Raw genomic sequence first — 57,671 nt, 5'->3', positions numbered from 1 at the left:
CGTTCGATGCCATCAAAGCGGCCTTGCGGCGCCGACGGGACAAGGTTGTAAAAGTCGGTCATTGGTCACTCCAGGCGGTTTTGATGCCGGTTTTCGGAAGGCGTCGCAGAGGAAAAATGCGTGCGCCATGTGTGACATCATTTACATGCCGGCACGACGCAAGCGAGGTAAACCTCCAGGTTAGCCAGAAAATAAGAGAAAACCTGTGTTGTGTTTGACTGATGTGAGCTGTAAATTTGTCATGATTGTAAAACGCCGCCATGCCATCAGCGGATGTAAATTTCTGTCAAGGGCAGTCGATTGGCCGACCACAAAATCTTTGCCGGGCCGCGCATTCGTCGCATCCGCAACGCCAAGGGGCTGACCCAGACGGCGATGGCCGAAGGGCTCGGCATCTCGCCGTCCTATCTCAATCTCATCGAGCGCAACCAGCGGCCGCTGACGGTGCAACTGATCCTGAGACTGGCAACTGTCTACAAGGTCAACCCGCACGAATTGCAAGGCGAGGCGAGGGGGTCGGTTGCCGACTTGAAGGAAGTGTTTTCAGATCCGTTGCTGGCCGGCGAACTGCCGGGCGACCAGGAACTCATCGAGCTTGCCGAGGCGGCGCCCAACGCCTCCGCTGCCGTCATAAAGCTGTTTCGCGCCTATCGCGAGCAGGCCGAGCGGCTATCCGATCTCAACGAACTGCTCGCGCGTGACGGCAAGGCCACCGCCCTCTCCGGTGCCAGGCTGCCGATCGACGAGGTGCATGAGATTTTCGAACGCCGGCCGAACCATTTTGCCGCGCTCGAAGAGGAAGCCGAGGCATTCACGTCGGTGCTCGATCCCGGCGACGATCTGTTCAGTGCGTTGAAGGCCTGGCTGCGGCGTGAATTCGGCATCGTCGTCAAGGTACTGCCGGTCGCCACCATGCCCAACTGGCGGCGTCGCTATGACCGTCACTCGCAGCGCCTGTTCCTGTCCGAGCGGCTGTCGCCATTCGATCAACTGCGCGAGGTGGCGATGGAGGCCTGCCTGATCCGCATGAGCGTCGCTGTCGCCGCCGAGATCCAGGTGCTGAAGCTGACCACCGACGAAGCCCGCCGGCTGGCGCGTTTCGAGCTCGGCCGCTATGCCGCGCACGCGCTGATGATGCCCTATCAGCCTTTTCACGCGGCGGCGGTCCGCGCCCGCTATGACATCGACATGTTGCGGTCGCGCTTCGGCGTTTCGTTCGAGCAGGCGGCCAACCGGCTGACCACCCTGCAGCGGCCGGGTGCGCTGGCTGTGCCGTTCTTCATGCTCGAGATCGACAATGCCGGCAATCGCTTCCGCAAGGCGGGCAGCCACGGCTTTCCGCAAAGCCGCTTCGGCGGCGGCTGTCCGAAGCTGCCGGTCCATGCCGCCTTCGCTCAGCCCGGCCAGATCCTGGTCGAGGCAGTGGAAATGCCAGATGGCGCAGCGTTTCTCTGCATTGCCCGCACGCTCGAGGGGCCGCAGGGCTCGTTTGCCGAGCGCCCGCGGCGCACGGCGCTGTTGCTCGGCTGCGACATCGGTTTTCGCGACGAGGTCGTCTATGGAGCGGCATTGCCGGGGCCGGCCGCCATCGGCAAGACCGGACAGAGCGCCGCTGCGCTGGCTACGCCGGTCGGCCCTGCCTGCCGGCTGTGCGAACGCATCGGCTGCCTCGCCCGCGCCGAGCCACCCGTTACACGTCCGCTCGGCCTCGACGAGATGATCACGGGACTGTCGGCGTTCGATTTCCAGTGATTCGGCTCCAGCAATATTGCGGCTGAATCTTCGACCAAAGGACCTCATCTGTTCCTGCGGCGGCAACCAGTAAGCTGGTTCGCGGTTGCCGGCCAAAATATTGGTTCGGCCAAAATATTGATTCAGCCGAATATTGATTCAGCATTGACGGTACGGTATCAAAAAAAAGAACTGCGCAACGGTCGGGGGATCAATGATGGGCAGGACAGTTTTTTGGCTTGGCTTGGCGCTCGCGTTTTCCGCCGATCCCGCATTGGCTGAAAAGTCCTCGGATTTCTTCAAGTCCTATCAACAGTATAATGATGCCGGCAAGGCGTTCCTGGACAAGATCGATCCGAAGACCGGCGCGATAAATCTTGCCGAAGGCATCCATCTCGACCTCAAGGACAAGTTCTATTTTCTGGACAAGAAGGACACGCTCTCCGTCCTCACCGAAGCCTGGGGCAATCCGCCCGACTCTGGTTCCGATGCCCTCGGCATGATCTTTCCAGTCTCCCATGATCCCATTGCCGACAACAATTGGGGGATAGAGCTGCGCTGGGAAAAGATCGGTTACGTCGACGACAGCGACGCCGCGTCCATCGATTACAATGAACTGCTGCGCAACATGCAGTCAGACACTCTGTCCGGCAACGATCAGAGGGTAAAGGATGGCTATGCGCCCATTACGCTGATCGGCTGGGCGTCGCCGCCGGTTTATGACGCGGCCCACAAGCGCCTGCACTGGGCCAAGGAGCTGCAATTTGGCAACGATGCCGCCCATACGCTCAACTACGACGTCCGTTTCCTTGGCAGGGAGGGCGTCTTCGTGATGAGCTATATCGCGACGGTGGAACAATTGCCGGAGATAAGGCAAAGCCTGGATGAAGTGCTTGGCCTCGCGGACTTCAATACCGGCAAGACATACGCCGATTTCGTGCCGGGCGTCGATACAGTTGCGGCGATTGGCGTCGGTGGCCTGATTGCCGGCAAGCTGGCGGCGAAAGCAGGTTTTCTGGTCGTGGCGCTGATCGCGCTGAAAAAGTTTGGCCTGCTCCTGCTGGTTCCGCTGGCCGGTCTCTGGCGCTTTATCCGCGGCAATAGGGGCACGTCGTAAAGCCATCGTCGACAGGTCGCCTCGGATCATCGCCGGGCGAGGGCGATGCGCCCTCATCAGTGCGCCAAACGGAACATCGAACTGGATCACGCCCGGCCTTCTGCTTTGCGTTACGCGAATGAGGCACGTCTCTGTCGTCCATTGCACATCGTGCTGCTCCGAATTCGCCGACAGTCATACCCATGACCGATACCGCATCATCTCCGGTTGCCGCTTCGCCGATCGTGTCGCCGCAAGGCGAACGCGTCGGCTTCCTGCTGGTATTCCTGTCGGCGTTGATGTGGAGCTTCGGCGGCAGCATTGCGCGCTTCATCGACAACGCCGACAGCTGGACGGTGGTGTTCTGGCGCTCGGTCTGGGCCGCCGCCTTCCTGCTCTGCTTCATGGTCTGGCGCGATGGCTGGCGTGGCACGCTGAAGCTGTTTCGCGGCATGGGCCTGGCCGGCCTTGCGGTGGCGTTCTGCTTCGCCACGGCGTCGACCTCTTTCGTCGTGGCGCTTGCCTATACCACCGTCGCCAACATCCTGTTGATGCAGGCCGGTGTGCCGCTTCTGGCGGCGCTGTTTGCCTGGGCGCTGTTTCGCGAACGGGTGGCGGTGGCGACCTGGGTGGCGATCGCCGCCGTTATTGTCGGCGTCGCCATCATGGTGTCGGAATCGCTCGATGGCGCGGTGTCGCCAATCGGCGACGGGCTGGCGCTGCTCATCGCTGTCATGTTCTCGATCGCCACCGTCATCACGCGCCGCTTTGCCCATGTGCGCATGACGCCGGCGACCTGCCTCGGCACGATGCTGGCGGCCGCCTTTGCGGCATCGCAGGCGTCGGCGCTGGGCGTCTCCAGCCACGATATGGGCTTCCTCTTTGCCTTTGGCGTGATCAATCTGGGACTCGGTCTCGCCTTCTTCGCCACCGGTGCCCGGCTTGTTCCGGCCGCTGTGGCGGCGCTGCTCGGCACGTTCGAACCGATCCTTGGCCCGATCTGGGTCTGGCTCATTCATTCCGAGGTGCCGTCGGCGCGTACCATCGTCGGCGGTGCCGTCGTCGTCACCGCGCTCCTCGTCCATATCGGGCTCGAGTTCAAGCGCCAGACGCGGCCCGCGCGAGCGGGCGTCATCGGTGTGCCGTCACCTAATTGATGCAGTGCGCGCGTCAAAGCGAGATGAACCATTGACAACGTCGCAGCCGCGCGGGCAGGCTGCGATCACGGCAACAACAAGACAGGCGTATCTTGCCAAGTCTCCATGCCGGCCGCATTGAGGCCGGACAATATCGTCGTCTCCCTGCCCGCGCCGTAGCGAAAGCTTCCGACGGCGTCGGAACTCCACCAACGCCACGCCAGGTCTTCGCTGTCGGCTCGCCGCCGAACCATAATGGCGCCGGCAATTCGCGCTTGTCGCCTGCCTGCAAGCCCAATACCTTGAAGCAAATGCCCAGCCGCGCGGACGCCGCGACGAGCTGGCGATGGAACACTCATCAAAGGAGAATAGCATGACCCGCAAAGCGCTCTGGCTTTCGGCGACTTCGGCGTTTCTGGCAGTTTTTACCTTTGGCGCGCATGCCGAGGATCGCGTCGTCAACGTCTTCAACTGGTCGGACTATATCGACAGTTCGATCATCGACGACTTCACCAAGGAAACCGGCATCAAGGTCGTCTACGACACTTTCGATTCCAACGAGATCCTGGAAACGAAACTGCTCGCCGGCGGCAGCGGCTACGATGTCGTCGTGCCCAGCGGCAATTTCCTTGCACGCCAGATCCAGGCGGGTGTGTTCCAGAAGCTCGACAAGTCGAAACTGCCGAACATTTCAAATATGTGGGACACGGTCATGGAACGGACCGCCAAATATGATCCCGGCAACGAATATTCGATCAACTACATGTGGGGTACGGTCGGCATCGGCTACAACATCAAGAAGGTGCAGGCAGCGCTCGGCACCGACAAGATCGACAGCTGGGACGTGTTCTTCAATCCCGAAAGCCTGGCCAAATTGAAGGACTGCGGCGTCTATGTACTGGATTCGCCGGCCGACATCATACCGGCGGCACTGAAATATCTGGGCCTCGATCCGAACAGCACGTCGCCCGATGAGATTGCCAAGGCCGAAGAAACCTTGCTGAAGGTCCGGCCCTATATCCGCAAGTTCCACTCCTCCGAATACATCAACGCCCTGGCCAATGGCGACATCTGCCTGGCGGTCGGCTGGTCGGGTGACGTCTTCCAGGCCCGCAACCGCGCGGACGAAGCCAAGCAGGGTGTCGAGATCGGCTACTCGGTGCCGAAGGAAGGTGCCCAGATGTGGTTCGACCAGATGGCGATCCCGGCCGGTGCAGCGCATGTCGCCGAAGCGCATGAGTTCCTGAACTACATGATGAAGCCCGAAGTGATCGCCAAATCGTCGAACTATGTGCTCTATGCCAACGGCAACAAGGCTTCGCAGCAGTTCATCGACAAGGCGATCCTGGAAGATCCGGCGATCTATCCGGATGCAGCCACCTTGCAGAAGCTCTACACCGTATCGCCTTACGATCCCAAGACCCAGCGCATCATCACCCGCACCTGGACCAAGATCGTCACCGGCCAATAGCAATCTGACCAGGCTCCGGCAGCCGTTGCCGGAGCCGCTTTCTCATGGGGCAAGCAGCAGGACGGAGTGGGACATGAAATCGCTTGGCAGCATCCGCAGGGATTTTGCGCCATGGAACGATCCGAACGCCAAGCCATACATCCAGTTCGACAACGTCACCAAGAAATTCGGTGAGTTCACAGCGGTCAACAACCTGTCGCTGACCATTTTCGAACGCGAATTCTTTGCCTTGCTGGGGGCCTCAGGCTGCGGGAAATCGACACTGCTCAGGATGCTTGCGGGCTTCGAGGAGCCGACCGCCGGCCGCATCCTGCTCGACGGCCAGGATCTGCGCGGCATTCCGCCCTACCGGCGGCCGGTCAACATGATGTTCCAGTCCTACGCCTTGTTTCCGCACATGACGGTCGAGAACAATATCGCCTTCGGCCTCAAGCAGGAAGGCATGGCCAAGGCCGACATCGACAAGCGCGTCGCCGAGATGCTGAAGCTGGTCAAGCTCGAGCAGTTCGCCAAGCGCAAACCGCACCAATTGTCGGGCGGCCAGCGCCAGCGCGTCGCACTCGCGCGCTCGGTGGCAAAGCGGCCGAAAGTCCTGCTGCTCGACGAGCCGCTTGGCGCGCTGGACAAGAAGCTGCGCGAGGAGACCCAGTTCGAGCTGATGGACCTGCAGCAGAACCTCGGCCTCACCTTCGTCGTCGTCACCCATGATCAGGAAGAGGCGATGACGATGGCCGACCGCATCGCCATCATCGACAAGGGCGAGGTGATGCAGGTGGCGACGCCGGCCGAGGTCTACGAAGCGCCGGGTTCCCGCTTCGTCGCCGGCTTCGTCGGCAATGTGAATATGTTCGACGGCAAGATCGCGGCTGGCGAGGCCGGCAGCGCGAGCATCGATGCCGGCAACGGCATCACCATCCGGACCGAAAATGCCGGCAGTGCCGCCGCCGGAACATCGGTTACCTTCGCCATCAGGCCGGAGAAGATAAAGGTGTCCTCCACGAAACCGGCCGGTGCCGTCAACGCCATCGAGGGCGAGGTCTACGATATAGCCTATCTCGGCGACATGACCGTCTATCACGTCAGGCTGGACGACGGTCAGGTGGTGCGGGCGAGCACCATGAACGCGGCACGCCTCACCGAGGACCCATTGACCTGGAACGACCGCGCCTGGGTTTCTTTCCGCCCCGACGCCGGCGTCGTCCTGACACGGTAGGGACTGATCATGTCCGCTGTCACCGCCGCAACAAGCTCTCCGGCAAGCGCTGCCGGCAAATCCGCCTTGGTCAGGCTGGGAGCCGCCTTCGTTAGCCAGCTCGTCATCATCATCCCCTACCTCTGGCTGCTGTTCTTCTTTCTCGTGCCTTTCATCATCGTCTTCAAGATTTCGCTGTCGCAGACTGCGATCGCCATGCCGCCCTACACGCCGGTGCTCGATTTCCGCAGCGGCATTTCCGGGTTTATCTCGGAATTCGGCGCGCTCAATTTCGACAACTATACCTGGCTGACGCAGGATGCGCTTTACTTCAATGCCTATGTGACGAGCGTCATCGTCGCCGCCATCTCGACGGTCCTGACATTGCTGGTCGGCTATCCCATAGCCTATGGCATGGCGCGCGCCCCAGCGACGATTCGCCCGACCTTGCTGATGCTGGTGATCCTGCCGTTCTGGACCTCGTTCCTGATCCGTGTCTACGCCTGGATCGGCATCCTTAAGCCCGAGGGCCTGCTCAACCAGCTGCTGCTCGCCACCGGCATCATCAGCCAACCGCTGATCATCCTCAACACCTACACTGCGATCTTCATCGGCATCGTCTATTCCTATCTGCCGTTCATGGTGCTGCCGCTCTATTCGTCCTTGGAGAAGATGGACCATTCTCTGATCGAGGCCGCCAAGGATCTCGGCTGTCCGCCGACCAGCGCCTTCTGGAAGATCACCTTCCCCCTGTCGCTGCCCGGCGTCATCGCTGGCTGCCTGCTGGTGTTCATTCCCGCCGTCGGCGAGTTCGTCATTCCCGACCTGCTCGGCGGCTCGCAGACGCTGATGATCGGCAGAACGCTGTGGAACGAGTTCTTCGCCAACCGTGACTGGCCGGTGTCGTCCGCCGTTGCCGTCATCTTGCTGCTGCTGCTGATCGTGCCGATCATGCTCTTCCAGCGAGCCCAGGCGCGCGCCCAGGAGCAGGACCAATGAACGCGACCTGGAGCCGCTTCAACATCACGTCGATCGTGCTCGGCTTTGCCTTTCTTTACCTGCCGATCGTCCTGCTCGTTGTGTTCTCTTTCAACGAATCGAAGCTGGTCACCGTCTGGGGTGGCTTCTCGACGAAATGGTACGTGTCGCTGTTCCACAACCGGGGTCTGATGGACGCCACCTGGGTGACGGCCCGCGTCGGCGTCATCTCGGCAAGCGTGGCGACCGTGCTCGGCACGCTGGCGGCGCTCACCTTGACACGCTACACGCGCTTTCGCGGCCGGCTTCTGTTTTCCGGCATGGTGTTTGCGCCGCTGGTCATGCCGGAAGTCATCACCGGCCTGTCGCTGCTGCTGCTCTTCGTCGCCGTCGGCCTTGACCGCGGCTTTCTGACGGTGACGCTTGCCCACACCACGCTGACCATGTGCTTCGTCGCGGTGGTGGTTCAGTCGCGCCTGATCACTTTCGATCGTTCGCTGGAAGAGGCCGCGATGGACCTCGGTGCGCCACCGGTGAAGACCTTCTTCCAGATCACGCTGCCGGTCATCATGCCGGCTATCGTCTCCGGCTGGATGCTGGCCTTCACGCTGTCGCTCGATGATTTGGTTATTGCCAGCTTCACCTCGGGACCCGGCGCCACGACGCTGCCGATGAAGATCTACAGCCAGGTCCGCCTTGGCGTGACGCCGGAAATCAACGCAGCCTGCACCATCTTGATCGCGGTCGTCGCAGTTGGCGTGATCATCGCTTCGCTCGCAAACAAACGCCGCGAGGTGCAGCGCCAACGCGACGAGCAGGCCGCGCAGCGCGGTTGAAGCTGCTGCTTACTCTCCCGAAACGCCGCGGCTTATCGGCGAGATGAACGGCGTGCTCCAGGTGCCGCCGACGAAGAAGGACGACTGATTGGGTCCCTGGCCGTTCGTCTGCGTGGCAGCCTGGCTCGGCTGGACGATGCCGCCGGACAGCGCCAACCCGCGTCCGGCATAGGATGCGATGCCGGAAAGCCAGATCTTGTATTGCGCGGAATTCACCTCGGCCTTGTCGATGCGCGCCACGCCGTTCGAAACGCTCGCCTTGAGTTCGGCCCCGTCGATCGGCAGCGTTCCGTCCGAGACGTCGTCCAGTGCGAAGAATCCGCCCTGTTCGGTGTGCTTGAGGAACGCCGGCAGGTTAAGCCGGCTCAGCGCACCCGCGCCGAACGTCGCCGACAGCGAGCCATTGGCGTTTTCGAAAATCGAGTCCCAGGTTCTGCCAGGCCCCTTGAGGATGACCGAAACGGTTCCAGTGCCGATCGGCACCAGCCGCGTCATCCCGGCCGCGGTGCCGAAAGCGCCGCCGTCGATATCGGAAGCAAGCAGCCGGATCTCGACTTCCGTGCCGGCGGGCTTGCGGTCGAAACGGACGCTGCTCTGGACGTTGCCGCCAAAGGCGGATGCATCCGAGATGTCGAAGACGGCAAGGCCGTTCTTGACCTGGGCAGTGGCAGCGACGTCGGCAAGCTGGATGGCGCCGGCGGTGGCATGCGCCGCCGACAGCCTGAGATCGAGATTGATCCGGTCGGCGAAGCTTGTGTCGATTTCGCCCGGGCCGGTGCCGCCGGCGGATGGTACCGGCGTAAAGGCGGAGAGAAATGATCTGAGGTCGAGCGTATCGAAGGCAAGTGTGCCGGAGATCACCGGCAGTGCCTCACCATAGGTGAAGTCCAGCGCACCCATTCCCGGGTTGTTGTCGAGGGTCAGGGCCGTGTTTTCAAATTTGACGCGCCCGGCCGTCGCCGTGATCTTGCTTGAAACCGAGATCGAGCCGATTGCGGCACCGGGCGCGATGCCGGCCTGCGACCATTCGAGCACGCGTCGGAGCGAAGGTGCGGCGAATTTCGCCTGGCCGTCGAAATAGCCGTTCTCCGACATGCTGGCACGGCCGTCGAACGAAAAACTGGCCGGTGCCGCCTTGAAGGAAAATGTGGCCGGTGCTGTGCCGCCACCAAACAGCACGAGCGGGTTCGGCGATGCTGCGTCGATGGCAACACTTTCGCCGCGCCATATCCCGGTCGCCGACAGCGTCGCATTGCTATTCATCGCGGCCCAATTCGCCTGGCCGCTCAGGCTGCTCAATATCTCTTGGTCCTTGCCGCCGATGGCAGCCACTACGCGGCCGTCCCTGAACTCGACTGTGCCGAACGGATCTGTCGGCAGCTTGCCGAGATCCGGCTTGGCTGGATTTGTGTTGATCACCGCGCGGGCAGCATCGATCGAACGCGTAATGCGCCCACCGCTGGGAATCACAGGCAGGAAAAACCCGCTCGCGGTACGCTGAACCCGGATCGTCGGTCGTACCAGCCGCGCCGTCGAAAACACCACATCGCCACGCAGCGCCGCCATCGCTGAGAGGTCGACCTCGACCCGTTCGGCCTCGACCACGGGCGGCGCATCCGTCTCTGTCCATTGCGACAGCGTCACGTCGCTCAGGATCGCCCGGAAATTCGGCCAGACCTCGATACGCGGCGCGCCGTCGATGGTGACCCGGAAACCGCTCCACGCGCTCATTTCCCACGCGATACGGTCGCGTACGATGCGGGTCGAGGCGATCAACGGCAAGGCTGCGACAACCAGCGCGATGACGATGACGGCTGCGCCGATCGCCCATATTCCGCGTCGGATCAAAGGTGATGGCATATCGCCCCGTATGCTTCCATTCCGACAAAATCGCCCGACGGGTGTAACCGACGGCTGACGCATTTCAAGTCTTTATGGCCCGGCGATGGCATTTGCGCACACCCTGACCGGCGCGGTCCAACAAAATCTTGCTCTGCTGCATCGCGATATGCATAAGCGATGCCAATGCATGTCGCCCAAAAGTGCCCAGCGGTTTTGGGATAAACGACATGTATAAAGACAAAAGTTTAAAGCGCGTCGCGTGAATCTCTTCAAACGTGACGTGCTTTGAGGAGGAACAAAGATGGCTGACGACGCACCGCTCTGGATCCCGACGCAAGAGCAGATCGACGCGGCGCCGATGACCGCCTTCATGAACGCCTCGGCGAACATGGCCGGCAAGGTTTTCTCCTCCTATGCCGACCTGCATCGCTGGTCGATCGATGATCGCGAGACCTTCTGGAGCCTGGTCTGGGACTTTTGTGGCATCGTCGGCGACAAGGGCGAACGCGTGCTGGTCGATGGCAACAAGATGCCCGGCGCGACCTTCTTTCCTGAGGCAAAGCTGAACTTCGCCGAGAATCTCCTCAAGAAAACCGGGCTTGGCGACGCAATCGTCTTTCGCGGCGAGGACAAGGTCGAGCGGCGGCTGTCCTGGAACGAGCTGCATGCGCTGACCTCGCGCCTGCAGCAGCTTTTCCTGTCACTCAAGGTGAAGAAGGGCGACCGCATCGCCGCGATGATGCCCAACATGCCGGAGACCGTTGCTGCGATGCTGGCGGCCGCCTCGATCGGCGCGGTCTGGTCGTCCTGCTCCCCAGATTTCGGCGAGCAGGGGGTTCTCGACCGGTTCGGCCAGATCGAGCCTGTCGTGTTCATCGCGCCGGACGGCTACTGGTACAATGGCAAGGCGATCGAAGTCGCCGACAAGATCGCGGCCGTGGCGGGCAAGCTCGCCACCGTCCGCAAAGTCCTCATTGTCGACTATCTCGGCACCTCGCTCGACGTCGCCGCGACCATCGGCAAGGCGGCTGCGCTGGAAGAGGCGCTGTCACCCTTTGCCGCAAGGCCTGTCGCCTACGAAAGGCTGCCGTTTTCGCATCCGCTGTACATCCTGTTTTCATCGGGCACGACCGGCATTCCCAAATGCATTGTCCATTCGGCCGGCGGAACGCTGATCCAGCACGTCAAGGAAGAACGGCTGCATGCCGGCCTGCTCGACGGCGACCGCTTCTTCTACTTCACCACCTGCGGCTGGATGATGTGGAACTGGCTGGTGTCGGCCCTGGCATCGGGCGCCACCTTGCTGCTCTACGACGGCTCGCCGTTCTACCCGGACGGCAATGCGCTGTTCGACTTCGCCGATGCCGAAAAGATGACCTATTTCGGCACCTCGGCCAAATTCATCGATTCCGTGCGCAAGGCCGGCCTGAAGCCGATCCGCACGCATGATCTTTCCAGCGTGCGCACCATCTCATCGACCGGCTCGCCGCTATCGCCGGAAGATTTCCGCTTCGTCTATGAAGGCATCAAGAAGGACGTGCATCTGGCTTCGATTTCCGGCGGCACCGATATCGTCTCCTGCTTCGTGCTCGGCGTGCCGATCGAACCGGTATGGACCGGCGAGATCCAAGGGCCCGGGCTCGGCCTTGCCGTCGATGTCTGGGACGATGACGGCCGCCCGCTCCGCCAGGAGAAGGGCGAGCTCGTCTGCACCAAGGCGTTTCCGGCTATGCCGATCGGCTTCTGGAACGACCCTGACGGCAGGAAATACAAAGCCGCCTATTTCGAACGTTTCGACGATGTCTGGTGCCACGGTGATTTCGCCGAATGGACCGTCCATGGCGGCCTGATCATCCATGGCCGTTCCGACGCCACGCTCAATCCGGGCGGTGTCAGGATCGGCACGGCGGAGATCTACAATCAGGTCGAGCAGATGCCGGAAATCCTCGAAGCGCTATGCATCGGCCAGGATTTCGACAATGACGTGCGCGTCGTGCTGTTCGTGCGGCTGGCGGCGGGCGTTGAGCTCGACGCCGAGCTGGAAAAACGCATCCGCGCGAAAATCCGCAGCGGGGCGAGCCCGCGCCATGTGCCGGCCAAGATCGTCGCCGTCAGCGATATTCCGCGAACCAAATCGGGCAAGATCACCGAGCTCGCGGTACGCGACATGGTGCACGGCCGCGCCATCAAGAACAAGGAAGCGCTCGCCAATCCCGAAGCGCTCGAGCTGTTCCGCAGCCTGCCGCAGCTTGCCGACTGACCCCGGGATACAAGGTGGCGCCGTTTTGAGGTCTCAGGTATCGTTAACAAATTATCTCTTCGGAATTTACCTAGATTTCATGAGTGGTACACATTGGTAAATTTTCCGGCGTGCCGGTAAGGATTTGTTAAGGCCCGGCATCAATAGTCGTGCGTAACTTGAGGGAGAAATCCCGTTCCTCTTAGCCCCGAGAGGATCTGATTCGCTCAAGCCCCGTTGTGACAGCAATTCCAATTTCTCAAGGCGTCCTGTTGGACGCCTTTTTTCTTGCGCAACCATAGCTAACCGGCGAGCACGCGGGTCGAGGGAAAGGCGACTTCGACCAGGGTTCCCTCGCCGGGCGTCGAGTTGATGGTGAACCGGGCCCGGTTCGCTTCGACCATCGCCTTGGTCAGCGGCAGCCCAAGACCCGTGCCGTCGCCACGGCCGCGCTTCAGCGCATTGATCTGCTTGAACGGCTTCAGCGCCTGCTCGATCTCGGACTGGCTCATGCCGATGCCGGTATCGCGCACGCGCATGACGACATCGCCGGAGATCTCGTAAGCCGTCGACACGATCACCTGGCCGCCAGCCTGCGTGTAGCGGACGGCGTTCGACAGGATGTTGAGCGCGATCTGCCGCACGCTGCGCAGATCGGCCACCACTTCCGGCAGCCGCGAGGCGAAGCTGGAGCGGATGATGACGCGTTCCCGGTTGGCTTGCGGCTGCATCATCGCCACGGTTTCGGCCAGTGTGTCGTTAAGCGACACCGCCTCATAGGCCATCTCCTGCTGGCCGGCCTCGATTTTCGAAATGTCGAGCAGGTCGTTGACCAGGTCGAGCACGTGGTTGCCCGAACGGTTGATGTCGCGCAGATAGTCGCGATAACGGTCATTGGCCACCGGCCCGAATTTCTCGTCGACCATCAGCTCGGAAAAGCCGATTATGGCGTTGAGCGGCGTGCGGATCTCGTGGCTAATGCGGGCCAGAAAATCGGTCTTCTGCGACGAAGCGCGTTCGGCGACTGCGCGCGCCTGGGTCAAGTCCTCTTCGGCCCGCTTCCACTGGGTGATATCGCGCACCACCGCACAGAAGCCGCTGTCGTTGGGCAGCCTGCCGATAGTCATGAACAGCGGAATGAAACGCCCCTGCGCCTCGCGCCCGATCACCTCGCGGCCATCGTTCATCACGCTTGCAACGCCGGGCTCCGACAACCCCTCGAGATAGTCACGCGCCGCGCGCTGGCTTTCGATCGCAAACAGCGAGACGAACGGTTTGCCGGTCACCTCGTCGCTGTCGAAGCCGAACAGCGCTTCCGCCGGACGGCTAATTGAACGGATCGTTCCGTTGCGGCCGATCAGCACGACGCCGTCGGTGGCGGTGTCGATGATAGTGCGCATTTCGGCAATACGTGCCTTGAGCTCGGAAACATCCGGCTGCGTTTGGTCTTCGGCGGCGCCATGTGGAATGGCTGCTGCCTCGTCGTCGCCGGAACGACGTACGACCAGCATCAGCGCCTTGCCGTTTCCCCAGGGCACGGAGCGTAAAATCGCATCGATCGGAAACTCCTGACCTTCGCGCGTTTTCAGCCGCAGAGCGCGGTCGCCGCCATCCGAACTGCCGTCGTCGGCATAAGGGTCGGCAAACAGCGCGCCGAGCCCGCCAGCCTCGTCCAGGGCATTGAGCGTCGCATAGCCGGTCAATCCGAGGAATTCGTCGTTCGCGTAATGCAGCTGGTCGCCGGAATGGATAAGCACCGGCACTGGCAGCTTGCCGAGGATCGAGGTATCCGGCCCCGTGTTGTCCTCTCCGGCAAACGCCGACGGCACGAAGCCGTCGAGTTTGAGCGGTGGTGCCTGCGGCCGCTCGACGGGCGGCACATGGCCGGCAGCGTCGGCTGCGGCTGCGCTGTCCTCGGACCAATCCTCGCTGTCCTCGGCGTCACGGAAGTCTTCGGCCGTCATGCTGTCGTCGTCGCCATCCCGCGGCGCTTCGGCGACGATCGTTCGACGGTTCGTGCTGGGCTCAACGCCTTCCTGCGCCTCATCTCTGGGTTCGCGGTCGGCATAGTCGAGCAGCGATCCGGAAACAGGGCGTGTGACGGGTTCGCCGGCTTGCGCCTCTGCTTCCACCTCATCCGGCTGCTCGCCGTCAAGTCGGGCGAGGTCCTTCTGGTCCTCGGCATCGGCCTCGGGCGGTTCGGCGGCAGCCGCCTCGCTTTCCGGACCTGGTTCCGGCATCTCACCCTTGTCCGTCGGGCCGGCTTCTTTCAGCTTTGGCTCGTCGGCCTTGCCGGCTGCCTCGACTTTCTCAACCGGCTTCTGCTTTCCGGCGCTGGGCTGTTCTTCGGCCGGGGTGCTGTCCTTCTTGAGACGCTCGCCAATCTCGCGAAACGCGCTGCGTTCCAGCGTCGACAGGCCCTTGTCGTTGGCCGGCTGCCGGTGCTCGGCCAGCCGGATCACCTTGTCGGCAAAGCGCCGCTCGGGTTTTGGCACGATGGTCAATGCCGGCACTTCGCCCCTGAACGGATCGGCGGGTTTAGGTATCTCGGGGAGAGGTTCGACGGCTTTCGGCCCGATGGTCGCGGCAGGTTTCTCCTCGGCGACAAGGGCCATGCCGACGGCATCCGGATCGACCACCGCATCGCCGCTCCTGGCCACGCCGAAACCGCGAAAACCTTCGAAAACGCGGCTGCGGCTGTAAACCGGGAGCGCCGCCAGATCGACGGGTATCTTCAGATCGGTGCCGGCGACCGGCCACAGCACGGAGCGGCCGGACCAGGTGTCGCGCCGTTCGAGCAGGCCGGCGATCTCGCCAGAAGCATCGAGGCCATAGGCGGCCGAAACATCCTCGAAGCGGCGGCCGATCACGTCGGCGGCAGGCTTGCCGACGAGTTCGGCAAATTCCGGCGACAGGGCGCTGAAATGGCCCTCCGCGTCGGTACGCCAGACGAAACGCATGGGCGCGGCGGTGCGATCGATCGCCGAAGCGCGGTGTTCGGCCGGCGAGGCGGCTTTGGTGGCTTTTTCGGCGCTTTCCGGCGAAGTATCCGGGCTGGCCTGCGAAGCGTCCGGGCTGGTCTCGACTTCGCTGGACGCAGCTGCGCCGGGCGGGACCTGCGCGTCGTCGCCGGCATTGAAGTACCAATGGTCATGCTGCGTCGGCGCGTTGCCAACCGTGCGGTGATCGTCGGCCGCGTCGGCAGGTTCGTGCTCCGCCGATGCCGAGGTGCCTTCCATCGCTGCAAGGTCGATCTCCGCCGCGCCGCTGCTGGCGATCGGCTGCTCGTTGTCCTGGTCCGTTGGTTGGGGAAGATCGCCACCGCTCGGTGCCGCTGCCGCCTCGGTTTCCCCGCCGGCGCGTTCGCCATCGGGAGCCTCGCCGTCAAGCCGGTCCTCGTCGATCACCACCAGCAGGTGCCGCTCTTCCGTCAGCCGGGCAAGGCCCGCGGGATAGGAGCTGGACCCACCCGGAACCAGGCGCTTGACGATGCGGTCGCTCTCGTTCGCCACGTCGGCGACAAGCGCGGCCAGCGTCTCAGGCCGGATGCCGAGCGCCGAAAAGCCGTCCGATGCGGCGTCGATATTGCCCTTGGCATCGACAAAGGCGATGTAGTGGCCGTCTTCCGTAAAGCCACCGATGGCGCGGTCGGCGATCTCGGCGGCGCTGCGCGAGCCGGTCTGCGCCGCCGGCAGCGTCAGCATGATTGCTTCCTCGCCATCGGGCATGGTCACCGCGCTGGCCAGGAAACCGACGGCGCGGCTGGTCAGGCCGGTCGCCAGCCGGACCGTGATGGCACGGTCGCGGCCGATCTGCGGAAAACCGCTGGTTGCCATGATCTGGCGCCGGGCGATCAGCGGCAACCCTGCCGAGGCGCCGATGATAGCGCCGATGTCCGGATAGCCGAATACCGCCGCGCCGGGCCCGTTGGCCCAGATCACCTGCTCGAGATCTGCCGACAGAATGGCGATCGCGTCGCCTGCGGCGAAGCGCAGGCGGACGGCGTCGAGCACGGCGACGTCAAGGAAGGAGTAGTTTTCAGCCGGCATGCGCTTGGCGACCCTCACAGAGCGGGCAATTTGCGGTTAACGCTTTGTTAATAAAAGCCGACGGCGCGAAGGTCCACAAGTCATAGCGTGCAACCAGCGGAATCTCTAGGCGCGTGGTTAACGCCGCGAACCAAATATTTTATGGTGCGATGCAACAAACATGTTGCAATGCACAAAATTTGCCTTTATATTGCCATGATAGATGAACGAGACGGCATTTTGTCAAAGCCGCTGCCGCTGAAAAGGATGGAAAATGTCCAGGACCAAGACCGCTGAAACGATCGAAAACGTTGAATTCCCGAGCTTCGACGCTTCGAAGGCCACCGACCAGATCCGTGCCTTCGCCGAAAAGGGCGTTGAGCAGTCGAAAGAGGCCTACGCCAAGCTGAAGACCGGCGCCGAGGAGACCCAGAAGGCTCTGGAGTCGACCTACGAGACCGCCAAGACCGTTTCCAGCGACCTGTCGCTCAAGACCATCGCCGCCCTGCGCGCCAATGCCGAAGCCGGCTTCGCGCATTTCGAAGCCCTGATCGGCGCCAAGTCGCTGTCGGAAGTCGTCGAGTTGCAGACCGCTTTCCTGCGCAAGCGCGTCGAAATGACCGTCGAGCAGGCTAAGGACTTCCAGGCGGTTGCTGCCAAGGCGGCCGAGGACGTATCCAAGCCGATCAAGACCGCCTTCGAGAAGGCCGTGAAAGAAATCAAGATCGCCTAATATTTGCGCACAGTTTGACGATGCATCAAAAGGTCGCATTTCGTCAGACAAATAGATGTGCGATATAGTGGTTTAAGTGAATACCCGGCGGGTGGAACCTCCTCCCTCTGCTCACCGGGATGACCAGCCAGCACCTCCTCCCGCTGGCTCGTAACAGGAAAAGGCCGGCACCTCCTCCCGCCGGCCTTTTCTTTGTCCGGCGAAAAATGACGCGATGCCGGAGCGAGCTTTTGCTTTGCCAAAAGCCTTGAATTAAACTCCGATAGCCCGTATGGACGCATCGCCGAACGACAGAGCGGGTCCCGGAGAATGAACGTTCCGTCTGGATCTCGCTCGGGCAAGCGTGCCGTTGTAGCTCAGATGGTTAGAGCGCCGGATTGTGGATCCGGAGGTCGCTGGTTCGATCCCAGCCAACGGTACCATTCAGCTTTCAGCCAGGCTTCTGACCAATAGCGCAAGCGATCTCTACGATCCGGTTGCGGTTACCTGCGATCCCGCGCCTGGCGCGTGGCGCGCAGGTGGTCCACGAGGGCCCTCAGCTTCGGCGCGATATTCCGTCTGCTTGGGAAGTAGAGATAGAAACCCGCAAACGGCGGAAAATAGCCGTCGAGGATTGGCACGAGCTCGCCGCGGTCGAGCCAGGGACGGAATGTATCGGCCATGCCGAACGTGATCCCGGCGCCCGCAACGGCCAGCCGGATCATCAGCCACATGTCGTTGGTCGTGATCTCGGGCGCGACTGCCACGTCGAACTCGCGCCCATCCTCGCCGAACTCCCAGCGATAGGGCGAAACTCCCGGCGCCGGCCGCCAGCCGATACAGCGATGAGCCACAAGCTCGCGCGGATGGGCGGGTGCTCCGAACTTTTCGAGATAGCGCGGGGCGCAGACGGCCATCTGTCGCTGATCGCCCGATACCGGCACGGCAATCATGTCCTGCTCGATCACTTCGCCGAGCCTCACTCCCGCATCATAGCCTTCGGCAACGATGTCGAATTCCTCGTCGGTGACCACAATATCCAGATGCACCTCGGGAAACCTTTCTGCAAAGGACGCCAGCAACGGTCCTGACAGAAAGGCCTCTGCGATAGACGAAACCGCGATCCGCAGGCGGCCGCGCGGGCGGTCCAGCAACTCCGTGGTGGCTTCGATTGCTGCGTTCACGTCGGCGATCGCCGGTGCGACGCTCGCCAGCAGGCGCTCGCCCGCTTCGGTCAGGTTGACGCTGCGTGTCGTGCGCTGCAGCAATGCGATGCCAAGGCGCTGTTCAAGCCTGAGGATGCTCTGGCTGACCGCTGAGCGCGTCACGCCTAGCCGGCCTGCCGCAGCACGAAAATTGCGTTCCTCGGCCACCGCGACGAAGACGGCAATTGCATTGAGATCGATATCCATTGGTTAGTCAAACTTACCATCGAGGTTAACGGCAGGCGGGTTATCGCGACAATGCCATGGCTCTATCTCTGTCGCAACGGCAAGAAGGCTTGATCCTCCCGATCCAAGCCGAAGCCGACCGACAAGGAGATATCCCATGACATCACTCCCTTCCTCCTGGGACCTGGATGGAAAAGTCGCCCTCGTGACCGGCGCGGCACGCGGAATCGGTCGTTGCACGGCGGAGCTGCTGCGTGCCCGCGGGGCCCGGATCGTGGCAAGCGATCTCAGCGACAGCGTACGCGAATTGGAAACCGAGGATGTGGCAACGCTGGTCGGCGATGTCGCCGACGAGGACCTGGCCAGACGCTCGGTCGAACTCGCCGCGAAGCGCTTCGGACGACTGGACATCGTCGTGAACAATGCCGGTCGCACGCTCAACAAACGACTGACTGAGACCTCGGTCGACGACTATGACCGCATCCTGCAGATCAACGCGCGCGGCAGCTTCGTCACTGCCCGTGCCGCTGTGGAACTGATGGCCGCCGGCGGTGGCGGCGCGATCGTCAATGTCTCATCGATCTCGGCGGTTGCGGCCTTCGAGACGCAGGCGGCCTATGCCTCGTCCAAGGCGGCTGTCGCACAGCTGACCAAGGTGATCGCGATCGAATACGGGCGCATGGGCATTCGCTGCAACGCCGTTGCCCCTGGCGTGATCGAAACCGACATCATGGAAGGCGTGGTGGAGAATGGCCGGGAGATGCTGCGCAGCTTCGGCGGCGCGCATCCAATCGGCCGGATCGGCCAGCCGCAAGAAGTTGCCGAGGCCATCGCCTTTCTTGCCTCGCCGGCATCCAGTTTCATCACCGGGGCCTTGTTTCTGGTCGATGGCGGCTACACCGCCCAGTGAGCCCCCAATAGGGCCGGCGCGCAGCGGGAGCTCACCCGCACCAAATCCCTTCACATCGTGAAAATAATCACAGACCAAAAGGATCGATGACCATGAACAGAGTTGTTCTGATCACCGGTGCCTCCAGCGGCATCGGCGCTGGCATTGCCCGCGAGCTTGGCGCGGCAGGTGCGAAGCTGATGCTCGGCGCACGCCGCACCGACCGCCTTGAAGCGCTTGCGGCCGAAATCGAGGCATCTGGTGGAACGGTTCGCGTGCGAGCGCTCGACGTCACCAGGAGGGCGGATGTCGCAGCATTCGCCGAGGCAGCCCGGGCCGAATGGGGCCAGGTCGATGTCATCGTCAACAATGCGGGCGTCATGCCGCTGTCGGCCATGGCAGCCATGAAGGTCGACGAGTGGGAGCTGATGGTGGACGTCAACATCAAGGGTGTTCTGTACGGCGTCGCGGCGGTTCTGCCCGAGATGACGGCACGCGGCTCCGGTCACATCATCAATATCGGTTCCATTGGCGCACTGGCCGTCTCGCCCACGGCTGCCGTCTATTGCGCAACGAAATACGCTGTCCGCGCGATTTCCGATGGGCTCCGCCAGGAGAGTGACGATATCCGCGTAACCTGCATTCATCCTGGCGTGGTGGAAAGCGAGCTGGCGAACATGATCTCCGACGAAGCCGCTGCCGCCGCCATGAAAAGCTGGCGTGCTATTGCCCTGCAACCCGATGCCATCGCCAGGGCAGTGCGCTATGCAATCGAACAGCCCGACGATGTCGACGTCAACGAGATAGTCGTGCGTCCGACGAAGGCGGCGCATTGATGCGATCCACTTTGGCCGCAGTGCTTACGGGTATTGCCGTTGCTGTAGCTCCAACCGGCCTGACCCTTCCTGCAACTCCAATCCTTGCGGAGGAACCAATGACGCACCAAGCTCATCCCTATGTCGGAATGTGGGTCACCGAGGATCGCCATATCAGGCACGAACTCCTGGCGAACGGCCGTTATGACGAAGCGCGCGGTGACCGCGAAAGCGCCTACCGGGGACGCTATGAAGTGCACGGCAACCACATAGAATACTGGGACGATACGGGCTTCACCGCGGATGGTGAGTTCGTCGAAGGCGTCCTCTATCATGCCGGCATGATCCTTTACCGCCAGCGGTAGAGAGCCACCCTGAGACAAGCACTTCAGGGTTTCCACAAGACGCTATTGCATGCCTTGCATGAGGCGCTCGGCAGCTTGCACGGCAAGGCCCGTCACACCACATATCTCCCAGCAAGCGCGGCGGAAAGAAGCAGGACCGCAAGCAGAGTCGACATTGCAAATGGTTATCACTATATAGCGGCGGCTTTGACGGCTCGCCTTTTACGTCGTGCCAGCGAGAGCGCGGTAAATGTGCTAGCTATTGTGACATCTATTGTGATCTAAAACGACTTGAAAACCGAAAAAAAGCAAATAGAAACAATAGCGCGGGTCGAACGAGTTTCGTCGAGAGAATCAGTCCTCAAGAACTAGAACGTGCTCCTTGAACCCTCCATTCCCTTCAGCTCTGTGGACCTCGGACAAGTTCGGCTTGCCGGGCGAAGCCGACTCGGCTCGAATGGCAGCACGCATCTTTTCGAAGATGCCGACGTTTATGATTACCAACCGGCATAGCCGCTAGGGAAACAGCAGTATGAGTGAACACGCAATCGAGTTCTTGCGCGGGTGGATTGGCGAAAAAGTCCACTGCCAGCCCTCGCCAGCCAGGATCGAGAAGCAGGCCGAGACCCTCGCCAGGGAATGTGCGGCCAAGGCCGCCGAAGCCGGCATACCCCTGGAGGATATCCAGGAAGAGGTCGGCGACATTCAGGAGCTCATTGCTTCGAGGCTCGAAGAGGCGGCCGAGGCCGATCAGGACGAGCGGAATTCCAACAAGCCTGCCGGCTGACGGACCGCCCCCCCTGGCAAAACCTGCCGGGCGAACATTGCCTGTCTGATGCAGTTGCGCGGTCTTATCGCCGCGCAGCTTTGCCAAATCTCTCCTCGAGCCACTCTTTCGGCAACGCCGGCACGAAATTGCCGTCGCGCCCGGTCATGTCTTCATTGGCGACCAGCGCGTTGAGGATTGCCTCTTCCACGCTCTGAACGACGGCGTCGAAGAACGGGTTGATGTCGGCATCCGGTATATAGCCGGCGCTGACCAGCTTGCCGGCCGCGCCGCGCGCCGCGTCGGGATTGGCCGTGCTGAAGGCCAGAAAGATATCGCCGGACGAATTGTATCCATAGCCGCCGGTTAGCGCCACGCCGAGCGGCACGCGTTTCGCCAGCCGTTTCAACTGGTGCGGCATGAATGGCGCATCGGTGGCGACGATCGCGATGATCGAGCTCTTTTCCGCTCGCGGCGTGTTGTCCCGGGTCGCCGGTTCGGCGAGTTCCGCTCCGGCTCTGATGCCACGGATCACGAGGTTCCGCCGTGCACCGAAATTCGACTGGACGAAGCAGCCGATCGTGAAACGCTCTCCATTCCAGTCGGCGCGGCGCGAGGATGTGCCGGACCCTGCCTTGAAGCCGAAGGTGATCATGCCTGCGCCGCCGCCGACGCTGCCCTCTTCGATCGGCCCGCTTTCAGCCGTTTCGAGCGCGGAAAACACGTGCTCGAAGCTCACATGGTGGCCGTTGATATCGTTCAGGAAGCCGTCGTAAGTCTCGCCCGCCACCGGCAGCGCCCAGGCGCTGTCGAGCGATTGCGGCAGCACCGCCTGCATCCAGCGCAACGTTGCGTCGCGGCTGACGCCGCAGGAATGCGTGTTGGTGATGGTGATGGGAAGATTGAACGCTCCAAGTTCCTCTATCAGATGCGAGCCGGTCAGTTCGCCATTGCCATTGGCGCTGAACATCCCGGCGAACGCCGGGACGGCCAACTCGCCTCTGGGCCGTGGCAGGATCGCGGTCACGCCGGTGCGTACCGGACCCTTGCCGACGAGGAGCGGCCCATCCCCTGAGATCAGCGTGGTATAGCCGACCATCACGCCAGGCACATCGGTGATGGCATTGAAGCGGCCTGCCGCGCCCTCGAATGGGATCGCGAAGGCACGGGCGCGCAGTTTGCCCGAGGGCGTCGCAAGATGCGGGTCGGTCATTTCTTCCTCAGAAAAGCGAACCTTGGCCGCCCGGCGCCTTGAGCTTGGCCGCGGGCTTGGCAACCGTCTTCGGCCGCGCCGTGCCACTGATGGCGACTGCATCGGCGGTGCCGTCGGCGAACTCCAGCGAAAGCGCCATTCCCGACACCACTTCCGCCGCATGCTTGACCACGGCGCCGTCCGCATCCTTGACCAGCGCGAAGCCTCGCGCCAGCACGGCCTTGTGCGAGAGCGTCGCCAGCAGCCGGTCGGCCTGCGTCAGTTTTCCACGCAGGCGGTCCAGCCGTCTTGAAATCGCCTGGTCCTGCCGCCGTGTCAGTGCCAGCAGTGCATCGCCTTGCAGTTTCTGCCGTCTGGCGATCGGCGCCGGTGACAGTCTGGTCGCCGTGCGTGAAAACCGCGCCCGACGCTCGCGCACGATGGCGAAGAAAGCCGCTTGCGCACGGGCGAGGTCGCGGCGGGTCAGAGTGCGGGCTTCGTTCATGCGCCGCGACAAGGTCGCCGGCGTCAGCCGCTGCCCCAGAAGCCTGGCTCGCTTGCGCTCGACGCTGACCGACAGCGCCCGGCCGAGCCGGCTCGTCGCCTCGTCGAAGCGCCGCCGCGGCAGCGCCAGCAACTGGTCGGGCGAGGGCAGCGCCCGGGCGGCCGCGCGTGCCGCCTGCCGCTTGCGTTCGAAATTGCGCGACAGTGCGGTCTTCAACCGCGCGCCAAGGCCGGCAAGCGTCGCTTCGAGGTCGACCTTGACCGGCACGGCGATCTCGGCGGCGCCTGTCGGCGTCGGCGCCCGCACATCCGCAGCCAGATCGATCAATGTCCAGTCGGTCTCGTGGCCGACCGCGGAAATCACCGGAATACCCGAAGCGGCGACGGCCCGGGCGAGCGCTTCGTCGTTGAAGCCCCACAGATCCTCCAGGCTGCCGCCGCCGCGTGCCACGATCAACAGATCGGGCCGCGCGATGGCGCCGTCCCATGGCAGTGCGTTGAAGCCGTTGACGGCAGCGGTCACTTCCGCACCCGCCGTCTCGCCCTGCACCCGCACCGGCCAGACCAGCACGTGCAGTGGAAACCGATCCTTGATGCGGTGGATGATGTCGCGGATGACGGCGCCTGTCGGCGAGGTGACGACGCCGATGACGCAGGGCATGAACGGCAGCCTGCGCTTGCGCGCCGCGTCGAACAGGCCTTCGGCCTGCAGCCGGCGCTTGCGCTCGTCCAGCAGCGCCATCAGCGCACCGGCACCGGCGGGCTCGAGATTGTCGATGACGATCTGGTAGGTGGATTTTCCGGGATAGGTGGTGAGCCGGCCGGTGGCGATCACCTCCATGCCTTCCTCTGGACGGAATTTCAGCCGGCTCATCGTGGTCTTCCACACCACGGCGTCGAGCCGCGCGCGATCGTCCTTCAGGCAGAAATAGGCATGGCCGGAGGAATGCGGTCCGCGATAGCCGGAAATCTCGCCGCGCACCCGTACATTGCCGAAGACGTCCTCGACCGTACGCTTCAGCGCGCCGGAAATCTCGCTCACCGTATATTCGGTGGCGTTGGTGCGTGATTCGGATGCTGCGTCGCTCATCGGCCGATTGGGGGACGGTTGTTGGCCGCCGTCAAGGCGGCCGTGTTCGATGTCGGCCTCAATCGCGCGATCACCAGCCCGGCAGGATCTGGTTAGGCTTGGTCCGCTTCATCTTGGCGAAGGCGAGGGCGGCGAAATCGAACGTGCCGGTCTCCTCGCCGAGTGGCACGGAAATATTGTCGAGGCTCTCCGAAATGTGGCGCGCAAGCGCGTCGACGATCTCCGGCCGCGAGGTCTGACCGCGCATGATGCCGATGCGGCAATCGGGCAGGGCGCCGAAACCATCGGCCTCGCCCAGCACCCGCATGCCGGGCCGCAGGGCGCATTCCGGCAGCACCGAGATCGCCAGACCGGAGAGCACCGCGGCGGCGATGACGGTGGCAGAGAAGCTGGTGAACAGGATGCGATAGTCGCGGCTCTGCTGATCGAGCACATCGGCGGCGGCCCGCCGCCAGATGCAGTTCGGCCGGCCGAAGGCCATCGGCAGGATCGGCTGCTCATGCGTCGCATGGTTGGCCGAGGTAACCCACAGCAGCGGTTCGCGCCGCACCACTTCCGACTGGCCGCGCGCGTCGTTGTGCGTCACCAGCGCCAGGTCGAGATTGCCGCGCTTGATGTGTTCGACCAGTCCCGGCGTCGGTTCGCAGATAACGGTCAGTTCGACATGCGGGTTGGAACGGGCAAACCGCGCCATGATCTCTGGCAAGAAGCGATCGGCATAATCGTCCGGCGTGCCGATGCGGATGGTGCCTTCGAGCCGGCGGTCGTCGAAGGCGGCCAGTGTTTCCTTGTTGAGATAGAGCAGCCGCCTTGCGTAGGAGAGCAGTCTGTCGCCTTCCTCGGTCAGCCTGTTGGTGCGGCCGTCTTTTTCGAACAGCGGCTTGCCGATCCGTTCCTCCAGCCGCCGCATCTGCATCGACACCGCAGACTGGGTCCGATGCACCGCTTCCGCCGCGCGGGTAAAGCTGCCGGTGTCGACAATCGAGATGAAGGTCTGCAACTGATCGAGATCGAGCGGCGCTTTCATTGGCCTAATCCATCATTGATGCTGATGCTAAAGATTAGAAACATTCGTTGGATTAATCAATCGGGCCATGGCAAATTCCGATTGTCCACATGAAGCGAATGCATGTCGCCCAAAAGTGGGCACCGGTTTTGGGGCGACGACATGCATCATCTTAGATGAATCGAAGCCGGAACGGCCGCTGTCGCCAGCGCCCGATCGACCGGTTTCGCCCGTTCGAATGTGAAGGAGATCGACATGGCTACGTTTGATTTCGCTACCGAGACCTCGCGCATCACTTCGCGTCCGGCCGTTGCGACGCGCGTGGCCAACGCCGCTGCCAATGTTTACCGCGCCTGGAAAAACCGCCGCGCCTTTTATCGCCTCGGCGAGATGTCGGATGCCGAGCTCGCCGACATCGGCCTGACCCGCGCCGACCTGCACGTCGCTGTCGGTGTACCCTTTGGCCGCGATCCGACCGAAAGGCTTCGCGTTATCGCGATCGAGCGCGCCGAAACGATCGAGGATATTGCCCGCAAGGTGGCGTGATCGCGTGGTTTCGCCGTTCGGGCGCGTTGAACCTTTTTGAGGCACGACGCCACTAAGTTACGCAGGCTCCCCACTCCCTGCCGGATCCCCCCGGCCAGCCTGCGCGCTGCCCGGTCCTCCCAGGACCGGGCTTTCTTTTTTGGGCGGCACTGATGATTGGTTGCCGGTGTCTGGTCTAGCGCCGGCCCATGCCCTGCTTGAACTGGTCGAAGATCGACTCCATGCCTTTCTGGTAGTCGTCGCGCTGCTGGGCGCCTGTCTCGAACATCTTGCCGAACAGGTCGTCAAACGGATTTCTCGGCCTGCCGCTCGGATTGGCCTGCGGCTGCGGCGCCTGGGGTTGCTGCGGCGCCTGACGCGGCTGAGACTGTTGTGCGCCACCGCCGAACATGTCCTGCAGCACCTTGCCGAGCGGATTGTCACCATAAGGGTTCTGTGTCTGCTGGGGTTGGTTCTGCGGCTGCTGTGGCTGTGGTGCACCGCCGCCGAACATATCCTGCAGCACCTTGCCGAGCGGATTGTCACCATAAGGGTTCTGTGTCTGCTGCAGCACCTTGCCCAGCGGATTGTCGCCGTAAGGGCTCTGCGTCTGTTGCGGCTGCTGCCCGCCGAACATATCCTGCAGCACCTTGCCGAGCGGGTTATCCGTGGGGCCTGCAGGCTGAGGGGCCGGCGCCTGGCCGCCGCCGCCCGCCTGCCGCATCATCTGCTCGATGAGCTCGCCAAGCGGATTGCCGCCGCCTGCCGCATGCATCTGCCCGCCCAGCTGGTTGGTGGTCTGCTTGAACAGCCCGCCCATCATCATCGAGGCGATTGCCGGCAGCATCTGCTGCAACACCTGCTGGCTGACGCCGCTCGCCTGCGCGGCCTGGTTGGCGACGGCCCGCGACAGGTCCTTCGAGCCGAACAAATGGCCGAGAATGCCGTTGCCTTCATCGAGGCCCTGCGGCGAGAAGGCCCGGCTTGCATCCTCGAAATATTTGGCGTGCTGGCCGCTGGCCATCGCCGTCATGAAGGAGCCGAGCCCATAAGGGTCGGAAGTGTTGCGCTTCAGCCCCTGCGAAAAGGCCGGCAGCAGCGCCGCGACCGCCGCCTGCGTCTGCTGCTGCGAAAGCCCGAACTGCTGGGCCAGCGCCTGCATGCCGTTGCCGTTCTGGGCCTGTGCCAGAATATCGAACAATGAAGGCATTGTTTTCTCCTCCGGGAAAATCCTCGTTGGAGAAGCCTAATTCGTTTCCATCACTGATTGAAGCGAATTTGCCGGAGCGTCGGCCAAGCGGATAGCGAAGCGTTAATACGCGTATTCCATGAACACGGGCTCGATCGAGCCGCCCCAGCGCGTGTGGTAGGCCGAGAGCATCTCTTCGGCGCTGGTGGTGCCACGCGCGACGACCTCGTCCAGCGTGTTGAGGAACGAGGTCTCGTCATAGCCGTCGCGGTTCTTGCGGCCGCGGTTCTTCAGTCCCATGCGCGAGATGACGAGCACGTCACGGGCTATCTCGCGCAATGTCGTGTTGCGGAAGGGCGCCGAAATGCCCTGTTCCGGCACCGCGTTGCGCATTGCCAGCACTTCGTCGTAGCTCCAGCTCGAGGTCAGCGCCTCGGCCGCGTCGAGCGCAGCCGCATCATAGAGCAGCCCGACCCAGAAGGCCGGCAGCGCGCAGATGCGCCGCCACGGCCCGCCATCGGCGCCGCGCATTTCGAGAAAGCGCTTCAGCCGCACATCCGGGAACAGCGTCGAGAGATGGTTCGCCCAGTCGCCCATCGTCGGCAGCCCGTCCGGCAGGTCGTTGCGGGCAGCACCCGCCATGAACTGGCGGAAGGTGATGTGCGTCATGTCGTGGTATTGGCCATCGCGGATGACGAAATACATCGGCACGTCGAGCGCCCATTCGACATAATCGGCAAAGCCGAAATCGGGCGAGAAGCAGAATTCGAGCAGGCCGGAGCGCTGATTGTCGGTGTCGCGCCAGATCTCGCCGCGCCAGCTCTGCAGGCCGTTCGGCCGGCTTTCGGTGAAGGGCGAGTTGGCAAACAGCGCCGTCGACAGCGGCTGCAGCTTCAGCGACACCTGCATCTTGCGGCGCATGTCGGCTTCGCTTTCGAAGTCGAGGTTCACCTGGATCGTGCAGGTCCGGTACATCATGTCGAGACCTTTGGTGCCGACCTTGGGCATGTAGCGGGTCATGATCTCGTAGCGCGATTTCGGCATCTTCGGCGTCTCGGCCAGTGACCATTTCGGGCTGCCGCCAAGGCCGAGAAAACGAATGCCCATCGGTTCGGCGATCTCGCGCACCTGCGCCAGATGCGCATTGCCTTCGCGGCAGGTCTGGTGGATCGTCTCCAGCGGCGCGCCGGACAGCTCGAACTGGCCGCCGGGCTCCAGCGAGATCGCGCCCTGGCCGGTCGGCTCGACCAGGCCGATGATGCGGCCGGCATCCATGATCGGGTCCCAGCCGAGTTTGTCCTGCATGCCTTCGAGGATGGCGCGGATGCCGCGCTCGCCGCCATAGGGCACCGGCGCATTGCCGTCGACATAGAACGGGAATTTCTCGTGCTCGGTGCCGATGCGCCATTTGTCGCGCGGCTTGTTGCCTTCGGCCAGGTGCTCGACGAGTTCGTCGACGCTTTCTATCGGCCGGAAATCGGTTGTATCGCGCGCCATAGGAGCCCTCCGCACATGACCCTGAAAATCGGCTTCGATTTTCGGAACGGATCAGGTGCCCAATCAAATGCTACAGCGTCCTTTGCGCGCCCGAAAGGACACGCGGCCGCTGCCGGCGCTAGATGGACGAAATGTCAGTAGCCGATCAAGCGAAAAATCCTGAGCCAGCGGGTAATTGGAATTGATCACCAATCGCCGATTGTCGCCTGGATCAGCGCCAGTGCCGCCACCGCCGCCGTATCCGCTCGCAGGATGCGCGGCCCGAGCGGAATCGCGGTAACGAAAGGCAGCGCTCTCAGCATCTTGCGTTCCTCGTCGGAAAAGCCGCCCTCCGGTCCGACCAGCAGGCCGAGCTTTCTCTCCCGCACCGCCTGCAATGCCGGCAGGGGATTGTTGGTCGATGCATCCTCGTCGCAGAAGATCAGCCGCCGCTCGCCGTCCCAGTTGCTGAGCAGGCGCTCGAATTTTTCCGCTTCGCGCAGCTCTGGCACCGCCAATATGCCGCATTGCTCGGCCGCCTCGACGACATTGGCGCGCAGGCGCTCGATGCCGGGTTTTGCCACCTGCGTATGCTGGGTGATGACCGGCTGCAGGATGCCAGCGCCCATCTCGACCGCCTTTTGCACGAGGTAGTCGAGCCGCCCCTGCTTCAGCGGCGCGAAGCAATAGACGAGATCGGGCAACGGCGGCTGCGGCCGCTGCAATGCCAGCAACCTCAGGCGCAACGCCTTCTTCGACTTCGTGGCGATCGCCGCCGACCATTCGCCGTCGCGGCCGTTGAAGACCAGAATTTCGGCGCCTTCGCCGAGCCGCAGCACGTGCGAGAGATAATGGCTCTGCTGCGGGCCGACGTCGAACTCGATGTCCGGTCCAAGCCCGTCCGGCACGAACAGCCGCTGCATCTTGTAATTGGCGCGCATCGCCGAGGAATGGGCGAGGCCATCGCCGGCGTCAAGCCTCCGCGCTGGCGTGCCAGACAGGTCTGTAGCCACGCTTCAGCACGGAAACAGTTGTCGCCGGCGTGAGCATGCCGATTGGACCGTCGGTAAAACCGCCGAACCCCACCGGTTCGCCATAACCGCCGAAACTCCAGGGCAGCGCGGCGCCGTCAAACAGGGCGTACGCCCTGTTTGCTGACGAGATCATCGTGCCGTCCGGCAAGTCCGCAAGCGCTTCCGGTTCCAGTCTCGTCGCCCGCCCGCCCGATGCCAGGCGCTCCTTGTGCAGGCGCTTGTCGAGCTGCGGCGCGCGTGACTCGGCAATGCCGAAGGCGTCGCCGAAACGCCGGACAAAATCCCTGGCCCGCTCGCGCCGGCAGAAGAAGCAGGGACGGTGGCCGGCGGCAAGTGCCGTCACCTCGTCGAGGAAAAACAGCTCGGTCCAGCCGGCCTTGCCGCCAGCCCGGTTGCGCCCCATCGGCTCGCGCCGCACGTTGCCGAATTCGCAGACGCAGATGATCCAGGCTTGCAGCGCCCAGCGCTTCTTCAACAGCGTTCTCGTCTCGGGGTCGTGAATGATGCCGCGATTGCCCATGAACAGGCCGCGCTCCGGCACGGCATGGATGGCGCCGAACGGGTCGACCCGGTTTTGCAGTGGCATAGGCGTTCCCTGTTGGCTGCAATGCTGGCGCCATGATATCGCTCGTTGCATCAATTTCATGTCAGCAGGTTTCGATGCGGGTCTTGGTTGTCCAGAACTTCGACAATGAGGGCCTTGGCCAGATCGGCGCGGCGCTTGTCGAGGCGGGCGTCGATGTCGACCTGCGCCGTCCCTACTGCGGCGACGCGCTGCCGCAAGATAGCGGCGGGCATGACGCCATGGTGGTGCTCGGCGGCGCGCAGAATGCGCTGGACGACGAGCTCTGTCCTTATTTTCCTGGCCTGCTCGACCTGACGCGCGACTTTGCCGAGAGGGATCGCGCGGTGCTTGGTATCTGCCTCGGCAGCCAGTTGGTCGCGCGCGCCTTTGGCGGCGAGAACCAGATCGGCGGCGCGTCGGAGTTCGGCTGGCACGAGGTCGCGCTCACCGCGGCGGCGCAGGCCGATCCGGTGCTCGCCGCCTTGCCTGAAAAATTCCCGATCTTCGAATGGCACGACGACACCTTTGTCTTGCCCGAGACTGCCGTGCGGCTGGCCGGCAACGCCGTCGCCGAGAACCAGGCGTTCCGCATCGGCCGCGCCGTCTATGGCTTTCAGTTCCATTTCGAGGCCGACCGGCCGATGGTTCGCGACTGGAGCACGTCCTTCGCACCGCTGATCGCCGAACGCCATCCGGATTGGGCCGTCCGGCTCGACGACGAAATGGCCCGCAACGGACCGCAAGCCGATGCCGCCGGCCTGGCCATCGCCCGCGCCTGGGTGGCGACGATCTGACGGCTCATACAGCCAACGTTGCCTATTTGGCGACGTTGCATATTTGGCACGCGGCGGCAAATCCGCCGGGGATAACGCGTTTCATCCTTGGCCTGTGTCTGTCCGCCAGCCTAAAAGGCGCGCGCTCTGCATCTCGCGTGCAACCGCGATGAACCTTTCCTGTGACCCGCGCGACACACCACCGATACAGAACATGCCTAGAAGCGCGAAACCGTCCGACATTTGCGACGTATTTTGCGTTTCAACGCATTGGTAACCCGCTCGTGCATAGATGCAGGAAGCTCAACAAGAGATGACGTCCGTGAAAGCAGCCTTTTTGTCCTTTGTCATGTTGTCGGCTATCGTCTTGTGCGGCCTCGGCATTTATTCCGCCGACGCGGCCAACGACCACAATGCCGTTGACGGCTACGGCGTCACCGCCGCGCTTCGCTAGCCTCTCTGCTCATAATCCCACGCGTTTCCTACGCTCGCTCACCCGTCACTGTCAGGATATGCTTGTCCGCGCCGTCCACCACGAGCGCGGTGAGGTTTCCCGACTGCCAGGCGAGGGTGTCGACATTGACGCGGTTGCCGGTGATTTCGGCCTTGGGCACCGGCGTATGACCGTGCACCACGATCTTCGGATGAAGGCCGGTGTGGTCGTGGAAGACCTCGCGGATCCAGATCAGGTCCTGCCGGCTCTGGCTTTCCAGCGCAACGCCGGGCCGGATGCCGGCATGGCAGAAGAAGAAGTCGCCGAACGTCACTGAGAAGGGCAGCGAGCGCAGGAACTCGACATGGTTCTGCGGCACCGCCTCGACCAGTGCGGCGTGCCCTTGCCGCAGTGCCGCATCGGCGCGGCCAAACCAGGCGCTGCTCCCACCGAGCGACACGCCATAGGATAGCGCCGTCTGGATGCCGCCATAGCGCATGAACAGCCCGTCCGGATCGGGGACATCGAGAAAATCGAGAAAGCCGAGATCATGATTTCCGGCGAGCATCAGGTGACGCGGATCGCGTCTTTGCGCGTCGATCAGGAAATCGATGACGCCCCTGGAGTCCGGGCCGCGATCGACATAGTCGCCGAGATGGATCACGCGCCAATCGGCCGACGGCCTTTGACCGAGCTCCGCCTCGATCCGCCGGTGCATGGCGGTCAGCAAATCGAGCCGGCCGTGCACATCGCCGATCGCGTAAAGGCGCATGCCTTGCGGTCCGCGCGCCTCGTAGAAACTGATGCCGGGCTCCGTCAATGCCTGCGTCGCCTCCGTGGTCATGCCGTCACGGGACTTTAGCGCCGAAGCTGATCCTTGCCCATGTCGGTGACCAGGCGCTTTCCGCACAGAGCCAGCGTTATGTCCATCTCCTTGCGGATGATTTCCAGCGCCTTGGTAACCCCTTCCTTGCCGAGTGCGCCGAGGCCGTACAGGAAAGGCCGGCCGATATAGGTGCCCTTGGCGCCGAGGCACAGTGCCTTGAGCACGTCCTGGCCGGAACGGATGCCGCCGTCCATATGCACCTCGATCGCGTCGCCGACGGCGTCGGCGATCTCTTCGAGCGCCATGATCGACGACGAGGCGCCGTCGAGCTGGCGGCCGCCATGGTTGGAAACGATGATCGCGTCGGCGCCTGTCCTGGCCGCCATCAGCGCATCCTCCTTGTCGAGTATGCCTTTCAGGATCAGCTTGCCGCCCCAGCGCTCCTTGATCCAGGCGACGTCCTTCCACGACAGATGCGGATCGAACTGCTCCTTCGTCCACGACGACAGCGAGGCGAGGTCGCCGACGCCCTTGGCATGGCCGACGATGTTGCGGAAGCTCCGGCGCTTGGTCCCGGCCATGCCGACGCACCAGCGCGGCCTGGTCGCCATCTGCCACAGGTGCTTCGGCGTCATCCGCGGCGGCGCCGAAAGCCCGTTGCGGATATCCTTGTGGCGCTGACCGAGGATCTGCAGGTCGAGCGTCAGCACCAGCGCCGAACATTTCGCCGCCTTTGCGCGGTCGATCAAATCGAAGACGAAATCCTTGTCGCGCAGCACATAGAGCTGGAACCAGAACGGCTTCCTGGTCACCGACGCGACATCCTCGATCGAGCAGATGCTCATTGTCGACAGCGTGAACGGCACACCGAATTCTTCCGCCGCCTGGGCCGCCAGCATCTCGCCGTCCGGATGCTGCATGCCGGTCATCCCGGTCGGCGCCAGCGCCACTGGCATCGTCACCTTCTCGCCGATCATGGTCGATTCCAGCGAGCGGTTATCCATGTCGACCAGCACGCGCTGGCGGAACTTGATCTTCTGGAAATCTTCCTCGTTGGCCCGGTAGGTGCTTTCGGTCCAGGCGCCGGAATCGGCGTAGTCGAAGAACATCTTCGGCACGCGGCGGCGTGCCAGGTCCTTGAGGTCGGCGATGGTGAGAATGCTGCTCATGGATCTCTTTCCGCTGGTTCTTCGCTGGTTCGTCGTTGAATTTTTCTGAGCGGGGCCTACGGCTGTTTTCTTGCCGCCTCGCCGTCACCGGGCTCGGAGCGCTGCCTGAGCCTCAGCCGCGACACGCGCTGCCAGTCGCCGCTGCGCTCGGCCTCGGCCATCGATCGTTCGACGTAGGAGATGTGGTCCATCGCCGCCTGCCGCGCCGCAGCCGGATCGCCGGCCTTAACCGCCGCATAGATTGCCCGGTGCTGCGAAAGCAGCGCCTCGCGCGCGCCCGGCACGTTGAACACCAGCCGCCGGTTCTGGAATACGCCTTCCGACAGCAGCCGATAGCAGGAGCGCAGCGTGTGCAGCAGGATGATGTTGTGCGCGCATTCGCAGATCGCGTGGTGGAACTCGACATCGATTTCCGCCTCGTCGTCGAAATTGCCGGTCCGGTGCGCCTCGTCCATACGTGCCATGATGCGGTCGAGCAGCGCCAGATCGTCCGATGTGGCACGCCGCGCCGCATATTCCGCCGCCACCGCCTCGATCTCGCGGCGGTACTCCAGATAGTCGGTCACCGCCTTGCGGTGCATCGAGATCAGGTCGGTCACCGGCTTGGTGAACAGCTGGCCGATGACATCGGCGACATGGGTGCCGCCGCCCGGCCGTGTCGTCAACAGCCCGCGCCCTTCCAAGGCTTTCAAGGCATCGCGCAGGATCGGCCGCGACACCTCGAACTGGCGCGCCAGTTCGCGCTCGCCCGGCAGCCGGTCGCCGGTGCGCAGGACGCCTTCGAGGATCAGGCTCTCGATCTGCTGCACCACCTCGTCGGCGGTGCGCGAATGCTCGATCCGGGAGAAAATGTCGCTCAAACGGGATGCCTGGGGGTTGAACCGATGTCGCGCAAGATAAAGCCGGCGTCGCCAACTGGTCAAATTATTTATCCAATTCGCCGGGGGCCGGGTCCGCTTCACAGCCGCGGCGCCATATCATCTTCAGCTAAATTGGGCGTTTGCGTCCCCTGGCGATTGCCTCTAGAGGGACATCATTGCCAAAGGGCTCACAGAAGCCCGGGGGACCAGCCGTGCCAGACGCCGAGCCTTCCAACCTCGAATTCCAGCTGCGCGCCAAAGCCGTGGGCGGCACCGTCATGGGCTTTCCGGCGCATGAAGGTCGGCCGGGCGCGCTCGGCGAGGTCCACGCCCGGCCGCAGCCGCTGGTCGAAAAGCCGCGCGTGCTGGTGCAGCTTTCCTTCATGACCGAAGCTGGATCCGGGATCGATCAGGCCGTGCTTTCCGAATTGTCGCGACGCCTCGGCATCGCCGCGCCCGACCCTCACGCCCGCCACCACGCGATGAAATGGGGCAAGGGCTCGCTGCGCTGGGAACGCCACACGGAATTCTCGACCTATCTCTGGGAAGGCCCGCTCGGCGAAAACGGCAGGGGGCAAGAGGACACACCCTTCGGCAACGGGTTTTCGCCGCCGGGCACGGTGATTTCCGGCATCAGGCTGGAGATCCGCAAATGGACGCCGGCGAACGAAAAACTGATCGCCGGCTTCGACCCGACCAGCCTGTGCTATTCGCTGGTCGAGCGCGGCAACGCGGCCATCGTCACCGATTTCCGTCAGGATGGCGACGGCTTGACCCGAATGCTGGTGCTCGACCGCGGCCTGACCCCGGCGCGCACCGGGGCACTGTCGCAGCGGCTGATCGACATCGAGACCTACCGCACGCTGGCCATGCTTGGGCTGCCGCTGGCCCTGACGCTGTCCGGTCGGGCCCGCCGCATCGAAGACAGGCTGGCCCAGACCACGTTGGAAATGAAGGTCGCCGAGACCCGCGACAGCCAGACGCTGCTTGCCGACTTGACCGAACTGGCCGCCGAGCTGGAGGCCGATGCCGCCTCCAGCCTCTACCGCTTCGGCGCCAGCCGCGCCTATGACGGCATCGTGCGCGAACGGCTGGAGGCGCTCGACGAAGAGGCGGTGCCCGGCTACGACACCTGGGGCGGTTTTCTGCAGCGCCGCGTGGCGCCGGCGATGCGTACCTGCCGTTCGGTCGAGGAGCGTCAGGCCAATCTGTCGACGAAGCTCACCCGTGCCACCACACTGCTGCGCACCTGGGTCGACGTCGAGGTCGAGAAGCAGAACCGCGATCTTTTGGCGTCGATGAACAATCGCGCCCGCCTGCAATTGCGGCTGCAGCAGACGGTGGAGGGGCTCTCGGTCGCCGCGGTTTCCTACTATGTCGTCGGCCTCATCGGCTACGTCGCCAAGGGCGCCTCGATCTTCGGCCATGCCTTCGCGCCGGAAATGGTCACCGCCGCCTCGGTGCCGCTCGCCGTCGTGCTCGTCTGGTGGGGCGTGCGCCGCGTCCGCCGCATGCACTCCGAACCAGGCAAGCAGCCGGGCGAGTAATGTGGGGCGCAGCGGCAGATTGCCGCTGCGGAAGGCTGTCCCGGCCATAGGCCTCTCATCCCGGCCAACGCGGCATTTGCAAGCGACCACTGTCGCTGGTAAAAGATTTTTACCAGTCGATCGAAGGAGGCTGTCGATGTCCGGCCTTGCCATGCCGAAACCAGACGACGCCACGATGCGCCGGCGCGACGAGATCGTCGCCGATATGCGCATCATGGTGCCGGGCGAGGGCGTCGTCGACGCCGCCAATGCCATGCGCGCCTTCGAGAGCGACGGGCTCACCGCCTACCGGCAATTGCCGCTCGTCGTTGTACTGCCGCAAACCGTGGCCCAGGTGTCGCGGGTGCTGAAATATTGCAGCGACCGCAACATCCGCGTCGTGCCGCGCGGCTCCGGCACCTCGCTCTCCGGCGGTGCGCTGCCGCTCGAAGACGCGGTGCTGCTGGTGATGAGCCGCTTCAACCGCATCCTCGAGATCGATTTTCAGAACCGCGTCGTCGTCGCCCAGCCCGGCGTCACCAATCTCGGCATCACCACCGCCGTCGAGCAGGAGGGCTTCTATTACGCCCCCGATCCATCCTCCCAGATCGCCTGCTCGATCGGCGGCAATGTCGCGGAAAATTCCGGCGGCGTGCACTGCCTGAAATACGGTCTCACCGCCAACAATGTGCTCGGCATCGAGATGGTGCTGATGAATGGCGAGGTGGTGCGCCTCGGCGGCAGCCATCTCGACGCGGAAGGCTACGACCTGCTCGGCGTCATGACCGGCTCCGAAGGACTGCTCGGCGTCGTAACCGAGGTCACCGTACGCATCCTGAAGAAGCCGGAGACGGCGCGTGCCCTGCTGATCGGTTTCCCGACCAGCGAGCAGGCCGGCCAATGCGTTGCCGACATCATCGGCGCCGGCATCATTCCGGGCGGCATGGAGATGATGGACCGTCCGGCCATCCACGCCGCCGAGGATTTCGTCCAGGCCGGCTATCCCCTGGACGTCGAGGCGCTGCTGATCGTCGAGCTGGACGGGCCGGGTGTCGAGGTCGACCATCTGATCGGCCTGGTCGAAGCCATCGCCTATAGGAACGGCTCGACCACATGCCGCACGTCGCAGTCGGAACAGGAGCGGCTGAGCTTCTGGGCCGGCCGCAAGGCGGCGTTCCCGGCGGTCGGCCGCATCTCGCCCGACTACTACTGCATGGACGGCACCATCCCGCGCAAGGAACTGCCGCGCGTGCTCGCCGGCATGCGCGAACTGTCGCAGAAATACGGGCTCGGCGTCGCCAATGTCTTCCACGCCGGCGACGGCAATCTGCACCCGCTCATCCTCTATGACGCCAACGTGCCGGGCGAACTCGACAAGGCGGAGAGTTTCGGCGCCGACATATTGCGGCTCTGCGTCAAGGTCGGTGGCGTGCTGACCGGAGAGCACGGGGTCGGCATCGAGAAGCGCGACCTGATGCCGGAAATGTTCAACCAGATCGACCTCGACCAGCAGATGCGCGTCAAATGCGCCTTCGACCCCAACCATCTTTTGAATCCCGGCAAGGTCTTCCCGCAATTGAGGCGATGCGCCGAGCTCGGGCGGATGCACGTGCATCGCGGCCAAGTGGCGTTTCCGGACATTCCGAGGTTTTGAGCGCGTATGTTAGCGCTTGAACACCCCCCTCTGTCCTGCCGGACTTCTCCCCCTCAAGGGGGGAGATTGGCAGCTTCGGCGCCTCGCCCTCCCGTTAACACTGGAGATTGGCGAAGCCCGACGCAGCATCCGATCTCCCCCCTTGAGGGGGAGATGTCCCGCAGGACAGAGGGGGGCGCGAAGGAACACGACGTTCCCGCATTTGCAAATGCCGCGTCCGTTCTATGACCACCTTCACCCCGTCAACAGCCGCGGAAACCGTATCCACCGTCGCTTGGGCGGCCGCGGAAGACTCGCCGCTCGAAATCCTCGGCCACGGCTCCAAGCGCGGTATCGGCCGGCCGCAGCAGAGCGAGCATACGCTCGACCTTTCCAAACTCTCCGGCGTCATGCTTTACGAGCCGGCCGAACTGGTGCTGTCGGCAAAAGCCGGCACGCCGCTGGCCGAAATCGAAAGCCTGCTTGCCGAAAACGGCCAGCAACTTGCCTTCGAACCGATGGATTACGGCCCGCTGCTCGGCGGTGAGCCAGCGCGAGGCACGATCGGCGGCGCACTCGCCGCGAACCTTTCCGGCCCGCGCCGGCTGAAGGTGGGTGCTGCGCGCGACCATATCCTCGGCATAGCGGCCGTTTCCGGGCGCGGCGAGGCCTTCAAGTCGGGCGGCCGCGTCGTCAAGAACGTCACCGGCTACGATCTGTCCAAGCTGATGGCCAACAGCTGGGGCACGCTGGCGGTGCTCACGGACGTCACCTTCAAGGTGCTGCCTGCTGCCGAGACCGAAGTCACGCTTGCCATCCGCGGCCTGCTCGACGATCACGCCGCCGCCGCCATGGCGCTGGCGCTGGGTTCCAGCGCCGAAGTGTCGAGTGCTGCCCATCTTCCCGAACGGGTCGCAGCCAGGGTCGCCGGCGGCAGTCTCGGCAGCGATGCCGCGACGCTGCTGCGCATCGAGGGCTTCGGCCCGTCGGTCGCTTACCGCATTGCCGCGCTGAAAGACCTGCTGAAAAACGCTGGGCCGCTGCAGGAGATTTCCGGTTCGGTCTCGTACTCGGTCTGGCGCGGTGTCCGCGACTGCGCGCCGTTCGCCGATGGCAGCGAAAGGCCGGTGTGGCGCGTCTCGATGGCGCCGTCGCGGGGCCACCAGATGGTGCTGGCGCTGCGCATGCAGGCCCCGGTCGAAGCCTTCTATGATTGGCAGGGCGGGCTGATCTGGCTGCGCATGCAGCAGGACGATCCCGAGGCTGGCCTGTTGCGCGGCCTGATCAGAAGACATGGCGGCGGCCATGCGACGCTGGTGCGCGCAACCCCTTCGCACCGCGCCGCCGTACCGGTGTTCGAACCGCAAGCGCCGCAACTGGCAGCACTGTCGGCGCGGCTGAAGGCCGAATTCGACCCGAAGAATATCCTCAATCCCGGCCGTATGGCGCCGGGCGCAAGCTCTGCTACTCTCGCGCCGGCAACCGAGGGAGGAGCACAATGAGCGATCCAGGCCAAAACGGTACGTCACGCCAGACCGACCGCTGGCTGGAGCCCGGCCCGACCAACGCGCTGGTCATCTACATCCTCTATCTCGCCGGCCTGGCCATCGGCGTCAGCGGCATTGTCGGCATCGTCCTGGCCTATATCAATCGCGGCAAGGCCGGCGGCTTCGTCGAAAGCCATTACACATTCCTGATCCGCACCTTCTGGATCGGCCTGCTCTATGCACTGATCTCGGCGCTGCTGATGATCGTGGTCATCGGTGTCGTGCTGATGGTTGCCGTTGCCGTCTGGTTCATCGCCCGCTGCATTCTCGGCCTGCAGGCGCTGCAGCGCGGCGAGGCGGTCAAGAACCCGGAAAGCTGGCTTCTGGGATTATGAGCATGATCCCCAAAACTGGGTACCGGTTTTGGGAAAGGATCATGCTCAAACGGTAGGGATTCGTTTACGTGCAGACCAATTTCTCAGCTGCCCAGCTCGCCGATCCGCATGTCGCGGAATCGGAGAAGATCCTGCGCAAATGCGTGCATTGCGGCTTCTGCACCGCCACCTGCCCGACCTATGTGACGCTCGGCAACGAACTGGATTCGCCGCGCGGCCGGATTTATCTGATCAAGGACATGCTGGAAAACGGACGGCCGGCCGACAAGCAGATCGTCACCCATATCGACCGCTGCCTGTCCTGCCTCGCCTGCATGACCACCTGCCCGTCGGGCGTCAACTACATGCATCTGGTCGACCACGCCCGCGTCCATATCGAGGAGACCTACAAGCGTCCGCTGGCCGATCGCCTGACACGCGCCATGCTGGCCTTCGTGCTGCCCTACCCCTCGCGTTTCCGCGCGGCGCTCAAGCTGGCGAAGCTCGGCCAGCCATTCGCCGGCCTGTTTGAGAAAATCCAGGCATTGAAGCCTTTGGGCGCGATGTTGAAGCTGGCCCCGGCGTCGGTCCCGGCAGTCTCGCCGATGGCCTCGCCGGGCGTCCATGCCGGGCAGGGCGCGAAGAAAAATGGCCGCGTCGCCATCCTCACCGGCTGCGCGCAATCCGTGCTCGATCCCGGCATCAACGACACGACGATTTCGCTGCTGACCCGGCTTGGCGTTGAGGTCGTGGTGGCCGAGGGCGAGGGCTGCTGCGGCGCGCTGGTGCATCATATGGGGCGCGAGGACGCTGCCTTGGCGTCGGCCCGACGGAACGTCGACGCCTGGACGCGCGCCATCGAGCAGGGCGGACTCGACGCCATCGTCATCACCGCATCCGGGTGCGGCACCACCATCAAGGATTACGGCTTCATGCTGCGCCTCGATCCGGCCTATGCCGACAAGGCTGCGCGGGTCTCGGCGCTGGCCAGGGACATCACCGAATATCTGGGAAGCCTCGACCTGCCCGAGCCGGTCCGCAAGCCGGGCACCATCGTCGCCTATCACTCAGCCTGCTCGATGCAGCACGGCCAGAAGATCACCCGCCAGCCGAAGGAGCTTCTGGCCAGAGCCGGCTTCGTCGTGCGCGAGCCGCGCGAAGGGCATTTGTGCTGCGGTTCGGCCGGCACCTACAACATCCTGCAGCCCGAGATTTCGGCGACGTTGCGCGACCGCAAGGTCAGGAATATCGAGGCGACCGGTGCTGAAATCGTCGCCACCGGCAATATCGGCTGCATCACCCAGATCGCTTCCGCCGCCAAGCTGCCGGTGGTGCATACGATAAAGCTGCTCGACTGGGCCTATGGCGGCGAGCCGCCAAAATTGGTTTGATTGCTGCGCACCTGCCGATGAGACTGCCGAGATGCCCAACCCAAAGTCCGAAGAGATTGGAACCGTCGTTCGGCTGCTGTCGGACAGATCGCCGGCGACGTTCCAGGCCAGCTATGGCGAATGCCAGACAATCATCGCTCGTCATCTCAAGGATGGGTCCGAATTCCTGTTTGCGCTCATAAAGGCAGCGGTAGAAGCCGACGTCCAGCAAGACAATCTGATTATCGACGCCGTTTCGTTTCTCGACGACGCGCATTTGGCTCGTCTGGCATTTTTCCTGCAAGAGGAAGTGAAACGCGGAATAGACGTGGAGGATCTGCTGGCTCACGTCGCCTTGCAGGCGCCGGAATTGTTTCCAGACAGTACCTTGGGCGACATTCCCGATTTCGCAGACTGGCTGACGCATGATGATCCTCGTTCGCCGCCGGCATGTCATCATTTCAGCTTTGAGGAAGGCGCTCCGAGCGACATGTCTTTTCCGACGCATCGCCATCATCCTACCTGGCATCTGCCGGCGACTGGCAGGCCACTTACGGTCGGCGGCGAAGGATCGGCAGTGTGCCCGACCTGTCGAGAGCGACTGATACATCTGATTACGCTGGACGATCTTGGGAATGAGCTGACGATGCCTCTTCCCAGACTCCGTATCGAGACCTGTACGAATTCTCTCGAACCGACCTATTATTCCCACGACGCTGCCGGTGTGCCGACGCCGATCGCGCCTCTGCATTCGCCCTACATTGAGAGGCCTGCAAAAGCCGCCGAGAAAAGAACTGTTCGGTTGGCACCGACGCCTAAACGGTGGCTCAGGCAGTCGTACGGGATAAGCAATTCAAGGCAAAACCTGTTTCGGCTTGGTGGGCTGCCGTCATGGATTCAGGGACCGCAGTTTCCAGTCGTTCCCGGAACGGACCGGGAAATGAAATTTCTTCTTCAGTTCGATTCACTCGCCGGTTTCTTCTGGGGCAGCGGCGGCGTGCTCTACGTCTTCTGGGATGACGAGTCCCGGATCACCTGCCATGTGCCGCAATGCACGTGACGAAGGCGCCTACTCCGCCGCCAGCCGGTCTGCCGTGCCGTAGGTTGCCTGATAGCGGGCACGCTGCCGGCTGAGGGCCACCATCGTGTTGCGCAGCAGGATCGCCACCGTGATCGGGCCGACGCCGCCCGGCACCGGCGTGATCCACGACGCGACATGCCTGACGCTCTCGGCATCGACGTCGCCGACGATGCGGCTCTCGCCGTCCGGCCCGATTTCCGAATTGATGCCGATATCGATGACGGCGGCGCCCGGCTTGACCATGTCGGCCTTGATCAGCCGCGGTTTGCCGACCGCGACGAACAGTGCGTCGGCGCGGCGTGCGTGTGCCGCCACCGAACGCGTCATGTGGTGACAGACGGTCACCGTCGCGCCTTCGCTCATCAAGAGGAACGCGATCGGCTTGCCGACGATCTCGGAATGGCCGACGACCACCACCTCGAGCCCCTTGAGGTCGAGGCCGGTTTCCCTGAGCAGTTCGACCGAAGCGGCGGCGGTGCAGGGCGCCAGGTCGAGCTGGTTGTAGACGATGTTGCCGATCGAGGCCGGATGCATGCCCTCGACATCCTTGAGCGGATGCACCGCCGCCTGCAGCGTCTTGATCGGAATGTGCACCGGCACCGGCCGCTGGATGATGATGCCGGTGACGCGCGGGTCGGCGTTAAGCCCGTGGATTGCCGCTTCCAGCTCGCCGGCGGTGATGTCGGCGCGAAAGCGCCTTTCCTCGAAGCCGATGCCGGCCAACCCGGCCTTGGCGCGCTGGTTGCGGACATAGACGTCGACTGCGGCGGTATCGCCGACGGTGACCGACACCAGCTTGGGCGGAAAGCCTTCGGCGGTGGCGATCGCCGCGTCCTCGCGCACGCCGGCGATGATGCGTTGAGCAACCGGGCCGCCTCTGAGATAGCGGCTGTCGTCGGAAAGGGACATCGGGATGGGGCCTTTAGCTGGATTTTAGCCGCCACATAGCAAAGCAACCGCGAAAAGGCAGCGCGAAAAGCGAACCGCCATGCCGGTCGCGCGACGTGCCGGCAAAATCTTCCCGTCAATTCCTGCTGGCGGAAACAAAAAGGGCAGCACGGCTTGCCGCGCTGCCCTTTCGTGACTGGCCGCATCCCCACACGGCCCGTCCCCCGTTATTCAATGCTCCCGAGGCTTCTGAGCAGAATCATCGATGAGGTCAACCGCAGATTACATGACTACAACCGTCGTGCCAACATTGACCCGCTCGTAAAGGTCGACCACGTCCTCGTTGCGCATGCGGATGCAGCCCGACGACACCGCGCCGCCGATCGTCCAGGGCTGATTGGTGCCGTGGATACGGTACTCGGTCGAGCCGAGATAGAGCGCGCGTGCGCCGAGCGGGTTTTCCATGCCGCCGGCGAGATAGGTCGGCAGATAACGGCCCTTGGCGGCTTCGCGGGCGATCATCACCGCCGGCGGCCGCCAATCCGGCCAGACGCGCTTGTTGGTGATCTTGTGGGTGCCGGACCATTCGAAGCCCGGCTTGCCGGTGCCGACGCCATAACGCCGCGCCTTACCGTTCTTCCCGACCAGATAGAGGAAATTCTCTCGCGTATCGATGACGATCGTGCCCGGCTTCTGCGGGCCGTCATAGGCGACTTCCTGCGGCAGATAGATCGGGTCGATCTGCGGCCGCATCACCATGCGCTTGGCCGGCGCCTGCACCGCTGCGGTGCGCAGCTGATCGGGTTCGGCCAGCCGCCGGTAGCGCCGTTGCGGCTGCGCCTCTTGCCGGCTCTGCCGCACGATGCCCGGGGCATGGCCGAGCTGCAGCACCCAGGGTGCCGAAAGATCCGGGCTGACCACCACCGGCGGCCTCTCCGCATAGCGGTCGTTGGCATTGGCGGCGCCGGCAGCAAGTACGGCCGCGGCGCCGAACAGTGGGAACAAGAATGTCTTCATCGCAACGCACCTTGATCGTCGAACATGCCGGGGTGCAAAGCCTCCCCGATTTCGCCGACATTGGGCGCGAAGCGGCAACCGAAACATGAATCGGAATGTGTAAAATGCCGATCTGTCAGTAAAGCTTTTGGTGTGGTTACCGCCCGGTTCAGGAATCTGGTAAAGCCGCGGTAAAGGCCGCGTCAAAACGCGTTAACGCCAAGATACGAACGGAATTCCGCCATGGATGAAAAGACAGGTCTGCTTGCCGGTCCCGACGGCATCGCCCGCTGCTTCTGGCACGGCAACCTGCCGGATTATCTGCACTACCACGACCACGAATGGGGCCGGCCGGTCGCCGACGACCGCCGCCTGTTCGAGAAGATCTGCCTCGAAGGTTTTCAGTCGGGCCTGTCCTGGCTGACCATATTGCGCAAGCGCGACAATTTCCGCGAGGCGTTTGCCGGCTTCGATGTCGACAAGATCGCCGCCTTCACCGACGCCGATGTCGATCGCCTGCTCGGCAATGCCGGCATCATCCGCCATCGCGGCAAGATCGTCTCGACCATCAACAACGCCAAGCGCGCCCGCGAACTCATCGACGAGGCCGGCTCGCTGGCCGCCTGGTTCTGGAAGTTCGAGCCCGGCCCGCACGAGCGGCCCGAGATCGTCGACCTCGCGCATTTGCGCGCCAATCCGACGACGGCCGTCTCGGTCCGCATTTCGAAAGAGCTGAAGAAGCGCGGCTGGAGCTTTGTCGGCCCGACCACCGTCTACGCCTTCATGCAGGCGATGGGGCTGGTCAACGACCATCTCGAGGGCTGCGTCTGCCGCGAACCGGTCGAGGCGGAACGGAAAGCGTTCAAGCGGCCGAAATAGCGGCTCAGGCGCCGCCGGCGCCGGCGAGGAAAAACCCGGCAAGGATGGCCGCCAGCGCGGCGAACACCGGATAGATCACCAGCAGTCCGGTCATCAGCACGTCGCGCATCGTCGGTCCGCTGCGCTGTTGCGCCGCGATCTCGAACGGTCCGGCGATTTGCTTCGTATTCGGCGCATAACCATCGGCCGGCCGCAGCCGGACCGAGGCGTCGCGTGCGCCACTATCGATGATGTCGAACTTCTGTAGCGTGGCCATGGCCCCGAACCCCTTGTTTCGGCGCGCTTATCGGCCCGGATTGTGTCGGCACGATGCCGCGCGCATGGCACAATTGTTTCAGCTTCTTTTTCGCCTTTCCTTCTCCCCTTGTGGGAGAAGGTGGCTCGGCGCGCAGCGCCGAGACGGTTGAGGGGTGTTGGAAGAAATGAGGCGTCGGCGTTCCCTGGAACACCCCTCATCCGACCGAGCTTCGCTCGGCCACCTTCTCCCACAAGGGGAGAAGGAGAGCCGCAAACCCTTGCCTTCTCCGGGCTGCATCGGTAGGACACGCCGACCCGAAATAAGTCACCGTTTACATAGCAAAGTACCCATCCCATGGCCGACAAATCCGAAAAGATGAAAGCGCGGCTGCCGCGCGGCCTTGTCGACCGCGGCGCCGACGATCTGCGCGCCGTCGAGAAGATGATGGCGACGATCCGCTCGGTCTTTGAGCTCTACGGTTTCGAGCCGGTCGACCAGCCGCTGATCGAATACACCGACGCGCTCGGCAAGTTCCTGCCCGACCAGGACCGGCCGAACGAGGGCGTGTTCTCGTTCCAGGACGACGACGATCAATGGCTGTCGCTGCGCTACGACCTGACCGCGCCGATGGCGCGCTTTGTCGCCGAGAATTTCGAGCGCCTGCCGAAACCCTATCGCAGCTATCGCTCCGGCTGGGTGTTCCGCAACGAGAAGCCCGGTCCCGGCCGCTTCCGCCAGTTCATGCAGTTCGACGCCGACACGGTAGGCACGCCGGGTGTCGCCGCCGATGCCGAGATGGCGATGATGATGGCCGACGTGATGGAGGCGCTCGGCATCAAGCGCGGTGATTACGTCGTCCGCGTCAACAACCGCAAAGTGCTCGACGGCGTGCTCGAGGCGATCGGCCTCGGCGGCGACGAGAACGCTGGCCGCCGGCTGCAGGTGCTGCGGGCGATCGACAAGCTGGACAAGCTGGGCGTCGAGGGCGTGCGCCTGCTTTTGGGCGCGGGGCGCAAGGACGAGAGCGGTGATTTCACCAAAGGTGCCGGGCTGGGTAACGCGCAAATCGATGTTGTGATCAGCTATTTCACAGTCATGGCGCAGCATGATCCCGAACAAATTGTCCAGACACTGGGATCTATCACCCCAGGGCTCAGCAATCTTGTCGAGGAAAGGAAACTCGAACATCTCGGCATCACGAACGCCTCGTTTGTCGAGGGTCTCGCAGAGCTGGAGCAGATAAGAACCATGGTCGCACAAAGCGGCTACGGTGAGGATCGCATTCGCATCGATCCCTCCGTTGTGCGTGGCCTCGAATATTACACCGGCCCGGTCTACGAGGCCGAGCTGCTGGCCGAAATCCCCAACGAGGACGGCCAGATCGTGCGCTTCGGCTCGGTTGGCGGCGGCGGACGTTATGACGGCCTCGTCTCGCGCTTTCGTGGCGAGCCGGTGCCGGCGACCGGTTTTTCGATCGGCGTCTCGCGGCTGATGACGGCGCTGAAGAACCTCGGCAAGCTCGATACTTCCGATGTCATCGCGCCGGTCGTCGTGCTGACCATGGACAAGGACACGGAAAGCCTCGGCCGCTACCAGAAGATGGTGGCCGAGCTGCGCGCCGCCGGCATCCGCTCGGAAATGTATCTCGGCGGCGCCGGCATGAAGGCGCAGTTGAAATATGCCGACCGCCGCGGCAGCCCGGTCGCCGTCATCCAGGGCGGCGACGAGCGCGCCAAGGGCGAGGTGCAGATCAAGGACCTGATCGAAGGCGCGAAAATGTCGGCCGAGATCGCCGACAACGCCGAATGGCGCGCCGCACGACCGGCGCAGGTGACCGTGTCGCAAGGCGATCTGGTCGCCGAGGTGAAGAAGATACTGGCGGCGCAGGCCGAGGAGCGGGCGCGTGGCAAGTAGGGCGCCGCTTCCTTCTCCCCCTGGGGGAGAAGGTGGCCGAGCGAAGCTCGGTCGGATGAGGGGTGTTCCAGGGAACGCCGACGCCTCATTTCTTCCGGCACCCCTCATCCGTCTTGGCGCTTCGCGCCAATCCACCTTCTCCCACAGGGGGAGAAGGGAAGGGCGCCCGCCATGACCTCGCGCCCCGCCATCGCATCCGACATCACCAGCCTCTTCGCCGCGCGCAACACCCATGCGGTCGAGGTCGCTGTGCTGCAGCCGGCCGATCCGTTCCTCGACATGGCTGGCGAGGATTTGCGGCGCCGCATCTTTCTCACCGAGAGCGAGACCGGGCAGACGCTTTGCCTGCGGCCGGAATTCACCATTCCGGTCTGCCTCGACCACATTGCCAGCCAGGCCGGCACGCCGCGCCGCTATTCCTATCTCGGCGAGGTGTTTCGCCAGCGCCGCGAGGGCGGCAACGAGTTCTTCCAGGCCGGCATCGAGGATCTCGGCGACCGCGACACGGCCGCCGCCGATGCGCGTGCGCTGGCCGATGCGCATGCGCTGCTGTCGCTGGTGCTGCCCGGCCGGGAGCTGGCGGTGACGCTCGGCGACCAGACCATCTTCGAGGCGGTGCTGGCAGCACTTGGCCTGCCGCGCGGCTGGCGCATGCGGCTGGCCCGTGCCTTCGGCTCGGCGCCGATGCTGGAGGCAGCACTTGCCGACCTCGCCAATCCGCCGCGCAACAGCCAGCTTGCCGGCCCGGTCGCCGCCCTTGTCCTTGATGGCGATCTCGACGGTCTTTCGGCGCATGTCGCCGGCGGCATGGAACAGGCCGGCCTGTCGGCAACGGCCGGGCGTTCGCCGTCCGAGATTGCGCGGCGCCTGATCGAGAAAGCCGAACTGCGCAGCGTACGGCTGTCGAACGAGGCGTTTGCGGCGCTGAAGAGTTTCCTGGCGATCGACGTGCCGCTCGACAGCGCCGCCGGAGCGCTCGAACGTTTTGCAGCCGATGCCGGGCTTTCACTGGGGGCTGCGCTGGAGAATTTCGCAGCCCGCGCCGCGGCCATAGAAAGCCTCGGCCTGCCGATGTCTGAAATCAGCTACGACGCCGCCTTCGGCCGGCCGCTCGATTACTACACCGGCCTGGTCTTCGAGATCGCGGCCCAGGATGGCGACCGGCCGCTCGCCGGTGGCGGCCGCTACGACCGGCTGCTGACGCTGCTCGGCGCCAAAACGCCGATCCCCGGCGTCGGTTTTTCCGTCTGGCTCGACCGCATCGAGGCGCTGCGGGAGACGGCGCCATGATCACGCTGGCGATCCCGTCGAAAGGCCGGCTCAAGGAGCAGGCGCTGGAGGTGCTGGCCAAGGCCGGGCTTGCCGTCAGCCTGCCCGGCGACGAGCGCAAATATCGCGCCCGCATCGACGGCCTTGACGGCGTCGAGATAGCATTCCTGTCTGCCTCGGAGATATCAGGCGAAATCGGCCAGGGGTCGGTCGATCTCGGCATCACCGGCGAGGACCTTTTGCGCGAAAACCTCGCCGATTGCGAGACGCGCGCCGAAATCATCGCCCGCCTCGGTTTCGGCAATGCCGATGTCGTCGTCGCCGTGCCCGACATCTGGCTCGATGTCGACACCATGGCCGACCTCGACGACGTCGCCGCCGATTTCCGCCAGCGCCACGGCCGCCGGCTCAGGATCGCCACCAAATACTGGCGCCTGACCCAGCAGTTCTTTTCGCAAAAGCACGGCATCCAGGTCTACCGCATCGTCGAAAGCCTTGGCGCCACCGAAGGCGCGCCGGCGGCCGGATTGGCCGATATCGTCGTCGACATCACCACGTCAGGCGCGACGCTGCGCGCCAACCATCTCAAGGTGCTGGCCGACGGCGTCATCCTGCGCTCGCAGGCCTGTCTCGTCGCGTCGAGGAAGATGCGTTCGGCGACGGACGAGGCCGTGTTGCGCGATATTGCGGGCAGGATGGCATCGGTGAACGCAGGCTGACGACCAGCCGATCTCCCCCCTTGAGGGGGAGATGTCGCCGAAGGCGACAGAAGGGGGTGGGTACGTCTTGACGCGACTCTCCTAACGGCAGGCTGGTGCTCCACGCGAGACGACCCCCTCTGGCCTGCCGGCCATCTCCCCCTCAAGGAGGGAGATTGGCAGCTTGGCCGCAGTGCCAACCTGACGCGATTTTTCTTGACGTACAGCAATTTTGTTCTTGCTTTGTGCCGGCAGCTATGCTACTAATCTCGCTATGGTGCCAATTGGCCCCGAAGACCCGCCCGCCGAGGCGGGTTTTTTATTTTCGGCCCTTACAGGCGAGTTCCCACCCAGCCCCACCATGGACGGGATTTCCACCACCCCGCCGGGCTGATAGGCTCGGCTGGTCTGCGGAGGACACGGCGATGCCGATCAATCTCGACGAGTTGAAGAATGCCACCAGCCTGCGCTCCAAGCGCGATGGCGGCTCGTTCATTGCGCCGGTCGACGGCACGGCGCATGTGGCGGGCGAGCGCAGCGTGCCGCTGCTCAACCTGACCATCCCGGCGCTGTTTGCCGATACGGTCGGCAAATACGGCACGCTCGATGCCGCCGTCTTCGTCGAGCAGGACAAGCGCTTTACCTGGGAGGAACTGTCCGAGACTGTCGATGCGCTCGCCGCCGGTTTCCTGGCGCTCGGCCTCGAGAAAGGCGACCGCGTCGGCATCTGGTCGCCGAACCGCTGGGAATGGCTGGTGACGCAATTCGCCTCCGCCCGCATCGGCCTGGTCCTGGTCAACATCAACCCGGCCTACCGGCTGGTCGAGCTGGAATATGCCTTGAACAAGGTCGGCTGCAAGGCGCTGGTCACCGCCGCCACATTCAAGAGTTCCGACTATCTCGGCATGATCGAAACGCTGGCGCCGGAGATCGCCAAGGCCACCCCCGGCAAGCTCGACGCCAACAGACTGCCGGCGCTGAAGACCGTCATCCGCATGGACGAGGAGAATTCGCCGGGCATGTTCAATTTCGCCGACGTGCTGGCGATGGCCGGCCGCGACGAGCATGGCCGGCTCGACCGGATTTCAGCGGGGCTGAAACCGGACGACGCCATCAACATCCAGTTCACCAGCGGCACGACCGGCGCGCCCAAGGGCGCGACGCTGACCCACAACAACATCGTCAACAACGGCAATTTCGTCACGTCGGCGATCCGGCTCACCGTTGACGACCTGCTGTGCATCCCGGTGCCGCTCTACCATTGCTTCGGCATGTCGATGGGCACGATGGGCTGCGTCACCAAGGGCGCGACCATGGTTTTCCCCAGCGAGGGGTTTGATGCCGGCGCCACGCTGAAGGCGGTGGCGACGGAACGCTGCACCGCGCTCTACGGCGTGCCGACCATGTTCGTCGGCCTGCTCGACCATCCGGAGTTCGCCTCCTTCGATCTCACCAGCCTGCGCACCGGCATCATGGCCGGCTCGCCATGCCCGATCGAGGTGATGAAGAAGGTGGTGTCGCTGATGCATATGGCGGAGGTGACCATCGCCTACGGCATGACCGAGACCAGCCCGGTGTCGTTCCAGAGCAGCGTCGACGACCCCCTGGAAAAGCGCGTCTCGACCGTCGGCCGCGTCCATCCGCATGTCGAGGTCAAGGCCGTCGACGCCGAAGGTGCCACCGTCGCGGTCGGCGCGCCGGGCGAGCTCTGCACGCGCGGCTATTCCGTGATGAAGGGATATTGGGACGACGAGCAGAAGACCCGCGAGGCCATCGACGCCGACGGCTGGATGCACACCGGCGACCTCGCCACCATCGATGCCGAGGGCTATTGCAACATCGTCGGCCGGGTCAAGGACATGGTCATCCGCGGCGGCGAGAACGTCTATCCGCGCGAGGTCGAGGAGTTTCTCTATCGCCACCCCAAGGTCAAGGAGGTGCAGGTGTTCGGCATTCCCGACCCGAAATATGGCGAGGAGCTGTGCGCCTGGATCGTGCTGAAGCCCGGCCAGATCACCACGGAGCAGGAGATCAAGGCGTTCTGCGCCGGCCAGATCGCCCATTTCAAGATCCCGCGCTACATCCGCTTCCGCACCGAATTGCCGATGACGGTGACCGGCAAGCCGCAGAAATTCCTGATGCGTCAGGCGATGGTCGACGAGCTGGGATTGGTGACGCAGAAGACGGCGTGAAAAGGCTTCCGTTTGTGCCTACGCGTGACGGAGGCGTTGTTTGGGCAACATATTGAGGGGGGTGTTCCATGCGGATTGGGTTAGGCGTGCTTTTCCTGGCAACTCAGCTGGCAGCCACCGCGGCGCTGGCGCAGACGGCGGCCGAGCGTGAGGCCTGCCAAGCAGATTACCAAAAGTTGTGCAAGGGCGTGTTGCCGGGCGGTGGCCGCGTCGTCAAATGCCTGGCCGATCACATGAGCGAGCTGACGCCCGAATGCAAGAAGGTCGTCAAGGCCAACACGCCCGGCTAGCGCGCGAGCTTCCTGCGGGTGACATGATGTTTCGAGGTGTGCGGGGGCAGGAGGCAGCGCAATCGCGGCGGATTCTTGCGAAGAGGACCCCCACCCCTAACCCCTCCCCACAAGGGGGAGGGGGACTTTCGGTGGCGCCGACCTCGGCAAATTGCCTGCCTTTCGGCGCCAAAGGGAAAGCAAGGGCGCGCGGCAGCGTTCCCTCCCCTTGTGGGGAGGGTTAGGGTGGGGGTCCTCTTCGCAAGAATGCGTACGCGATTGCGCTGCCCTTGTGGGGAGGGGCTAGGGCTGGGGTACGCTGCGATGGCGTCATGACCTGTCATATGCGATTTCTCTGGATGGTCGCGGTGCGCAACAGTGGTTGCAAATCGCCCTTCCACGGGGATTTGCGGGAAGGCAAGAAGGTGACAATGAGTGGTTTCGCAAGATCGGCGGTTTCCTACGGCATGCCGTTAGCCGCTCTGGCGATGGCTGTCGCGGTCAGGGCCAGCGGGGTGTCGGTCGACGAAGGGTCGCTGGGCACCAGGATGTTTATCGGCGCGCTGTCGAGCGCGATCATGTTCATCACCATTTTCGTGGTGCTCGACCACGCCGAGGCGGTGGCCCGGCGGGTAGGCGAGCCGTACGGCACGTTGGTGCTGACCATCGCCGTGACGGCAATCGAAGTGTCGATCATCGTTTCCATCATGCTGCACGGCGCGAACAACCCGACGCTTGCCCGCGAATCCGTGTTCTCGACGGTGATGATCACCTCCACCGGCGTCGTCGGCATGTGCCTGACGTTTGGCGGCTGGCGCCATCGCAAGCAGGCGATCGTCCGCCAAGGGACCAGCGCCTATCTGGCGGTGCTGGTCGCGCTCAGCGTCATGACGCTCATTCTGCCGACCTACACGCGAACCACCGATCCCGGCACGTTCTCGGCGGCTCAGCTTGGCTTCGTCAGCGTGCTTTCGGTGCTGCTTTATGCCGGTTTTCTGTTCGCGCAGACTGTCCGCCACCGCGACGATTTCATCGATGGACAAGCGCATGGCGTTGCAGCGCGAGCCGACGCCCACGAAAGCGTCGCCGCCGGCGCTGTTCTCCTGCTGATCGGGCTGATCGGCATCGTCATGCTGGCCGAACAGGTCGCCGCCAGCGTCGAGGATGCGCTCGTCGCCTACCAGGTGCCGCAGGCCGACGCCATTGTCGGCGCAATGATCGCCGGGTTGGTTCTGATGCCGGAGGCCATCTCGGCGGTTCGCGCCGCACTCAGCAACGAGCTGCAACGCGGCCTGAACGTCGCCATGGGTTCGGCCTGTGCCACAATCGGCCTGACAATACCGGGCATAGCCGCCGCCAGCCTGCTGACCGGAAGAGGCCTGACCCTGGGCCTGCCGGCAACCGACATGGTGCTTTTGGTCCTGGCGCTTTTCATCTGCAATGTAAGCTTCAGCACGGAGAGAACGACGTTCCTGACCGGCTTGGTGCATCTGGTGGTGTTTTTTACCTGGGTGTTTTTGATATTTGTGCCGTGAGGGTTGGGGGGCGAGCAAGGGGGCAGGCAGATTCTGACGACTGTTTCTCGGCCGAGCAGCCACACGTTTTCCGCACCGAGTTCCGAAGTAGGCAAGCCGCACAAGTTCGGCAAAGACGGCGTGAGGGGTGGGCGCCAATTTTTCTCCTTTGCGCCATGGGCGGACGCTTAGCACCAAGGCCTTGAACGTCTCGATGGGGGCCGCGAGCGGATTGGCAGCTTCTGGCTTCGCAACGAAGATTGCAGACATTCAACCCGCTGGATGGAGGTCGTGAACTGACCCAAGGCGACATTCCTCAGACTGTCCGTTTCCACCGAAGCGGGGCGATGCGGCCGATCAAGCGCCCTTTCGGGTTCGAAAGCTGTTAGGGTAGGATGATAAACGATGTGCCGCAGGAGCGGGGATGCCCGTCGATCGCGTTCAGCGGAAAGTAGCTGCCATCCTCGCTGCCGACGTGGTGGGGTTCAGCCGACTTGTCGGCAAAGATGAAGAGACGACCCTTGCTACCCTGAAGGTCCATCGACAAGCGATCGACAAGCTAATTGCCGGCTACGATGGACGCATCTTCGGAAGCGCAGGCGACAGCGTCATCGCAGAATTCGCCAGCGCGATAGGTGCGGTTCGGTGCGCTATCGACATCCAGTTGGCGATCGATCGGCTCAACGCCGACTTGCCTGGGCCAGGGCGCATGCGATTCCGGATTGGAGTCAACCTCGGCGACGTGGTGGTTGATGGCGACAATCTCATGGGTGACGGTGTGAATGTCGCCGCCCGCCTTGAGGGGCTGGCGCTTCCGGGCGGCATCTGCGTCTCTGACGCTATCCAGATGCAAGTTCGCGACCGTCTTGCAGCAGATTTCGTTGACCTGGGTGAGCAGCGCCTAAAGAACATTGCGCGGCCGGTTCGGGCTTTTCGCGTGCCCGTCACGTCTGAGGAACCAACTAGCTCGCCGTTTCGCGGCCTCGACAGTTTCGATTTCGAGCACGCCGATCTCTTCTTCGGGCGGAGCCGTGCGATCGCTATCTGCACTGAGCGACTGGAGCAGCTCACGGTCGCGGGCAAGTGCTTCCTGCTCATCTACGGGATGAGCGGCTCCGGCAAGTCCTCGCTCGTGCGCGCCGGGCTGATTCCGGCCGTCACGCAACGTGGCGCGGTGCCGGGCATCTTGCTCTGGCGGCGTTGCGTCATGCGTCCGTCCGAGGGACCTGACGCGATCACGTCTCTGTCAGCGGCGTTGCTCCGCGCCGAAGCCTTGCCCGAACTTGCCGAAAACGGGACGGCGACCGAGTTGGCGGCGACGTTTCGGAACAATCCCGATCGGGCGCTGGCTTTTGTCCGCTCGGCGCTCGCCTCGACCCCCTCCAGTGGCGGCCCGGGTAAGGCGCGTCTGGTCCTAGCCGTCGATCAGATGGAGGAACTCTTCACAACCGAAACGGAACCAGCCTCGCGCGCTTTGTTCGTGCGATTGCTTTCAGCGTTCGCCACTAGCGGACTTGTATGGGTGATCGCGACGATTCGCGGCGACTTCTTCCATCGGTGCGGCGAGGTCCCGGGTTTCTCGGCATTGAAGGATGGCCTGAGCAGCTACGAACTCTTGCCTCCGACCGGGGCCGAGATTTCGAAGATCATCCGTGAACCCGCAAGCGCGGCGGGCCTGCGCTTTGAGGAAACGAAAGACCGCGGCCGACTGGAGGACGTGCTTCAGGAGGCGACAGCGGCCGACCCCGGTTCCCTACCACTGCTCGAGTTCGTGCTCGAAGCACTTTACCAAGCCGGCCGAGCAGAACGCCTGCTTACCTTCGCAGCCTATCGTGCGCTTGGAGGCCTCGAGGGCGCGATCGCGCGCCGGGCCGACGAAGTGGTCGAGGCGTTGTCGCCCACGGTTCAGGATGCGCTGCCAACCGTCCTTCGCGCGCTGACGACGGTTCGTCTCGGCGACAATTCAGTCGCCGCGGCCCCGGCGGTCCGCGACAACATGGCGCGAACGCCCGCACAAGCTGCACTTCTCGACGCGTTGATCGCGGCTCGGCTTCTCGTTTCCGACGAGAACCTTGAAGGGCAGGCAGTCGTCCGCGTCGCCCACGAGGCGCTTTTGAGCCGTTGGCCCCGCGCGCGCGACATCGTCAACGCTGATCGAAGTTTTCTGGAGACGCGTGCCCGGCTGCGAACCGATGCCGGCCGCTGGCATGCCGACAACAGGAATCCCGACCTGCTTCTGCCCGCCGGCATACGACTTGCCGAGGGCGAGGAATTGCTAGTGTCGCGGCGAGAGGACGTCGACGATCAAGTAGCTCAGTATGTAGAAGCATCATTGTTGGCTCAGATGGCGGTCGCGGAAAGGGAGCGACAGGCCGATCGTGCGCGCATAGAGGCCGAAGAGGCGACCAAACGGGAGCGCCTTGAGCGCGAAGCGGAACGCCGCAGCCTGGTGGCGGAAGCGGCGACACGGCTTGCGCGCCGCACGCGTTACGCCGCTATTGTCGCCTTTGCATTGGCGGTCGTGGCAGGCGCCGGCGCGATCGCCGGATTCTGGGGACAACACGAGGCCAGCCTTCAGGCAGAGCGCGCCGACGAGAATGCCCAGGAGGCAATAGCGGCGAGAGACCTCGCGCTGCGCAACCAGTCACGGTCGCTCTCGTCGATCTCGCTGCAACTGTCGTCCGCCGGGGACAGCGAGCTTGCCATCCTTCTGGCGCTGGAGGCCCTTCCCAAGAAGGGAGAAACGACCGAACGGCCCTATGTGACCGAGGCCGAAGCCGCCCTGTTCAGAGCTCTGTCCGGGTATCAGGAACTCGCCGTCCTTCGCCATGAAGATGCCGTCACCCACGGCGCTTTCAGTCCGGAAGGAGACCGCGTCGTTACATCTTCCTTCGATCAGACCGCGCGAGTTTGGAACACCGCCGACGGAAAGGCGCTTGCCATCCTCAAGGGCCATAAAGGCGTGCTAAAGTTGGCAGTGTTCAGCCCGGACGGAAGACAAGTCCTCACTGGCTCGGTCGACGGCACTGCAAGGGTCTGGGATGCGGCGACCGGCAAGCAGCTCTACGTCCTCAATCAGACCGGTGACGTCCACGCCGCGATTTTCAGCCGCGACGGAACGCGGATCTTTACTGCTTCGGAGTTTGCCGCGCCGACGATCTGGAACGCTCGGGACGGCACCGAGATTGCCAGATTGCCGGGAGCCAGTTGGCAATCTACCGTTCTTGCGGTGAGTCCCGACGGTCAAATGCTTGCTTCCGTCCAGTTCCACGGAGACGTTCAAATTTGGAATGCGAACGACGGCACTCCGATCGGCACGATTCCGGTTCGCGGAGACAATGTTACTGGCATCGAGTTTAGTCCGAACGGGACCCAACTCCTGACCGTCGCCTGGACTGGCACGTCTCGTCTTTGGAGTCTGGCGGATCTGTCGGGACTTGCCGCTCTCCCCGGATCACCGAGTGCTGGCCATCAAGGGACCTTCAGTCACGATGGCCGCCTTGTGGCAGTCGTTGCCATCGACGGATCCGCCCGTCTTTGGAATACAAGGACAGGTGAGTTGATCCGCATATTCGGCCAAGAAACCAGGGCAAGCGCGCTCAATGCCGGAATCTCCTATCAATATCTCGACGTCAACGGCGCGTTCAGCCCTGACGGCGAACTTTTCGCCACCGCGTCGGTGAACGGCGTTTCCCGTATCTGGGACGTCAAGAGCGGCTCGCAGGTCTCGATCCTCCACGGGCATAGTGCGCTGATCGAGGAGGTCGCCTTCAGCCCCGATGGCCGTCGCCTTCTCACGGTGTCGCACGACGGAACCGCGCGCATCTGGGACGTCGACGGTGTGCTAACGACCACGTTGCGTCACGAAACCGCGCGCAGGTTCGCAGTATTCAGTGCTGACGGGGCGCGCGTCGTGACGGGAAGCGGTGTCGTGGGGCATGTCTGGGATGTTGCAAGTGGCAATTTGGTTGCGACGCTCGCGCCCGGCACGGAAGGCTTGCTTAAGCTTGCGGTATTCAGCCCTGATGGGCATCGTCTTGCCACGACGTCCAACGACGGCGTGGTTCGGCTGTGGGAGGCCAAAGGCGGTCGCGAAGCGGCAGCGCTGGAAGGTCATGATCCCAAGGTCGTCCAGGTCCAATTCAGTTCCGATGGCTCGTTCCTGGCATCCGCTTCGGTCGATGGAACTGTGCGGCTCTGGGACGCCTCGACCGGCGCTGCCAAGACAGTATTTCAAACCACAGCGGATTTGCAGGATGCCTTGTTCAGCCCGGATGGCAAGCTGGTCCTTGCGACGTTGAACGACAATACAGCGCGGCTTTGGAAGATGGACGGCACTGAGATCACAGGTGTTCCAGGACACGAGAACCGCATCAGCGCAGCGGCTTTCAGTCCCGACAGCCGATTGGTCGCCATTGGTTCTTCTGACGGAACGACGCAAATCTGGTCAGTCGCGGAAGGGGAAGCTGCCGCCACGTTGAAGGGACACGGCGGGCCGGTGACAAATGTTGCCTTCAGCAACGATGGCAGGTCGCTGGCAACTGCCTCACGAGATGGAACCGTTCGCATCTTGAGCGTCAAGGACGGGAAGGAAAGGTCTGTCCTCACGGGGGGCAGTGCCAGCATCGACAACGTCGCATTGAGTCCCAACGGACAATATGCGGTGACGTCGTCCTACCGTGAGCGGTCTGTCAGGCTGTGGTCTGCCGACACGGGTCAGCAACTCGCGCTCCTTGTTGGCCAGCATGACACCAGCACGATCGTCCCGGCGGTCACGCGGGCCGCATTCAATTCGGATGGCACACAGGTCGCAGCTGTCTCAGGCGGAGATAGCGTGCAGTTGATCCGCGTCTTCACGTCGCCAGAGGACCTCATCGCCTATGCTCAAGACGTCGTGCACCGAAAACTCACTTCTTGCGAGCGTAGGCGCTTCTTCCTGCCCGTGGCAGATGATGCCGAGGACTGCCCTAGCTAAGCTGGCGTTGCAGCAGTCGTGTCAGCAGCGAGATGAAACGAATCCAGAGGGTCCGAAGCTGGCGCAACCTCGCCCGTCGTGTTGACACCAGGGAAGTCCGCTTCTGAAGGAAGGCAGGGGCCGGCTGAATGACCGACATTGGGCGCGAAGCGGTCATCCACGATCCTCAGGTTCTGACCGAAAGTGTTGAAGAAGTCGGCGATGAAGCCGTGGATCCACTCGCACCGAAGCGTCTTGATTAAGGTCGACGCGACCTCCTC

48 protein-coding genes and 1 tRNA gene (1 of these 49 running past the window's edge) are annotated in these 57,671 nt (G+C 63.4%); 31 read left to right on the top strand and 18 right to left on the bottom strand.

The genetic code is table 11. The features are described from left to right. Positions 1 to 62, bottom strand: partial view of an isocitrate lyase gene (gene aceA, locus NKH67_RS25330; protein ID WP_352472711.1) — the 5' end (the start) only. It extends 1,228 nt beyond the left edge of the window; only the first 62 of its 1,290 coding nucleotides appear in the window; it begins with the start codon at positions 60 to 62; its stop codon lies off the left edge, out of view. A gap of 238 nt (positions 63 to 300) precedes the next feature. On the opposite strand from aceA, the gene NKH67_RS25325 reads away from it, so the two are divergent. From NKH67_RS25325 to NKH67_RS25295, 7 genes are all read left to right on the top strand, one after another. Beyond that, positions 301 to 1,752, top strand: coding sequence for a helix-turn-helix domain-containing protein (locus tag NKH67_RS25325; RefSeq protein WP_353031991.1), 1,452 nt, complete (start codon positions 301 to 303; stop codon positions 1,750 to 1,752). Between the two features lie 253 nt (positions 1,753 to 2,005). Then, entirely contained in the window at positions 2,006 to 2,848 is an 843-nt protein-coding gene (locus NKH67_RS25320; protein WP_353031989.1) for a DUF2167 domain-containing protein, read from the top strand. A gap of 182 nt (positions 2,849 to 3,030) precedes the next feature. Beyond that, a complete protein-coding gene (locus NKH67_RS25315; RefSeq protein ID WP_352680813.1) occupies positions 3,031 to 3,984 on the top strand; it encodes a DMT family transporter in 954 nt (317 codons plus the stop codon). Positions 3,985 to 4,336: 352 nt separating this feature from the next. Further along, positions 4,337 to 5,434 (top strand): polyamine ABC transporter substrate-binding protein, encoded by a 1,098-nt coding sequence (locus tag NKH67_RS25310; RefSeq protein WP_352472707.1) that lies wholly within the window; start codon positions 4,337 to 4,339, stop codon positions 5,432 to 5,434. Between the two features lie 73 nt (positions 5,435 to 5,507). Beyond that, complete coding sequence (locus NKH67_RS25305; RefSeq protein WP_023677452.1) at positions 5,508 to 6,647, top strand: ABC transporter ATP-binding protein; 1,140 nt, start codon at positions 5,508 to 5,510, stop codon at positions 6,645 to 6,647. Positions 6,648 to 6,656: 9 nt separating this feature from the next. Continuing rightward, a complete protein-coding gene (locus tag NKH67_RS25300) occupies positions 6,657 to 7,625 on the top strand; it encodes an ABC transporter permease subunit (RefSeq protein ID WP_352502073.1) in 969 nt (322 codons plus the stop codon). After that, positions 7,622 to 8,440 (top strand): ABC transporter permease, encoded by an 819-nt coding sequence (locus NKH67_RS25295; RefSeq protein WP_352773952.1) that lies wholly within the window; start codon positions 7,622 to 7,624, stop codon positions 8,438 to 8,440. The genes NKH67_RS25300 and NKH67_RS25295 overlap by 4 nt, the downstream gene beginning before the upstream one ends. Before the next feature lie 9 nt (positions 8,441 to 8,449). Here NKH67_RS25295 and NKH67_RS25290 read toward each other — a convergent pair whose 3' ends face one another. Beyond that, positions 8,450 to 10,300 carry an AsmA family protein gene (locus tag NKH67_RS25290; RefSeq protein WP_353031987.1) on the bottom strand — a complete coding sequence of 617 codons (1,851 nt, stop codon included), beginning with the start codon at positions 10,298 to 10,300 and terminating at the stop codon, positions 8,450 to 8,452. A gap of 283 nt (positions 10,301 to 10,583) precedes the next feature. On the opposite strand from NKH67_RS25290, the gene NKH67_RS25285 reads away from it, so the two are divergent. Next, on the top strand, positions 10,584 to 12,542 hold the full coding sequence (locus NKH67_RS25285; RefSeq protein WP_353031985.1) for an acetoacetate--CoA ligase: 1,959 nt from the start codon (positions 10,584 to 10,586) through the stop codon (positions 12,540 to 12,542). Positions 12,543 to 12,823: 281 nt separating this feature from the next. Here the strand turns inward: NKH67_RS25285 and NKH67_RS25280 are convergent, their stop codons facing one another. Continuing rightward, positions 12,824 to 16,570 (bottom strand): PAS domain S-box protein, encoded by a 3,747-nt coding sequence (locus tag NKH67_RS25280; RefSeq protein ID WP_353031983.1) that lies wholly within the window; start codon positions 16,568 to 16,570, stop codon positions 12,824 to 12,826. Between the two features lie 253 nt (positions 16,571 to 16,823). Here NKH67_RS25280 and NKH67_RS25275 point away from each other — a divergent pair, with 253 nt between their 5' ends. Further along, on the top strand, positions 16,824 to 17,282 hold the full coding sequence (locus NKH67_RS25275) for a phasin (protein ID WP_352450940.1): 459 nt from the start codon (positions 16,824 to 16,826) through the stop codon (positions 17,280 to 17,282). 345 nt (positions 17,283 to 17,627) lie between these two features. Next, positions 17,628 to 17,704, top strand: a tRNA-His gene (locus NKH67_RS25270). A 60-nt stretch (positions 17,705 to 17,764) separates the two neighbouring features. On the opposite strand, the gene NKH67_RS25265 is transcribed toward NKH67_RS25270, so the two are convergent. Continuing rightward, on the bottom strand, positions 17,765 to 18,673 hold the full coding sequence (locus NKH67_RS25265) for a LysR family transcriptional regulator (protein WP_353031981.1): 909 nt from the start codon (positions 18,671 to 18,673) through the stop codon (positions 17,765 to 17,767). A gap of 136 nt (positions 18,674 to 18,809) precedes the next feature. Between NKH67_RS25265 and NKH67_RS25260 the strand changes: the two genes are divergently transcribed. The 4 genes from NKH67_RS25260 (at position 18,810) to NKH67_RS25245 (ending at position 21,487) form a co-directional block, all read left to right on the top strand. After that, a complete protein-coding gene (locus NKH67_RS25260) occupies positions 18,810 to 19,562 on the top strand; it encodes an SDR family NAD(P)-dependent oxidoreductase (RefSeq protein ID WP_352472702.1) in 753 nt (250 codons plus the stop codon). 86 nt (positions 19,563 to 19,648) lie between these two features. Continuing rightward, entirely contained in the window at positions 19,649 to 20,377 is a 729-nt protein-coding gene (locus NKH67_RS25255; protein ID WP_352472701.1) for an SDR family oxidoreductase, read from the top strand. Then, entirely contained in the window at positions 20,377 to 20,721 is a 345-nt protein-coding gene (locus NKH67_RS25250) for an Atu4866 domain-containing protein (RefSeq protein WP_352472700.1), read from the top strand. Before NKH67_RS25255 ends, NKH67_RS25250 begins: the two co-directional genes overlap by 1 nt. A 511-nt stretch (positions 20,722 to 21,232) precedes the next feature. Next, entirely contained in the window at positions 21,233 to 21,487 is a 255-nt protein-coding gene (locus NKH67_RS25245) for a DUF768 domain-containing protein (RefSeq protein WP_023677464.1), read from the top strand. 64 nt (positions 21,488 to 21,551) lie between these two features. Here the strand turns inward: NKH67_RS25245 and NKH67_RS25240 are convergent, their stop codons facing one another. The 3 genes from NKH67_RS25240 to NKH67_RS25230 all read right to left on the bottom strand — a co-directional run bounded on the left by NKH67_RS25240 (position 21,552) and on the right by NKH67_RS25230 (position 25,279). Then, positions 21,552 to 22,679: a DmpA family aminopeptidase gene (locus NKH67_RS25240; protein WP_352472699.1), complete on the bottom strand. Its 1,128-nt coding sequence runs from the start codon at positions 22,677 to 22,679 to the stop codon at positions 21,552 to 21,554. A 7-nt stretch (positions 22,680 to 22,686) separates the two neighbouring features. Beyond that, the gene (gene xseA / locus NKH67_RS25235; protein WP_352472698.1) at positions 22,687 to 24,252 is read right to left on the bottom strand and encodes an exodeoxyribonuclease VII large subunit; all 1,566 of its coding nucleotides are present in this window, start codon (positions 24,250 to 24,252) and stop codon (positions 22,687 to 22,689) included. Positions 24,253 to 24,322: 70 nt separating this feature from the next. Then, positions 24,323 to 25,279, bottom strand: coding sequence for a LysR substrate-binding domain-containing protein (locus tag NKH67_RS25230; protein WP_023680469.1), 957 nt, complete (start codon positions 25,277 to 25,279; stop codon positions 24,323 to 24,325). A 234-nt stretch (positions 25,280 to 25,513) separates the two neighbouring features. Here NKH67_RS25230 and NKH67_RS25225 point away from each other — a divergent pair, with 234 nt between their 5' ends. Then, a complete protein-coding gene (locus NKH67_RS25225) occupies positions 25,514 to 25,804 on the top strand; it encodes a DUF1127 domain-containing protein (protein WP_352450947.1) in 291 nt (96 codons plus the stop codon). Between the two features lie 175 nt (positions 25,805 to 25,979). On the opposite strand, the gene NKH67_RS25220 is transcribed toward NKH67_RS25225, so the two are convergent. From NKH67_RS25220 to NKH67_RS25205, 4 genes are all read right to left on the bottom strand, one after another. After that, positions 25,980 to 26,993, bottom strand: coding sequence for a DUF937 domain-containing protein (locus NKH67_RS25220; RefSeq protein WP_353031978.1), 1,014 nt, complete (start codon positions 26,991 to 26,993; stop codon positions 25,980 to 25,982). Positions 26,994 to 27,095: 102 nt separating this feature from the next. Further along, positions 27,096 to 28,469, bottom strand: coding sequence for a glutamate--cysteine ligase (locus NKH67_RS25215; protein ID WP_352541776.1), 1,374 nt, complete (start codon positions 28,467 to 28,469; stop codon positions 27,096 to 27,098). A 185-nt stretch (positions 28,470 to 28,654) separates the two neighbouring features. Then, positions 28,655 to 29,389, bottom strand: coding sequence for a 16S rRNA (uracil(1498)-N(3))-methyltransferase (locus NKH67_RS25210; protein WP_352681196.1), 735 nt, complete (start codon positions 29,387 to 29,389; stop codon positions 28,655 to 28,657). 31 nt (positions 29,390 to 29,420) lie between these two features. Then, positions 29,421 to 30,068 carry a hypothetical protein gene (locus NKH67_RS25205; protein ID WP_352680835.1) on the bottom strand — a complete coding sequence of 216 codons (648 nt, stop codon included), beginning with the start codon at positions 30,066 to 30,068 and terminating at the stop codon, positions 29,421 to 29,423. A 74-nt stretch (positions 30,069 to 30,142) separates the two neighbouring features. Here NKH67_RS25205 and NKH67_RS25200 point away from each other — a divergent pair, with 74 nt between their 5' ends. After that, positions 30,143 to 30,841, top strand: a complete 699-nt coding sequence (locus NKH67_RS25200) for a type 1 glutamine amidotransferase (protein ID WP_352680837.1) — start codon at positions 30,143 to 30,145, stop codon at positions 30,839 to 30,841. Between the two features lie 292 nt (positions 30,842 to 31,133). Continuing rightward, positions 31,134 to 31,274: a hypothetical protein gene (locus NKH67_RS25195; RefSeq protein WP_292664785.1), complete on the top strand. Its 141-nt coding sequence runs from the start codon at positions 31,134 to 31,136 to the stop codon at positions 31,272 to 31,274. A gap of 28 nt (positions 31,275 to 31,302) precedes the next feature. Here the strand turns inward: NKH67_RS25195 and NKH67_RS25190 are convergent, their stop codons facing one another. The 3 genes from NKH67_RS25190 to NKH67_RS25180 are packed head-to-tail and all read right to left on the bottom strand — an operon-like array spanning position 31,303 to position 34,108. Further along, complete coding sequence (locus NKH67_RS25190; protein ID WP_353032004.1) at positions 31,303 to 32,073, bottom strand: metallophosphoesterase; 771 nt, start codon at positions 32,071 to 32,073, stop codon at positions 31,303 to 31,305. A 38-nt stretch (positions 32,074 to 32,111) separates the two neighbouring features. Then, complete coding sequence (locus NKH67_RS25185) at positions 32,112 to 33,248, bottom strand: alpha-hydroxy acid oxidase (RefSeq protein ID WP_352680839.1); 1,137 nt, start codon at positions 33,246 to 33,248, stop codon at positions 32,112 to 32,114. A gap of 56 nt (positions 33,249 to 33,304) precedes the next feature. Then, a complete protein-coding gene (locus NKH67_RS25180) occupies positions 33,305 to 34,108 on the bottom strand; it encodes a FadR/GntR family transcriptional regulator (RefSeq protein ID WP_352680841.1) in 804 nt (267 codons plus the stop codon). A 212-nt stretch (positions 34,109 to 34,320) separates the two neighbouring features. Between NKH67_RS25180 and NKH67_RS25175 the strand changes: the two genes are divergently transcribed. The 6 genes from NKH67_RS25175 to NKH67_RS25150 all read left to right on the top strand — a co-directional run bounded on the left by NKH67_RS25175 (position 34,321) and on the right by NKH67_RS25150 (position 41,558). Further along, positions 34,321 to 35,655 carry a DUF3422 family protein gene (locus tag NKH67_RS25175; RefSeq protein ID WP_352680843.1) on the top strand — a complete coding sequence of 445 codons (1,335 nt, stop codon included), beginning with the start codon at positions 34,321 to 34,323 and terminating at the stop codon, positions 35,653 to 35,655. A gap of 136 nt (positions 35,656 to 35,791) precedes the next feature. Beyond that, positions 35,792 to 37,288, top strand: coding sequence for an FAD-linked oxidase C-terminal domain-containing protein (locus NKH67_RS25170; RefSeq protein WP_352680845.1), 1,497 nt, complete (start codon positions 35,792 to 35,794; stop codon positions 37,286 to 37,288). A gap of 224 nt (positions 37,289 to 37,512) precedes the next feature. After that, complete coding sequence (locus NKH67_RS25165; RefSeq protein ID WP_352680847.1) at positions 37,513 to 38,769, top strand: FAD-binding protein; 1,257 nt, start codon at positions 37,513 to 37,515, stop codon at positions 38,767 to 38,769. Next, positions 38,766 to 39,149, top strand: coding sequence for a DUF4870 family protein (locus NKH67_RS25160; protein WP_352502092.1), 384 nt, complete (start codon positions 38,766 to 38,768; stop codon positions 39,147 to 39,149). The genes NKH67_RS25165 and NKH67_RS25160 overlap by 4 nt, the downstream gene beginning before the upstream one ends. 68 nt (positions 39,150 to 39,217) lie before the next feature. Then, positions 39,218 to 40,519 carry a glycolate oxidase subunit GlcF gene (glcF, locus tag NKH67_RS25155; RefSeq protein ID WP_352502093.1) on the top strand — a complete coding sequence of 434 codons (1,302 nt, stop codon included), beginning with the start codon at positions 39,218 to 39,220 and terminating at the stop codon, positions 40,517 to 40,519. Between the two features lie 31 nt (positions 40,520 to 40,550). Beyond that, the gene (locus NKH67_RS25150) at positions 40,551 to 41,558 is read left to right on the top strand and encodes a hypothetical protein (RefSeq protein WP_352680849.1); all 1,008 of its coding nucleotides are present in this window, start codon (positions 40,551 to 40,553) and stop codon (positions 41,556 to 41,558) included. 9 nt (positions 41,559 to 41,567) lie between these two features. Here NKH67_RS25150 and NKH67_RS25145 read toward each other — a convergent pair whose 3' ends face one another. Both NKH67_RS25145 and NKH67_RS25140 read right to left on the bottom strand, forming a co-directional pair. Further along, complete coding sequence (locus NKH67_RS25145; RefSeq protein WP_352618472.1) at positions 41,568 to 42,488, bottom strand: bifunctional 5,10-methylenetetrahydrofolate dehydrogenase/5,10-methenyltetrahydrofolate cyclohydrolase; 921 nt, start codon at positions 42,486 to 42,488, stop codon at positions 41,568 to 41,570. Between the two features lie 261 nt (positions 42,489 to 42,749). Beyond that, positions 42,750 to 43,484, bottom strand: a complete 735-nt coding sequence (locus tag NKH67_RS25140) for a L,D-transpeptidase (RefSeq protein WP_352472683.1) — start codon at positions 43,482 to 43,484, stop codon at positions 42,750 to 42,752. Positions 43,485 to 43,706: 222 nt separating this feature from the next. Here NKH67_RS25140 and NKH67_RS25135 point away from each other — a divergent pair, with 222 nt between their 5' ends. Next, on the top strand, positions 43,707 to 44,342 hold the full coding sequence (locus NKH67_RS25135; protein WP_352472682.1) for a DNA-3-methyladenine glycosylase I: 636 nt from the start codon (positions 43,707 to 43,709) through the stop codon (positions 44,340 to 44,342). Between the two features lie 4 nt (positions 44,343 to 44,346). Here NKH67_RS25135 and NKH67_RS25130 read toward each other — a convergent pair whose 3' ends face one another. Then, positions 44,347 to 44,598 (bottom strand): hypothetical protein, encoded by a 252-nt coding sequence (locus NKH67_RS25130; RefSeq protein WP_352502096.1) that lies wholly within the window; start codon positions 44,596 to 44,598, stop codon positions 44,347 to 44,349. Positions 44,599 to 44,934: 336 nt separating this feature from the next. Here NKH67_RS25130 and hisS point away from each other — a divergent pair, with 336 nt between their 5' ends. The 7 genes from hisS to NKH67_RS25095 all read left to right on the top strand — a co-directional run bounded on the left by hisS (position 44,935) and on the right by NKH67_RS25095 (position 57,411). Continuing rightward, positions 44,935 to 46,494 (top strand): histidine--tRNA ligase, encoded by a 1,560-nt coding sequence (hisS, locus tag NKH67_RS25125; protein ID WP_353031974.1) that lies wholly within the window; start codon positions 44,935 to 44,937, stop codon positions 46,492 to 46,494. 171 nt (positions 46,495 to 46,665) lie between these two features. Then, complete coding sequence (locus tag NKH67_RS25120) at positions 46,666 to 47,784, top strand: ATP phosphoribosyltransferase regulatory subunit (RefSeq protein WP_353031972.1); 1,119 nt, start codon at positions 46,666 to 46,668, stop codon at positions 47,782 to 47,784. Next, positions 47,781 to 48,482, top strand: coding sequence for an ATP phosphoribosyltransferase (gene hisG / locus NKH67_RS25115; protein ID WP_352618466.1), 702 nt, complete (start codon positions 47,781 to 47,783; stop codon positions 48,480 to 48,482). Before NKH67_RS25120 ends, hisG begins: the two co-directional genes overlap by 4 nt. A gap of 404 nt (positions 48,483 to 48,886) precedes the next feature. Then, entirely contained in the window at positions 48,887 to 50,653 is a 1,767-nt protein-coding gene (locus NKH67_RS25110) for an AMP-binding protein (protein WP_353031970.1), read from the top strand. 68 nt (positions 50,654 to 50,721) lie between these two features. Then, positions 50,722 to 50,943: a cysteine rich repeat-containing protein gene (locus tag NKH67_RS25105; RefSeq protein ID WP_353031968.1), complete on the top strand. Its 222-nt coding sequence runs from the start codon at positions 50,722 to 50,724 to the stop codon at positions 50,941 to 50,943. A 410-nt stretch (positions 50,944 to 51,353) separates the two neighbouring features. Then, a complete protein-coding gene (locus tag NKH67_RS25100; RefSeq protein ID WP_353031966.1) occupies positions 51,354 to 52,457 on the top strand; it encodes a calcium:cation antiporter in 1,104 nt (367 codons plus the stop codon). 403 nt (positions 52,458 to 52,860) lie between these two features. Continuing rightward, positions 52,861 to 57,411: an nSTAND1 domain-containing NTPase gene (locus NKH67_RS25095; protein WP_353031964.1), complete on the top strand. Its 4,551-nt coding sequence runs from the start codon at positions 52,861 to 52,863 to the stop codon at positions 57,409 to 57,411. On the opposite strand, the gene NKH67_RS25090 is transcribed toward NKH67_RS25095, so the two are convergent. Next, a partial coding sequence (locus tag NKH67_RS25090) for a hypothetical protein (RefSeq protein WP_353031962.1) occupies positions 57,408 to 57,671 on the bottom strand: 264 nt, incomplete at its 5' end. The genes NKH67_RS25095 and NKH67_RS25090 overlap by 4 nt on opposite strands.

The sequence above is a fragment of the Mesorhizobium sp. M0968 genome (genome assembly GCF_040319065.1).
Taxonomy (GTDB): Bacteria; Pseudomonadota; Alphaproteobacteria; order Rhizobiales; family Rhizobiaceae; genus Mesorhizobium.
Note: the sequence above shows the minus strand (reverse complement) of the source record. Positions and strands in the feature narration are given on the sequence as shown.

Excerpts from the sequence above, each read along its gene's own strand:
- NKH67_RS25280 (WP_353031983.1), bottom strand. The coding sequence starts at position 16,570 with ATGCCGGCTGAAAACTACTCCTTCCTTGACGTCGCCGTGCTCGACGCC.
- NKH67_RS25245 (WP_023677464.1), top strand. The coding sequence starts at position 21,233 with ATGAGTGAACACGCAATCGAGTTCTTGCGCGGGTGGATTGGCGAAAAA.
- NKH67_RS25105 (WP_353031968.1), top strand. The coding sequence starts at position 50,722 with ATGCGGATTGGGTTAGGCGTGCTTTTCCTGGCAACTCAGCTGGCAGCC.
- NKH67_RS25255 (WP_352472701.1), top strand. The coding sequence starts at position 19,649 with ATGACCATGAACAGAGTTGTTCTGATCACCGGTGCCTCCAGCGGCATC.
- NKH67_RS25225 (WP_352450947.1), top strand. The coding sequence starts at position 25,514 with ATGGCTACGTTTGATTTCGCTACCGAGACCTCGCGCATCACTTCGCGT.
- NKH67_RS25145 (WP_352618472.1), bottom strand. The coding sequence starts at position 42,488 with ATGTCCCTTTCCGACGACAGCCGCTATCTCAGAGGCGGCCCGGTTGCT.
- NKH67_RS25160 (WP_352502092.1), top strand. The coding sequence starts at position 38,766 with ATGAGCGATCCAGGCCAAAACGGTACGTCACGCCAGACCGACCGCTGG.
- NKH67_RS25260 (WP_352472702.1), top strand. The coding sequence starts at position 18,810 with ATGACATCACTCCCTTCCTCCTGGGACCTGGATGGAAAAGTCGCCCTC.
- NKH67_RS25250 (WP_352472700.1), top strand. The coding sequence starts at position 20,377 with ATGCGATCCACTTTGGCCGCAGTGCTTACGGGTATTGCCGTTGCTGTA.
- NKH67_RS25200 (WP_352680837.1), top strand. The coding sequence starts at position 30,143 with ATGCGGGTCTTGGTTGTCCAGAACTTCGACAATGAGGGCCTTGGCCAG.
- NKH67_RS25265 (WP_353031981.1), bottom strand. The coding sequence starts at position 18,673 with ATGGATATCGATCTCAATGCAATTGCCGTCTTCGTCGCGGTGGCCGAG.
- hisS (WP_353031974.1), top strand. The coding sequence starts at position 44,935 with ATGGCCGACAAATCCGAAAAGATGAAAGCGCGGCTGCCGCGCGGCCTT.
- NKH67_RS25185 (WP_352680839.1), bottom strand. The coding sequence starts at position 33,248 with ATGAGCAGCATTCTCACCATCGCCGACCTCAAGGACCTGGCACGCCGC.
- NKH67_RS25120 (WP_353031972.1), top strand. The coding sequence starts at position 46,666 with ATGACCTCGCGCCCCGCCATCGCATCCGACATCACCAGCCTCTTCGCC.
- hisG (WP_352618466.1), top strand. The coding sequence starts at position 47,781 with ATGATCACGCTGGCGATCCCGTCGAAAGGCCGGCTCAAGGAGCAGGCG.
- NKH67_RS25165 (WP_352680847.1), top strand. The coding sequence starts at position 37,513 with ATGACCACCTTCACCCCGTCAACAGCCGCGGAAACCGTATCCACCGTC.
- NKH67_RS25170 (WP_352680845.1), top strand. The coding sequence starts at position 35,792 with ATGTCCGGCCTTGCCATGCCGAAACCAGACGACGCCACGATGCGCCGG.
- NKH67_RS25300 (WP_352502073.1), top strand. The coding sequence starts at position 6,657 with ATGTCCGCTGTCACCGCCGCAACAAGCTCTCCGGCAAGCGCTGCCGGC.
- NKH67_RS25315 (WP_352680813.1), top strand. The coding sequence starts at position 3,031 with ATGACCGATACCGCATCATCTCCGGTTGCCGCTTCGCCGATCGTGTCG.
- NKH67_RS25210 (WP_352681196.1), bottom strand. The coding sequence starts at position 29,389 with ATGCGCGCCAATTACAAGATGCAGCGGCTGTTCGTGCCGGACGGGCTT.
- NKH67_RS25150 (WP_352680849.1), top strand. The coding sequence starts at position 40,551 with ATGCCCAACCCAAAGTCCGAAGAGATTGGAACCGTCGTTCGGCTGCTG.
- NKH67_RS25135 (WP_352472682.1), top strand. The coding sequence starts at position 43,707 with ATGGATGAAAAGACAGGTCTGCTTGCCGGTCCCGACGGCATCGCCCGC.
- NKH67_RS25275 (WP_352450940.1), top strand. The coding sequence starts at position 16,824 with ATGTCCAGGACCAAGACCGCTGAAACGATCGAAAACGTTGAATTCCCG.
- NKH67_RS25195 (WP_292664785.1), top strand. The coding sequence starts at position 31,134 with ATGACGTCCGTGAAAGCAGCCTTTTTGTCCTTTGTCATGTTGTCGGCT.
- NKH67_RS25230 (WP_023680469.1), bottom strand. The coding sequence starts at position 25,279 with ATGAAAGCGCCGCTCGATCTCGATCAGTTGCAGACCTTCATCTCGATT.
- NKH67_RS25290 (WP_353031987.1), bottom strand. The coding sequence starts at position 10,300 with ATGCCATCACCTTTGATCCGACGCGGAATATGGGCGATCGGCGCAGCC.
- NKH67_RS25305 (WP_023677452.1), top strand. The coding sequence starts at position 5,508 with ATGAAATCGCTTGGCAGCATCCGCAGGGATTTTGCGCCATGGAACGAT.
- NKH67_RS25295 (WP_352773952.1), top strand. The coding sequence starts at position 7,622 with ATGAACGCGACCTGGAGCCGCTTCAACATCACGTCGATCGTGCTCGGC.
- NKH67_RS25095 (WP_353031964.1), top strand. The coding sequence starts at position 52,861 with ATGCCCGTCGATCGCGTTCAGCGGAAAGTAGCTGCCATCCTCGCTGCC.
- NKH67_RS25205 (WP_352680835.1), bottom strand. The coding sequence starts at position 30,068 with ATGCCACTGCAAAACCGGGTCGACCCGTTCGGCGCCATCCATGCCGTG.
- NKH67_RS25240 (WP_352472699.1), bottom strand. The coding sequence starts at position 22,679 with ATGACCGACCCGCATCTTGCGACGCCCTCGGGCAAACTGCGCGCCCGT.
- NKH67_RS25215 (WP_352541776.1), bottom strand. The coding sequence starts at position 28,469 with ATGGCGCGCGATACAACCGATTTCCGGCCGATAGAAAGCGTCGACGAA.
- xseA (WP_352472698.1), bottom strand. The coding sequence starts at position 24,252 with ATGAGCGACGCAGCATCCGAATCACGCACCAACGCCACCGAATATACG.
- NKH67_RS25310 (WP_352472707.1), top strand. The coding sequence starts at position 4,337 with ATGACCCGCAAAGCGCTCTGGCTTTCGGCGACTTCGGCGTTTCTGGCA.
- NKH67_RS25220 (WP_353031978.1), bottom strand. The coding sequence starts at position 26,993 with ATGCCTTCATTGTTCGATATTCTGGCACAGGCCCAGAACGGCAACGGC.
- NKH67_RS25130 (WP_352502096.1), bottom strand. The coding sequence starts at position 44,598 with ATGGCCACGCTACAGAAGTTCGACATCATCGATAGTGGCGCACGCGAC.
- NKH67_RS25285 (WP_353031985.1), top strand. The coding sequence starts at position 10,584 with ATGGCTGACGACGCACCGCTCTGGATCCCGACGCAAGAGCAGATCGAC.
- NKH67_RS25100 (WP_353031966.1), top strand. The coding sequence starts at position 51,354 with ATGAGTGGTTTCGCAAGATCGGCGGTTTCCTACGGCATGCCGTTAGCC.
- NKH67_RS25110 (WP_353031970.1), top strand. The coding sequence starts at position 48,887 with ATGCCGATCAATCTCGACGAGTTGAAGAATGCCACCAGCCTGCGCTCC.
- NKH67_RS25140 (WP_352472683.1), bottom strand. The coding sequence starts at position 43,484 with ATGAAGACATTCTTGTTCCCACTGTTCGGCGCCGCGGCCGTACTTGCT.